General features: G+C 75.4%; 47 protein-coding genes and 1 tRNA gene (2 of these 48 running past the window's edge). 15 read left to right on the top strand and 33 right to left on the bottom strand.

Annotated features, from left to right (window positions below):
- The 8 genes from ACI78U_RS06570 to ACI78U_RS06535 form a co-directional block, all read right to left on the bottom strand.
- Positions 1-170: the 5' end (the start) of an alpha/beta fold hydrolase gene (locus ACI78U_RS06570; RefSeq protein WP_456874480.1), read on the bottom strand. It extends 724 nt beyond the left edge of the window; the window shows 170 of its 894 coding nt (coding positions 1-170); it begins with the start codon at positions 168-170; its stop codon lies beyond the left edge, outside the window.
- Positions 171-357: 187 nt separating this feature from the next.
- A complete protein-coding gene (locus tag ACI78U_RS06565; protein WP_456874479.1) occupies positions 358-1998 on the bottom strand; it encodes an FAD-dependent oxidoreductase in 1641 nt (546 codons plus the stop codon).
- A gap of 511 nt (positions 1999-2509) precedes the next feature.
- Positions 2510-3427, bottom strand: a complete 918-nt coding sequence (locus ACI78U_RS06560) for an alpha/beta fold hydrolase (protein ID WP_456874478.1) — start codon at positions 3425-3427, stop codon at positions 2510-2512.
- A 508-nt stretch (positions 3428-3935) separates the two neighbouring features.
- A complete protein-coding gene (locus tag ACI78U_RS06555) occupies positions 3936-5729 on the bottom strand; it encodes a thiamine pyrophosphate-requiring protein (protein WP_456874477.1) in 1794 nt (597 codons plus the stop codon).
- Positions 5722-7281 carry a right-handed parallel beta-helix repeat-containing protein gene (locus ACI78U_RS06550; protein ID WP_456874476.1) on the bottom strand — a complete coding sequence of 520 codons (1560 nt, stop codon included), beginning with the start codon at positions 7279-7281 and terminating at the stop codon, positions 5722-5724. Before ACI78U_RS06550 ends, ACI78U_RS06555 begins: the two co-directional genes overlap by 8 nt.
- A 1288-nt stretch (positions 7282-8569) precedes the next feature.
- Entirely contained in the window at positions 8570-9595 is a 1026-nt protein-coding gene (locus ACI78U_RS06545) for an NAD(P)-dependent alcohol dehydrogenase (RefSeq protein ID WP_456874475.1), read from the bottom strand.
- 22 nt (positions 9596-9617) lie between these two features.
- The gene (locus ACI78U_RS06540) at positions 9618-9950 is read right to left on the bottom strand and encodes a hypothetical protein (RefSeq protein WP_456874474.1); all 333 of its coding nucleotides are present in this window, start codon (positions 9948-9950) and stop codon (positions 9618-9620) included.
- A 39-nt stretch (positions 9951-9989) separates the two neighbouring features.
- Positions 9990-10442, bottom strand: coding sequence for a hypothetical protein (locus ACI78U_RS06535; protein ID WP_456874473.1), 453 nt, complete (start codon positions 10440-10442; stop codon positions 9990-9992).
- Between the two features lie 156 nt (positions 10443-10598).
- On the opposite strand from ACI78U_RS06535, the gene ACI78U_RS06530 reads away from it, so the two are divergent.
- On the top strand, positions 10599-13310 hold the full coding sequence (locus ACI78U_RS06530; protein ID WP_456874472.1) for an AAA family ATPase: 2712 nt from the start codon (positions 10599-10601) through the stop codon (positions 13308-13310).
- Positions 13311-13377: 67 nt separating this feature from the next.
- Here the strand turns inward: ACI78U_RS06530 and ACI78U_RS06525 are convergent, their stop codons facing one another.
- From ACI78U_RS06525 to ACI78U_RS06500, 6 genes are all read right to left on the bottom strand, one after another.
- Complete coding sequence (locus tag ACI78U_RS06525; protein ID WP_456874471.1) at positions 13378-13839, bottom strand: hypothetical protein; 462 nt, start codon at positions 13837-13839, stop codon at positions 13378-13380.
- The gene (locus tag ACI78U_RS06520; RefSeq protein ID WP_456874470.1) at positions 13836-17105 is read right to left on the bottom strand and encodes a heavy metal translocating P-type ATPase; all 3270 of its coding nucleotides are present in this window, start codon (positions 17103-17105) and stop codon (positions 13836-13838) included. Before ACI78U_RS06520 ends, ACI78U_RS06525 begins: the two co-directional genes overlap by 4 nt.
- 115 nt (positions 17106-17220) lie before the next feature.
- Positions 17221-17721 carry an N-acetyltransferase family protein gene (locus tag ACI78U_RS06515; protein WP_456874469.1) on the bottom strand — a complete coding sequence of 167 codons (501 nt, stop codon included), beginning with the start codon at positions 17719-17721 and terminating at the stop codon, positions 17221-17223.
- A gap of 111 nt (positions 17722-17832) precedes the next feature.
- Entirely contained in the window at positions 17833-18285 is a 453-nt protein-coding gene (locus tag ACI78U_RS06510) for a hypothetical protein (protein ID WP_456874468.1), read from the bottom strand.
- Positions 18286-18320: 35 nt separating this feature from the next.
- Entirely contained in the window at positions 18321-18554 is a 234-nt protein-coding gene (locus tag ACI78U_RS06505; RefSeq protein WP_456874467.1) for a heavy-metal-associated domain-containing protein, read from the bottom strand.
- Between the two features lie 156 nt (positions 18555-18710).
- Positions 18711-18845 (bottom strand): hypothetical protein, encoded by a 135-nt coding sequence (locus ACI78U_RS06500; RefSeq protein ID WP_456874466.1) that lies wholly within the window; start codon positions 18843-18845, stop codon positions 18711-18713.
- Between ACI78U_RS06500 and ACI78U_RS06495 the strand changes: the two genes are divergently transcribed.
- Positions 18835-19167, top strand: coding sequence for a hypothetical protein (locus tag ACI78U_RS06495; RefSeq protein ID WP_456874465.1), 333 nt, complete (start codon positions 18835-18837; stop codon positions 19165-19167). The genes ACI78U_RS06500 and ACI78U_RS06495 overlap by 11 nt on opposite strands.
- A 119-nt stretch (positions 19168-19286) precedes the next feature.
- Here ACI78U_RS06495 and ACI78U_RS06490 read toward each other — a convergent pair whose 3' ends face one another.
- Positions 19287-19868 (bottom strand): DUF4865 family protein, encoded by a 582-nt coding sequence (locus ACI78U_RS06490; protein ID WP_456874464.1) that lies wholly within the window; start codon positions 19866-19868, stop codon positions 19287-19289.
- 232 nt (positions 19869-20100) lie between these two features.
- Complete coding sequence (locus ACI78U_RS06485; protein WP_456874463.1) at positions 20101-21621, bottom strand: MFS transporter; 1521 nt, start codon at positions 21619-21621, stop codon at positions 20101-20103.
- Positions 21622-21749: 128 nt separating this feature from the next.
- Between ACI78U_RS06485 and ACI78U_RS06480 the strand changes: the two genes are divergently transcribed.
- From ACI78U_RS06480 to ACI78U_RS06470, 3 genes are all read left to right on the top strand, one after another.
- Positions 21750-24455 carry an AAA family ATPase gene (locus tag ACI78U_RS06480; protein WP_456874462.1) on the top strand — a complete coding sequence of 902 codons (2706 nt, stop codon included), beginning with the start codon at positions 21750-21752 and terminating at the stop codon, positions 24453-24455.
- Between the two features lie 127 nt (positions 24456-24582).
- Positions 24583-25056, top strand: a complete 474-nt coding sequence (locus ACI78U_RS06475) for a hypothetical protein (protein ID WP_456874461.1) — start codon at positions 24583-24585, stop codon at positions 25054-25056.
- Between the two features lie 55 nt (positions 25057-25111).
- Positions 25112-26254 carry a flavin-containing monooxygenase gene (locus tag ACI78U_RS06470; RefSeq protein ID WP_456874460.1) on the top strand — a complete coding sequence of 381 codons (1143 nt, stop codon included), beginning with the start codon at positions 25112-25114 and terminating at the stop codon, positions 26252-26254.
- A gap of 151 nt (positions 26255-26405) precedes the next feature.
- On the opposite strand, the gene ACI78U_RS06465 is transcribed toward ACI78U_RS06470, so the two are convergent.
- The 5 genes from ACI78U_RS06465 to ACI78U_RS06445 form a co-directional block, all read right to left on the bottom strand.
- A tRNA-Met gene (locus ACI78U_RS06465) sits at positions 26406-26479 on the bottom strand.
- A gap of 152 nt (positions 26480-26631) precedes the next feature.
- Positions 26632-29472, bottom strand: a complete 2841-nt coding sequence (locus tag ACI78U_RS06460) for a cation-translocating P-type ATPase (RefSeq protein ID WP_456874459.1) — start codon at positions 29470-29472, stop codon at positions 26632-26634.
- Positions 29473-29503: 31 nt separating this feature from the next.
- Complete coding sequence (locus ACI78U_RS06455) at positions 29504-30568, bottom strand: PPK2 family polyphosphate kinase (RefSeq protein ID WP_456874458.1); 1065 nt, start codon at positions 30566-30568, stop codon at positions 29504-29506.
- A gap of 249 nt (positions 30569-30817) precedes the next feature.
- On the bottom strand, positions 30818-33802 hold the full coding sequence (locus tag ACI78U_RS06450; protein ID WP_456874497.1) for a UPF0182 family membrane protein: 2985 nt from the start codon (positions 33800-33802) through the stop codon (positions 30818-30820).
- Positions 33803-34044: 242 nt separating this feature from the next.
- Positions 34045-35070, bottom strand: a complete 1026-nt coding sequence (locus tag ACI78U_RS06445) for a YlbL family protein (protein ID WP_456874457.1) — start codon at positions 35068-35070, stop codon at positions 34045-34047.
- A 104-nt stretch (positions 35071-35174) separates the two neighbouring features.
- Between ACI78U_RS06445 and ACI78U_RS06440 the strand changes: the two genes are divergently transcribed.
- Positions 35175-36548 (top strand): zinc-dependent metalloprotease, encoded by a 1374-nt coding sequence (locus tag ACI78U_RS06440; RefSeq protein WP_456874456.1) that lies wholly within the window; start codon positions 35175-35177, stop codon positions 36546-36548.
- A 60-nt stretch (positions 36549-36608) separates the two neighbouring features.
- Here ACI78U_RS06440 and ACI78U_RS06435 read toward each other — a convergent pair whose 3' ends face one another.
- Complete coding sequence (locus ACI78U_RS06435; protein ID WP_456874455.1) at positions 36609-37199, bottom strand: M48 metallopeptidase family protein; 591 nt, start codon at positions 37197-37199, stop codon at positions 36609-36611.
- Positions 37200-37558: 359 nt separating this feature from the next.
- Here ACI78U_RS06435 and ACI78U_RS06430 point away from each other — a divergent pair, with 359 nt between their 5' ends.
- The 3 genes from ACI78U_RS06430 to ACI78U_RS06420 all read left to right on the top strand — a co-directional run bounded on the left by ACI78U_RS06430 (position 37559) and on the right by ACI78U_RS06420 (position 40263).
- Positions 37559-37711, top strand: a complete 153-nt coding sequence (locus tag ACI78U_RS06430; RefSeq protein WP_456874454.1) for a DUF5679 domain-containing protein — start codon at positions 37559-37561, stop codon at positions 37709-37711.
- A 111-nt stretch (positions 37712-37822) separates the two neighbouring features.
- Positions 37823-38887, top strand: coding sequence for a ThiF family adenylyltransferase (locus ACI78U_RS06425; RefSeq protein ID WP_456874453.1), 1065 nt, complete (start codon positions 37823-37825; stop codon positions 38885-38887).
- 53 nt (positions 38888-38940) lie between these two features.
- Positions 38941-40263: an ABC1 kinase family protein gene (locus ACI78U_RS06420; RefSeq protein WP_456874452.1), complete on the top strand. Its 1323-nt coding sequence runs from the start codon at positions 38941-38943 to the stop codon at positions 40261-40263.
- Between the two features lie 117 nt (positions 40264-40380).
- On the opposite strand, the gene ACI78U_RS06415 is transcribed toward ACI78U_RS06420, so the two are convergent.
- The 4 genes from ACI78U_RS06415 to ACI78U_RS06400 all read right to left on the bottom strand — a co-directional run bounded on the left by ACI78U_RS06415 (position 40381) and on the right by ACI78U_RS06400 (position 43705).
- Positions 40381-40545 (bottom strand): hypothetical protein, encoded by a 165-nt coding sequence (locus ACI78U_RS06415; protein WP_456874451.1) that lies wholly within the window; start codon positions 40543-40545, stop codon positions 40381-40383.
- A 104-nt stretch (positions 40546-40649) separates the two neighbouring features.
- Positions 40650-40892 (bottom strand): WhiB family transcriptional regulator, encoded by a 243-nt coding sequence (locus ACI78U_RS06410; RefSeq protein ID WP_456874450.1) that lies wholly within the window; start codon positions 40890-40892, stop codon positions 40650-40652.
- 247 nt (positions 40893-41139) lie between these two features.
- Positions 41140-41472 (bottom strand): hypothetical protein, encoded by a 333-nt coding sequence (locus ACI78U_RS06405; protein WP_456874449.1) that lies wholly within the window; start codon positions 41470-41472, stop codon positions 41140-41142.
- Between the two features lie 193 nt (positions 41473-41665).
- A complete protein-coding gene (locus ACI78U_RS06400) occupies positions 41666-43705 on the bottom strand; it encodes an ATP-dependent helicase (RefSeq protein WP_456874448.1) in 2040 nt (679 codons plus the stop codon).
- 173 nt (positions 43706-43878) lie between these two features.
- On the opposite strand from ACI78U_RS06400, the gene ACI78U_RS06395 reads away from it, so the two are divergent.
- From ACI78U_RS06395 to ACI78U_RS06385, 3 genes are all read left to right on the top strand, one after another.
- Complete coding sequence (locus ACI78U_RS06395; RefSeq protein WP_456874447.1) at positions 43879-44142, top strand: mycoredoxin; 264 nt, start codon at positions 43879-43881, stop codon at positions 44140-44142.
- A gap of 121 nt (positions 44143-44263) precedes the next feature.
- The gene (locus ACI78U_RS06390; RefSeq protein WP_456874446.1) at positions 44264-44875 is read left to right on the top strand and encodes an ANTAR domain-containing protein; all 612 of its coding nucleotides are present in this window, start codon (positions 44264-44266) and stop codon (positions 44873-44875) included.
- 185 nt (positions 44876-45060) lie between these two features.
- Complete coding sequence (locus tag ACI78U_RS06385) at positions 45061-45531, top strand: uridine kinase (RefSeq protein WP_456874445.1); 471 nt, start codon at positions 45061-45063, stop codon at positions 45529-45531.
- Positions 45532-45617: 86 nt separating this feature from the next.
- Here ACI78U_RS06385 and nudC read toward each other — a convergent pair whose 3' ends face one another.
- From nudC to ACI78U_RS06360, 5 genes are all read right to left on the bottom strand, one after another.
- Complete coding sequence (nudC, locus tag ACI78U_RS06380) at positions 45618-46577, bottom strand: NAD(+) diphosphatase (protein WP_456874444.1); 960 nt, start codon at positions 46575-46577, stop codon at positions 45618-45620.
- Positions 46574-47950 (bottom strand): M16 family metallopeptidase, encoded by a 1377-nt coding sequence (locus ACI78U_RS06375; protein WP_456874443.1) that lies wholly within the window; start codon positions 47948-47950, stop codon positions 46574-46576. Before ACI78U_RS06375 ends, nudC begins: the two co-directional genes overlap by 4 nt.
- A complete protein-coding gene (locus ACI78U_RS06370) occupies positions 47947-49257 on the bottom strand; it encodes a M16 family metallopeptidase (protein ID WP_456874442.1) in 1311 nt (436 codons plus the stop codon). The genes ACI78U_RS06375 and ACI78U_RS06370 overlap by 4 nt, the downstream gene beginning before the upstream one ends.
- 44 nt (positions 49258-49301) lie before the next feature.
- A complete protein-coding gene (locus ACI78U_RS06365; protein WP_456874441.1) occupies positions 49302-50210 on the bottom strand; it encodes a DUF2510 domain-containing protein in 909 nt (302 codons plus the stop codon).
- A 90-nt stretch (positions 50211-50300) separates the two neighbouring features.
- A complete protein-coding gene (locus ACI78U_RS06360) occupies positions 50301-51704 on the bottom strand; it encodes a M20/M25/M40 family metallo-hydrolase (RefSeq protein ID WP_456874440.1) in 1404 nt (467 codons plus the stop codon).
- Between the two features lie 46 nt (positions 51705-51750).
- Here ACI78U_RS06360 and ACI78U_RS06355 point away from each other — a divergent pair, with 46 nt between their 5' ends.
- The 3 genes from ACI78U_RS06355 to ACI78U_RS06345 are packed head-to-tail and all read left to right on the top strand — an operon-like array spanning position 51751 to position 55019.
- A complete protein-coding gene (locus ACI78U_RS06355) occupies positions 51751-52587 on the top strand; it encodes an alpha/beta fold hydrolase (RefSeq protein WP_456874439.1) in 837 nt (278 codons plus the stop codon).
- Between the two features lie 57 nt (positions 52588-52644).
- Positions 52645-53016, top strand: a complete 372-nt coding sequence (locus ACI78U_RS06350) for a GNAT family N-acetyltransferase (protein WP_456874438.1) — start codon at positions 52645-52647, stop codon at positions 53014-53016.
- Between the two features lie 32 nt (positions 53017-53048).
- Positions 53049-55019: a DUF222 domain-containing protein gene (locus ACI78U_RS06345; RefSeq protein ID WP_456874437.1), complete on the top strand. Its 1971-nt coding sequence runs from the start codon at positions 53049-53051 to the stop codon at positions 55017-55019.
- 40 nt (positions 55020-55059) lie between these two features.
- Here the strand turns inward: ACI78U_RS06345 and ACI78U_RS06340 are convergent, their stop codons facing one another.
- Together ACI78U_RS06340 and ACI78U_RS06335 are read right to left on the bottom strand one after the other, a co-directional pair.
- Positions 55060-55554: a GNAT family N-acetyltransferase gene (locus ACI78U_RS06340; RefSeq protein WP_456874436.1), complete on the bottom strand. Its 495-nt coding sequence runs from the start codon at positions 55552-55554 to the stop codon at positions 55060-55062.
- Between the two features lie 21 nt (positions 55555-55575).
- Positions 55576-57671, bottom strand: the 3' portion of a protein-coding gene (locus tag ACI78U_RS06335; RefSeq protein WP_456874435.1) for an ATP-dependent helicase. The gene runs 1309 nt beyond the window's last position; only the last 2096 of its 3405 coding nucleotides appear in the window; its start codon lies off the right edge, out of view; its stop codon occupies positions 55576-55578.

Here is a 57671-nt window from a genome sequence, read left to right as displayed (position 1 = left end):
AGCGGGCCGATGACGTGCCGCCAGGACCACCACGACTGCGGATAGCCGTGCACCAGCACCACGGTCCGCCCGTCCGCCACAGCCGCCCCGGCCACCACGTGGTGGATCCGCACACCCGGCGCCACCACGGCGGTGCCGTGCTCGACCCCTGGCGTGCCGGCGCCGCTCACGCCCCCACGCCGCTCTCTGCCGACCGCGCCGGACCGGCCGGGCGGGGCAGCCACGGCTCGAACTCCCGCGGGAGGACCGCGGGGGGCTCGACGGGGTCGGCCATGCCGTCATCCTGGCGCGCGGGTGGCGACGGCTCCAGCGTGGCGGTGCCGTGGGGGTCTGAGCCCCGTCCCGGGTGTGGACGCCTCAGCCCCGGCCGAGGTGGTCGTGGACCATGCGGATGACCACCGCGCCCTCACCGACCGCGGAGGCCACCCGCTTCACCGCCCCGTGCCGGACGTCGCCGACGGCGAACACGCCGGGCAGGCTGGTCTGGAACTCGTGGGTCCCGCCACCGGCGGACGCGCCGCTCCGGTCCGGGCCGGTCAGGACGTAGCCGGCGTCGTCCCGGTCGACGGCATCGGGCAGCCACCCGGTGTGGGGCTCGGCGCCGATCATCACGAACAGACCCGCAGCCGGCACCGTCCCGGTGTCCCCGCCGCCGCGGTGGCGGATCACGAGGTGGGTCAACCGCCCCTCGCCGCCGCCGCCCACCACCTCGGTGCCGTACCGGACGGCGACGTTGGCCGTGGCGTCGATCTCGCGGACCAGGTAGTCGGACATCGTCGCGGCCAGCGAGGACCCGCGGACGAGGAGCGTCACCTGCCGTGCGTAGCGAGCCAGGTGCAGCGCCGCCTGGCCCGCCGAGTTGGCCCCGCCGACGACGTACACCTCCTCTCCCGCCATCGCCTGCGCCTCCGGAGCCGCCGCCCCGTAGAACACCCCGGCGCCGATCAGAGCGTCCAGCGACGGGACACCGAGGCGGCGGTAGGTCACCCCGGTGGCCAGGACGACGGCACGGCTGACGAAGGCGGACCCGTCGGCGAGGGAGACGACCCGCATCGCACCGTCCGCCCGCAGACCGACCGCCCGCGGCCCGTAGACGAACTCCGCGCCGAGCAACCAGGCCTGCTCGTACGCCCGTTGCGCCAGATCGGCGCCGGTGATGCCACGGGGGAACCCCAGGTAGTTGCGGATCATCGAGCTGGTGCCGGCCTGCCCGCCGATCGCCTCCGCCTCGAGCACCGCCGTGCGCAGCCCCTCCGAGGCGCTGTAGACCGCCGCGGCCAGACCAGCGGGACCGGCACCAATGATCGTCACGTCGTACGGCTGCGCGCCCGGCTGCGTCCGCATCCCGAGGGCGGCGGCGATCTCCACACCGGACGGGCTCTCCAGGACCCGGCCGTCGAAGAGCACCACCACCGGCAGCGCCCCCGCCAGCGCGCCGACCTCACCGAGCAGAGCCCGGCCCTCCTGCGAGCCCACGTCGAGGAAGTCGAAGGGGACGCTGTTGCGGCTGAGCAGGTCCCGCAACTCGTGGGAGCGGGCCGACCACCGCTCCCCCACGATCCGCGCGGTGACGAAGTGCGGGCGGTGCGGCAGCGCCCACTCGTACAGCCACTGACCGATGGCCTGGTGGAAGTGCTCGTCACCGGGTCGCCACGGCTTGGGGATCCAGTCGATCTGCCGCAGCACCGACGCCGACAGCACCGGCGCCGTGGACCGGTCGCCCCAGGTGATCAGCACCGCCCGCTTCGCCTCCGGGTGCAGGGTGCGCACCCGGTCGAGGAACTCGGTGCCGGTCATGCCGGGCATCCACTGGTCGGCGAGGACCAGCGCCACCTGCCCGCCCGCCGCCCGCACCCGCGCCAGGTCGCCGAGTGCCTCCTCCGCCGAGGTGAGACAGCGGACGTCGTAGTCGGCGGCGTAGCGCTTGGCCAACTCCCCCTGCACCGCAGCGAGCGCGGCCGGTTCGTCGTCCACCGCCATCAGCACGGGCCTGTCCATCGCTCCACCTCCGCCGGTGACCGCGCAGTGTGCCGCAGCCGGTCACCGTCCGGAGAGCCGTGGAGGCCGGAGGCCGCGAGAGCAACCGGCGGCCCGCACGGCCTACGACGCACCGGACCCCGGCCTCCACCTGGAGGACCGGGGTCCGGTCGTGCGTGGCGGGGGGACCGGCCGAACCACCGCTCCCGCTGTTGGCCTTCGCTCATCGCCGCAGGTCACAAGCCGCTGCACAGGCACCTGCACACCCCGTCGTGGTCCGTTTCCGGGTCGGCCGGCCGCGAACCCGGGGGAGACGGAGGTGATCATGCCGGCGACCGGACAGCGATCGCGGCGCCGCAACCCGCGGCCGACCGGCCCCGGCGCGAGGGGCCGGCGGAGCGGGGCGGACGGGAGAACCACTCTCCGCTCGCGCGACGCAGGCCCGGCCACGACACCCGTCCCCTGCGGGTGCAGCCGCCCCTCGGTCAGCGCTGAGGGGACCCGCCACTGCGCTGCCCACGGCCGGTCCGGGTCACTGCCGGGATGACCGGCGTGCGACGAAGCCCGCGATGGCGTCGTTCACGAACGCAGGGTTGTCCTCGTGCATCAAGTGCGACGCCCTCGGTACCACCAGCAGCTCGGCCCCGGGCATGAGCTCGGCAAGCCACTCGCTGAGCGCGCCCTCGATCGTCGGGCTGTCCTCGCCGGTCAGCAGCAGAGCCGGTACCCGCACGGCGGAGAGGTCCGGCTCGGCCAGCGGTGGGAACCCGGCACGGAACTCGGCGTGCAGCTCGGTCACGCTCTCCCGCATCTGCTGCCAGCGCTGCGGGGTCAGCCGGGCCAGCGCCTGCCGGCCCAGCACCCCGCGGGCGAACAGCTGCAGCGCCCGATCGGCATCACCGCGTCGGTAGGCCCAGGCCATCGGGGCGGACGTGCGCAGCCCGAATGCCAGCACCGCCAGCGTCGCGCGCGGCCGGCGACGCAGGCTGCGCGCCAGGACGGCCGGCTGCGGGCGGGGCCCGGAGCCGAGCACCAGTGGCAACAGCGGCGGCTCCTCGAGCACCAGGCTGCGGACGACCTCGGGGTGCTCGATCGCGGTGAGCAGACAGATGAACGCACCCCACGAGTTGCCGACCAGGTGCGCCGGAGCCGCTTCCAGGGTGTGCAGCAGCGCGACGAGGTCCTCGACGTGCGCCGGCATCGGGTCTGTTGCGCCAGGGACGATGGCCTCGTTCGGCCGGGCGTAGCGGCGGCTGTAGGCGATCACCCGGCACCGCGCACCGAGGGGATCGAGCTGGGCGGCCCAGGTGCGCAGGTCACCGAGACCGCCGTGCACGAGGACCACCGGCTCCCCGGTACCCACCTGCCGGTAGGCCAGCGACACCCCGTTGACCATCACCTGCTGCAGCGCGCCGAACCCACCGCCGCCCGCCGCCTCGACAAGCGCCATGCCACGCTCCTCGATCCCCTGTGCAGCACGACCCTCCTCGCCGGTCGACCTCCTGTGCAACGGCCACGGCCGAGAGGTGACGCCGCACACCGGACGCACCGCAGGGAGCGGGACCGCCCCGACCGCGCGTCACGGACCGAGCCGGTCGGGTCGTGCCACATCATCCGCACCGGCCTCGTCCGGGTCCGGGGCGTCCCTGTCCCGGTGTCGGCGGCCCGGCGGTGGCCCTCGCCGAGACGTTGACGCAGGTGACCGTGGTCGGCATCGACGCCTTGCCTTGCGTGCTCGCCCTGGCCGACCACGTCCGCCCGGCCAGCCCCCCGGCAGACCGGATGGTGCTCCACCGGCAGGACGTCGCGACGAACGACCCGTGCCACAGTGACCTCCTCGGCCACCGAGGGACCGAGGTCCGCCCCTCCGCCGCAGTCACACCGCAGCCGACCGAGATGGGTGGGGCTGCAGTACTGGGCACCTCCGGCGAGCGGCATCCGAGGACGGCACCCCGGTGTCACCGGCGCTCGCGCTCCTGCCGGGCCTGCTCGTCCAGCAGGCGCAGGGCCCGCTCGCCCGCCGGGCCGTCCTGGGCGAGCCCCTGCCGCATCTGGTCGCGCTTCTGCTCACCGGCCGGGAAGGGCGGCAGCAGCGGGACCTCCGGATCCACCACGGCTTCCAGCACGACCGGGCGGTCGGCGGTCAGCGCCGCGTCCCAGGCGGTCCCCACGTCGGCCGGGGCGTCGACCCGGATGCCGCGCAGGCCGAGCAGGTCCGCGTATCCGGCATAGGGGAAGGCGGGCAGCCGCTGGCTGGCGTCGAACCGCGGGTCGCCCTCCATCTCGCGCATCTCCCAGGTCACCTCGGCGAGATCCTGGTTGTGCAGCACGCAGACGACGAACCGCGGGTCCGGCCAGTCCCGCCACCGCCCGGCGACGGTGATCAGCTCGGCGATGCCGTTCATCTGCATGGCGCCGTCGCCGGCCAGGGCGATCACCGGGCGGTCGGGCGCGGCGAGCTTGGCCGCGATCCCGTACGGGAGGGCCGAGCCCATGCTCGCCAGCGTGGAGGACAGGTGCGCCGGAACCCCCGGTGGCAGGGTCAGGTGCCGGGCGTACCAGTAGGTCACCGAGCCGACGTCCAGGCTGACCTGGGCATCGACCGGCAAGCGCGGCGACAGCTCGCGGATCACGAACTCCGGGTTCAGCGGCTCGGCCGGCAGCGCCGCCCGCTCCTCGGCCAGAGCGCGCCAGCGGGCGACCGCGTCGACGACCTCGGCCCGCCAGCCGTCGTCGGCCGGTGCTCCGAGCAGCGGCAGCAGCCCGTCGAGGGTCTCCGCGGCGTCGCCGGGCAGCCCGACATCGACCGGGTACCGGTTGCCCAGGTTGCGGGTGTCGACGTCGATCTGGACGGCGCGCACCCGGCCCGGCGGCGGGTAGAACTCCGTCCACGGGTCGTTGCTGCCGACGATGAGCAGGGTGTCGCAGGAGCTCATCAGGAAGGCGCTGGCACTGGTGCCGAGATGGCCCATGACGCCGGCGCTGGTGGACAGCCGCTCGTCCACCCAGGGCTTGCCCAGCAGGCTCGTGGTGATCCCGGCCCCGAGCCGGTCGGCGACGGCCCGCACCTGGGCGCCGGCGTGCCTGGCCCCCTGACCGACCAACAGCGCCACCTTCCGGCCGTCGTTGAGCAGGTCGGCGGCATCCCGGAGGTCCTCGTCCTGCGGCCGGACGCGGGGACGGCGCCACTCCGGCGCGCTGATCACCACTCCGTGCCGCTGGGGCAGGGGCTCCGGGAGCGGCAGCTTCTGCACATCGTGCGGGAGGACCACCGCGCACGGCTGGCGGGTGGCCAGGGCACTCCGGAAGGCCCGGTCGATGACCATCAGCGCCTGCTCGGCGGCGACCACCGTCTGCACGTACTGGGTCGCGTCGGTGAACAGCGTCTGCAGGTCCAGGCCCTGCTGATAGGCCGAGCCGAGCACGGTCCGTTCCTGCTGGCCGACGACGGCGACCACCGGGACGTTGTCCAGCTTCGCGTCGTAGAGACCGTTGAGCAGGTGCACCGCGCCCGGACCCTGGGTGGAGAGCACGACGCCGACCCCGCCGGTGTACTTGGCGTGCCCGACCGCCATCAGGGCGGCGTTCTCCTCGTGCCGCGCCTGGACGAACGCCGGCGCGTCGCCCGCCCGCCGGATGGCCCCCAGCACCGTGTTGATGCCGTCGCCGGAGTGCCCGAACACCCGCTGGACCCCCCACGCGCGCAGCCGCTCGACGACCAGGTCGGCGACCAGCCGCTGGTCCTCACTCATCGGTGTCCCCGCTCTCCGGGTGCCCCTGCGCCCGGGCGGTGGCGCCCGAGGCTCGCTCGGTCGTCCAGGTCGGGTGGGTCTGGGAGGGTTCCTCCTGGTCGTCCCAGATCCGGTTGCCGTCGAGGTCGAGCACGCCGACCGGGGCGTCGAGGGTGATCCCGGCCCGCAGCCGGGGGGAGCCCGGCAGGTGGTGGGGGGTGCCCTCGGCAGGTCGGCCGGACCGCCAGGCGCTCCCGGCGCCCGGCCGGTGCGGCGCCAGCCCGAGCGTCGTCGCGGTGTTGAACAGCACGACCGCGTCCTCCCCGGCGACGGTCACGTGCTTGCCCCGGTGCCCGTCGGGACGCCAGTCGGCGGTCTCGTCGGTGAGGGTGAGCTCGCCGTAGGAGACGCCGGACCCGCCCCTCGACGTGGCCGGGGCGGCCCGCCGGCCGTTGTTGCGGATCCGGTTGCGCGTGAACGCGCAGTGGTCCACCCCGGCGTCGACCCGGATCCCGTCCAGCCCGTTGTCCCGGATCGAGTTCCCGTCCAGGACGAGGTCGATCGCGGGTCCGCGGTACCCCTCACCGAGAGGGTGCTGCCAGTAGCCGTAGCGCCCGTTGGCACTGATCCGGCTGCCGCTGATGGTGTACGGGCCGGGGGTGTTGCCGATGCCGATGCCGTCGCGCAGGTTCCCGTCGATGATGCAGTTGACGACCATGCCGCCCCGGCCGGCCATCCCGGCGGTGCCCTGGGCGGAGATGTCGAACCCGGCCTCGTGGTTGCCGATCATCGTGCAGCCGGTCACGACCAGCCCGTCGGCGCCCCAGTCGGAGATGCCGAAACGGTTGTCCTCGACGTGGCAGGCGGTGATCCGGATGCCCCGCGGGGGCGGCCACATCTGCTGCTGCAGTTCGACGAAGATGCCGTTGGTGCCGTTGCCCCGGGCCGTGCACGCCGTGACGGTCAGCCGCTCGGTGGTCCCCCACCCGCCGATGCCGATGCCGATCCCCGCCCCGCCCGGCTGCTCGCCGTTGTCGAGCCGGCCGCACCGCTCGGCCAGGACGGCGTCGACGACGGTGTCCTGCAGGAAGTCGCAGCCGAACCCGGTCGCGGGGGTGTCGTGCACCCAGAGGTCCCGGAAACGACCGCGCAGCACGTACTGCAGGCCCAAGCCCTTGGCGAGTGGGTCGTACTCGTCCAGGTGCATGCCCGAGCCGTCGACCTGGAAGCCGGCGAAGGTGCAGTCGGCCAGGTGATTGTCCGGCCCGGCACCGTGCTGCGCGGTGGTGAACCACATCAACGGGGTCGGCGTCCCCGGTGCACCCGGGTTGGCCAGCAGGAAGCGGGTCGCGGCCATCCCGGCGCCCACCAGTGAGACCCCGGAGCGCCACACCGTCGCGGCGTCCCGGATGCAGTAGTCACCCGGCGGCACGGAGATGACCCGTGGCCGGCCGTCCTCGGCGCACGCGTCGCCGAGCCGATCGACCAGGGCGGCGAGGGCCGGCTGGTCGTTGGTCACACCGTCCCCGGTCAGGCCGTGCTCCCGCGCGTCGTGCACCGGCCTCGCGTCCATGTGGCTCCCAGGGTCTGCTCCGGTGCCCGCCACCCAGCGGGCCGCGTGCTCATCCACGGCCCGGCCGCCCCGACGCCAGGCGGTCCCCACCACCGTGACCGGCTCGCGTCCGCTCGCCCTCCCGGACGTTGCGCCGGGCCGACCGGTCCACCAGCAGTGCGACACCGGGGATGCTGCGCGGGCAGGCTCTGCAGGTCGAGCCGTAGGCCGTGTCGCGCCCCGCTGCAGGGCAGCCAGCCGGGCACGGACGACTGCGGCTGATCACGACAGGCGGGTCCTCAGCGCGCGCCAGGAGTCCCCCCGACCACCACACCCCGGCCACCGCCACCACGCCTTGCACGGCGGCGACCATGCCGCAGCCGGTGGCCCGGCGCCCGGACAGGACCAGTTGGGCGAGCAACGCCTCGACCGTGGAGTCCTGCGAGGCTGATGACTCCGAAGCCGATGACCGCCTGCCACGGCCCCCCTGGCACCTGCCGCCGCATGACCTCGCCGGCTGGGTCACTCGCGCCGGGTGGGAGGTCGCGAGACGGCGGTCGCCGGCTCCACGGCGTCCGCGATCACGCGAGATCCAGCCGCGAGCGGTCCTCACCGTGGACAGCGGTCAGCCCGCGGCGAACCGCACCAGATCCGACGCCCCGTGCTCCTCGCAGGAGGATGAGTAGCCGGGCTCTACCACGACGGGCTCCCTGCGTCCGTCGAACCCGAGGGTGGCTTCCCGGTCGCGCGAGTGGGGTCGACCTTACCGTCGGAGGGGTACGGGCGCTCTGCCGAGCACATCTCCCGCTCCGTCCCGGGTCGCAGCCGGTCATCCCGCTCGACTGCGACCCGGAGCGCCGGGGCCGGAGCCTCGCCGGGGCCGGAGCCTCGCGGGCCCCGAGGAGCGCGGCGGGGGTACCGGCCACTGCGGAAGGCAGGGCGACCGCCTCGGCGTGCTGCGGTTCGACGTCAGCCGCGACTCGCGGACCCCTGCACGAACGACAGTGGCCCTCACAATCACTGTGAGGGCCACTGTCTCGTGGTAGCGGGAGGACCGGCCGAACCACCGCTCCGGCTGTTGGTGGTCGCGTGTCCATGCAGGTCAGAGCCCCGTGCATGGGCATCTGCACCCCCCCATCCGGTTCGCTTCCCGACCGGTCGCCCTGACGGCCGTCCTCGGAACGATCTGGAGGTTCCTGGGCCTCGGTTCCCCGCCGCAGGGGGATGCAGGAGAAGGAGTTCGGCGAGCTGGTGGCCCGCCCGCCCGGTGCGGCGCTGGTTCCTGGCCTCTGGCACTCCGCGCCAGGGGTCATACGGTGACGACGACCTTGCCGGTCGCCTTGCCGTCGATCACGCGCCTGATCGCGGCCGCCGTCTCGGCGAGCGGGAAGACGCGGTCGACCAGCGGCATCACCGAGCCGACCTCGATCAGACCGGTGAGCGCCCGCAGGTCCGCGCCGCTCTCCTTGTTCACGAAGAAGCCCAGAGTCTGGCCGACGAACGGCGAGAGCAGCACGGCCCGCAACTGCCGGCCGAGCCCGTCGAACAGCCGGCCGCCGGTCTCGCCTCCCACGATGACCAGTCGCCCCTGCGGGGTCAGCGCCCGCCGGAGCTGCGCGAGTGGGCGGCGCCCGGCGATGTCGATGATCGCGTCAAAGCAGCCCTGCGGGATCTCGTCCCGGCGGTAGTCGAGGACGACGTCGGCGCCCAGCCGGCGGACGGCGTCGAGCTTGGCGCCGCCCGCCAGGCCGGTCACCTCCGCCCCCAGGGCCTTGGCGATCTGGACGGCGAAGGTGCCCACGCCACCCGAGGCCCCGATGACCAGCACCCTGTCCCCCGGCTGCACCCCGGCGTGGTCGCGAACCGCCTCCAGCGCGGTGCCGGCTGACACGGGCACGGCCGCCGCCTGCTCGAAGGAGAGGTTCGCCGGCTTCCGGTCGAGCTTGTCCTGCTTCGCCACCGCGTACTCGGCGAAGGTGCCGTTGGCCGACGCGATGCCGTACACCTCGTCGCCCGGCCGGAACTCGGTCACTCCCGCACCGACGGCCTCGACCACCCCCGCGAGGTTGCGGCCGGGGTTGCGGAAGCTCGGCCGGCGCAGGCCGAAGACCAGCCGCGCGGGATAGGGGCGGCCGGCCATCAGGTGCCAGGTGCCGCGGTCCACGCTCGCCGCCCGCACGCGGACGAGAACCTCGCCGTCCCGTGCGACCGGCCGGTCGGTCCGGCCCACCTCGAGGAGGTGCTCCGGAGCTGTGCCGTACCGCTTCTGGTGCACCGCGTCCATCGTGTCGGGGCCGCTGCTCTGCCCGGCTCGGGTCCCTCGTGTGGTCTCCATCGTCGACCTCGTCTCTCCTGACTCACGGCTCGAGGTTGGTGGAGCTGGTCAGTGCTCCTGATCGGTTCGGCGGAAGCGGCGAACCGGTACGCGTGGCCTGGACGACGTCGGCGATGGCGCGCACGGAGAGGGCGGCTCCGCGTTCCTCATCCATCAGGCCGGCGTGCGTGGCGCCCACGAAACGGTGGCTGCTGTTCGTCGACAGCCCCGCCATCCGGTCGTGAGCGGCCGCCCAGGCCGGATCCCCATCGTGTCCGGCCGCAGTCAGCACCACCAGGGGCGTGCTGCCCAGGGTCGTCAGCGCGCGGGCCTGGGTGAGCAGCGCGGGCAGGGTCGCGACCTCGTTGACCTCCACTGCCGGCCCACAGCGCCGCGGCTCACCGGTGCGGCGTGCTCACCCTGCGATGAGCAGGCCGGCCGTGATCGCGGCGGCGACCAGCGCGGCGGCGACGAAGTCGACGGTGGCGCAGAACGGAGGCCACCAGCGGGTGTTGGCCACGAACCGGGTGCGGTGCTGCCACAGGTCCTTGAGGCCGTGGCCGGCCAGGCCGGCCACGATCAGCCAGGCCGATCCGGGCACCGCGGCGGCGGCGACGACCACGAACACCGACGCGACGGCCGTCTCGACCACGAGCACGTGCCGGCGCCCGTCGGCGACGGCGAAGCCGACGTACACCGCGGCGATCACGGCGAGCCCGAGGGCATAGACGGTGGCGGCGCTCAGCCAGGAGAAGGCCAGCGGCGTGGCGGCCTGGATCCCGCCGACCGTGACGCCCCAGACCACCGGCGTACGCAGGCCCTGGGCGCGCCCGGCGGGCGTGGGCTCGGCCGAGGTGCTGGTCGTCATGGCTGCTCCCGGGGGGTGGCGCCGGCCAGCAGGGTGGAAGCCGGTCGAGGAACAGCCTCGCCGCACCGGATCGGGCTTCGGGACGGTGTTTTCACCGGGTTCCCCGCCGGGAACGTCGAGGACAGCCGGCAGCCGGCAGCCGGTACGGTCGGCTCCGTGCTGGCCGGTCGCGAGGCCGAACGCGCGTCGATCACGGCCCTGCTCGACGCCGCCGGCTCCTCGCGAGGCGGGGCGCTGGTGATCCGCGGCGTGGCCGGATCCGGCAAGTCGACGCTGCTGGCCGGCGCCGTGAGCTCGGCGGCGCACATGACCGTGCTGCGCACGCAGGGCGTGGAGTCGGAGTCCCCCCTGGCGTTCGCCGCCCTCCAGCGGTTGCTCTGGCCGCTGCACGCCCGCCTGCCGGCACTGCCGGCGCCGCAGCGGACCGCCTTGCGGGCCGCGCTGGGCGAGGCCGAGGGGGAAGGCGACCGGTTCCGGGCCTACCTCGGCACGCTGAGCCTGCTCGCCGACGCCGCCGAGGAGTCACCGGTGCTCGCGGTCGTCGACGACGCGCACTGGCTGGACGACGCATCAGCCGCGGCGCTGCTGTTCGCCGCCCGCCGGCTGCAGGCCGAACGCGTGGCCCTGCTGTTCGCCGCCCGCGACGGCGGTGTCCACGACTTCGACGCCGGGGACCTGCCCACCATCGTCCTCGGCGGCGTCACCGGCGAGACCGCGGACGTGCTGCTGGCCGCCCGCGCCGGGAGGGGGATCGACCCGGCGGTGCGCGACCAGCTGGTCACCGGTACCGGCGGCAACCCGCTGGCGCTGGTGGAGTTGGCCGCCGTCCTGACCGACGACGAGCTGGCCGGGCAGGCGCCGCTGCCGGCGCAGCTACCGCTGACCGGCGGTGTCGAGCGGGCGTTCCTGGACCGCTACCGCCGGCTCACCGACGCGGCTCAGCGGTTCCTGCTGGTGGCCGCGGCCGACGACACCGCCCGGTTGCCCGTCGTCGGCGAGGCCGCGAACCGTCTCGATGCCGGCGATGCCCTCGACGAGGTCGAGCGGGCCGGGCTGCTCCGCGTCGAGGGGACCACGCTCTCGCTCCACCACCCGCTGGTGCGCTCCGCGGTCTACCGCGCGGCGACCAGCGCGCAGCGACGCGCGGCGCACCGCGCGCTGGCCGACGTCCTCGCCGCCGACCAGGACCGGCGCGCGTGGCACCTGGCGGCCGCCGCCGACCGCCCCGACGAGGCGGTCGTCACGGCGCTCGACGCCGTCGCCGAGCGCGCCGCCGGCCGCGGCGGACACGAGGCGGCCTCCGCGGCGTGGGCCCGCGCCGCTGAACTCACGACCGGCGCCGAAGACCGGGGACGACGGCTGTACCGGGCCGCCTCCGCGGCGTGGGCTGGTGCGCACCCCTCCCGGGCGGCGGCACTGGCGACATCCGCGGCGGCCGAGGTGACCGACCCGCTGCTACGGGCGCAACTGCTGGCCCTGCAGGGCCAGATCGAGTGGAACTCCGGATCACTCGACGACGGCTTCGACCTCGCCCTGCAGGCCGCGCAGGTCGCCGCCGACGTCGATCCCGCGCTGGCGGGACAGCTGGCCGTGGTCGCCGCGGCGCTGGCCGTGTTCGGCGCCCGCTCGCCGCGCGGGGTGGACCCGGGGGCACTGGTGCCCGCACCGGCGCCGGACGCCCCGCCCCGAACGCGAGCCGCCGAGGCCCTGCTCCGCGGATTCCTCGCCGCGGCACGCCGGGACTGGAGCACAGCCGCCGGCGCGATCCACGAGGCGTTCGCGCTGACCGAGGCCGAGTTCGTCCGCGACCACGTGCAGCGCAACCTGGGCATCGCAGCGCTGGTCATCGGCGACGACGAGCGCGGGCTGCGGTTGCACGACCAGCTGCTGACAGCCGCCCGCCGCGCCGGAGCGCTGGACGAGGTCGAGCACGCGCTGACCCGCGGTGTCCAGTTCCAGATCGCCGTGGGCGCCTGGGCGCACGCGGTCAGCGCCGCGACCGAGGCGAGGTCGCTCGCGGCCAGCACCGGACGTCCAGGGATGACGGCGCTGCCGACCGCGCAACTCGCCCTGCTGGCGGTGCAGCGTGGCGACCAGCAGGCGGCCGAGCGTCACCTCGCCGACGCGGCGAGCATCCGGCTGGCGCGTCCGAGCGGGGTCACCGACATCGTCGTCGTCGACCTGCTGCACTGGGCGCGAGGAGTGCAGGCCGCCCGACAGCCGGCGGCCGCCCTGCACCACCTGGAGCAGATCAGCGAGCCCGGAGTGCGTCGGCTCGCGGCGATCGACCGGCTGGAGATCGCCGTCCGGGCCGGTCGGGACGACCTCGCCCACGCGTGGCTGGAGGAGCTGGCGACCTTCGCCGCCGGCACCGCCGCGCCGGCCGCGGTCGCCGTCGTCGAGCACGGTCGTGCGCTGCTCGCCGAGGGCCCCGCCGCCGAGGAGCACTTCCGGCGCGCCCTGGCCGCGCACGCCGACTCCCTGCGTTTGCCCGATCGGGCCCGCACGGAACTGGCCCTCGGCGAGCACCTGCGCCGCGCGCGGCGTCGGATCGACGCCCGCGAGCACCTGCGCGCCGCCCTGGCACTCTTCGACGAGTCGGGTGCTGCGCCCCACGCCGACCGCGCCGCGGCCGAACTGCGCGCGTCCGGCGAGACCGCCCGCCGCCGCGACGTGTCCACCGCCACAGATCTGAGCCCGCAGGAACGCCAGGTCACCGCCCTCGTCCGGCGGGGGCTGACGACCCGGGACGTCGCCGCGCAGATGTTCCTCAGCCCCCGCACCGTCGAGTTCCACCTGCGCAACATCTTCGCCAAGCTCGGTGTCGCCTCCCGCGCCGAGCTCACCGCCCTGCCGCTCGAGGTCTAGCCAGGCCACCGGCGGCTTGCGCATGCGAGCTACGGCGGACTCGTCTCCCGTCCCCGACGCTGCTCCGCTACTCCGGCGCACGCACCTGGCCGGCGGCACCGAGGCCGCGTCCCCGCCACCGGGGCTGGGTACCCACGCACCCGAGGAACCAGTGCCGCTCGGCCGGCAGCAGTCGCGCGACGCAGTCGTCGGCCTCCGCCAGGCGCTCGGCCCGGTCACCGATCAACCGGGGGATCTCCGTGGACAGGAGTTCCTCGGTCGCGGCCGACAGCTCGGGAGCGTCCGGCCGGGTCCAGCAGGCCGCGGCGACCACGGCACCGTCCTGCTCCGCGACCCAGGTGGCCCCTCGCTCCGCACCGGCGACTCCCGCATTCAGCCGGTAGAGAGCGGCCAGCCGGTCTCGGCTCGGGCGCTTCCCGAAGGCCCAGCGGATCCACGGGTAGTTCTCGAAGGCCTCGGCGAGCACCTCCCCCACCTCCGCGGCGTCGGCGCGGGTCGCCGGCCGGACACGGGTCGCCATCGTGGTCACTGCGCCTCCACGGTGAAAGGAACGGTGAGCACCTGTCCGTCGGCGAGCCGGAACTGACCCCACAGCTGGTAGGTGCCGGCCGTGGCGAACTCGGTGTGCACGTCGAGCTCCGGGCCGAAGGTCTGGCCCGGCAGGGCGAAGACCGGGCGACCGGACGCGTCCTCGACCTCGGCGTGCTCGTGGGCGAAGGTCTGCCCGTCGGCCCGCATGACCACGACGTGGCCGGCGGCGGCCAGATAGGGCTGCAGGTCGTCGATCGGCCGGCCGGTGGCGTCGTCGGTGAAGGTGAAGTGCAGGTCGCTGCGGCCGCCGGCCGTCGCGTCGCCCTCGAGCTCGACGCGGATCCGGTCGACCACTGCGCTGCGCGGCCCGGCCGCCCGGACCACCGGTTCCGGCGCGGCGCCGGCCACCGTGATCATCTGACGCTGGTGGACGTCGCCCATCTCGCCCTGCCGGCGGAACTCGGTGTTGACGATGTAGCGGCCGGCAGTGGGGAAGGTGACCTCCACGGCCAGCTGCCCGGGTGCGCCGGTCGGCTGGGGGTGGATGTGCGCGAACGTACCGAGATCCTCCCGCGTGGCGATCAGGTGCATCCACGCCTCGTGGCTGCGGGCGAGGTCCTCGACCGGCTCCCCGGTCTCGCTGTCCATGACGGTGACGACCAACCGGGTCGGCTGCCCGGGTCGCAGGTCGGCGGGCAGGTCGAGGCGGACGTCGACGCCGGCGTCGGTGGCGTCGGTGGCCGGTACCTCGGCCGTCATCATCTCGCTCATCGCCGGCCGCATCGGCATGCCAGTGCCCTGCACCCAGGCCAGTTGGCCGTTCATCCCGCGCTCGGCGAACTCCATCCGGCTGACCGCGGTCAGGCCGGCCCCGAGGCTCAGCGCGACCACCGCCACCCCGGTGAGGTAGGCGTACTGGCCGATCCGTGCGCGCAGCGGTGGGTGCAGGATCTCGGCGGCCGTGGCGGGGCGGCGGAAGCGGCGCAGCCGCAGCGCGTTGGTGACGACGCTGACCGAGCTCATCGCCATCGCCGCCGACGCCAGCACCGGGTCCAGCAGCAGCCCGTCCCACCAGTACAGGGCGCCGGCGGCGACCGGGATGAGCAGCACGTTGTAGCCGAACGCCCAGCCCAGGCCCTGCTTCATGGTGGTCACGGTGCGCCGGGACAGCGCGATCGCGGAGACGATGCCGCGCAGGTCGCCGCCGACCAGGGTGATGTCGGAGGCGGCGATGGCGACGTCGGCGCCGGTGCCGATGGCGATGCCCACATCGGCCGCGCTGAGGGCGGCGGCGTCGTTGATGCCGTCCCCGGCCATCGCGACGACGTGTCCCTGTTCCTGCAGGCGGCGGACCTGCGCCGCCTTGTCGGCGGGCAGAACCTCGGCGAGCACGTGCTCGATGCCGACCTGCTCGGCGATCGCGGTGGCGGTGGCGGCGTTGTCGCCGGTGAGCATCCACACCTGCAGCCCGAGCGCCCGCAGCTGGGCGACGGCCTCGGCGGACTCGGGCTTGACCGTGTCGGCGACGGACAGCACCGCGGCCGCGTTCCCGTCGATGGCGACGAACATCGGGGTACGGCCGGCCGCGGCGTCGGTGGCGGCGGTGGCCTCCAGCGCAGTGATCTCGATGCCGTGGGCGGTCATCAGGGCGGCGTTGCCGACCAGCAGGTGCCGCTGGTCGACGACGGCGTCGATGCCGTGGCCGGGCACGGCGTCGAAGGAGCGCAGCGGCGGCAGGTCGAGGAAGCGGGCGGTGGCGGCGGCGACGAGCGCCTCGGCGACGGGGTGCTCGCTGCCGGTCTCCGCGGCCGCCACCAGCGCGAGGACGTCGTCCTCGGCCCAGCCGCCGGTGGTGGTGACGCCCGTGAGGGCGGGCTTGCCGCGGGTGAGGGTGCCGGTCTTGTCCAGGACGACGGCGGTGACCCGGCGGGCGGTCTCCAGCGCGTCGCCGTTGCCGATGAGGATGCCGAGCTCGGCGGCGCGGCCGGTGCCGACCATGACCGCGGTCGGGGTGGCCAGTCCGAGGGCGCACGGGCAGGCGATGATCAGCACGGCGATGGTGGTGGTGATCGCCATCGTGAGCCGGCCGGTGTCCGGGCCGAGCAGCGCCCACGCGAGGAAGGTGGCCGCGGCCAGACCGAGGACGAGCGGCACGAACCAGGCCGAGACCCGGTCGGCGAGGCGCTGCAGCGGCACCTTGACGCCCTGCGCGTCCTCGACCAGGCGCACGATCTGCGCGAGTGCGGTGTCCGCACCGACCGCGGTGGCCCGCAGCACGACGGTGCCGGTGCGGTTGATCGTGGCGCCGATGACGGTGTCCCCGACGGTCTTGTCCACCGGCAGGCTCTCCCCGGTGAGCATGCTCTCGTCGACCGCGGTGGCGCCGTCGGTGACGACGCCGTCGACCGGCAGCTTCTCCCCGGGCCGTACCCGGACCAGGTCGCCGACGACGACCCGATCGACCGGCACGTCGATCTCGGCGCCGTCGCGCAGCACCCGGGCGGTCTTCGGGGCGAGCCCGACCAGGGCGGTGATCGCCGCAGCGGTCTGCTTCTTCGCCTTGGCCTCCATCCACCGCCCGGCGAGGACGAGGGCGAGGATGACCAGGGAGGTCTCGAAGTAGACGTGCAGCGGCAGCCCCCAGCGCTCGGCGGCCGCCGGCCACAGGGTGACGAACGCGCTGTACGCACAGGCGACGCCGGTGCCCAGCGCCACCAGGGTGTTCATGTTCGTCGAACGGTGCCTCGCGGCGGCCCAGGCGGCGCGGTAGACGTCGCGCCCGGCCCAGAACTGCACCACGGTGGCGACCACCAGGATCGCCGGCATCAGCCAGTCCATCGCGTCCAGGTACAACGGCACGTACATCAGGCCCATCAGCCCGAGGCCGGTGGCCAGGGTGATCTGCCACTTCCGCCTCAGCGCGGTCAGGTGCGCCTCGCCGTCCCGGTCCGTGCCGGGCGCGTCGGCGCCGCTGCCGGGGGGCTCGCCGGTGGGCTGGGCCTCGCGGCGCGGCGTGGCGGTGTAGCCCGCGCGGCTGACCGCCGCGGTCAGCTCCTCGAGGCCGACCTGGGCCGGGTCGAAGCGGACGGTGGCGACCTCGGTGGCCAGGTTGACCTCGGCGCCGGTCACACCGTCGAGCCGGTTGAGGGCCTTCTCCACCCGGCCGACGCAGGAGGCGCAGGTCATGCCGCCGATGTCGAGGGTGCAGCTGTCCGGCTCGAGTGCCGCGGCGGCGGGGGCGCTGGCCTGTGCGGTGGTCGTCATCGCGGTCTCCTGGTGGACGGGCGGTTCGGTCTACGGCTGGATCGTTCGCGGTGGGAGGCGCGCTCGGACCGGGGAGATCGCCAGGTTCACCGGCTGGCGCATGCCCGGTCTCCGGTCAGCCGTCGGCGGCCAGGTCGGTGTAGGCGGCGGGCGGCCAAGCGGCGAGGATCTTGGGCCGCAGGGTGGCGCCGAGGCGGCGGTAGAAGCGCTGAGCGTCGACGTTGTCGACCTCCATGCCCCAGCGGATGAGCAGCTGCTCGGGTGCGGCGAGGCGAGCGAGAGCGGCCATCAGCCGCCGGCCGACGCCGGCGTCGCGGTGCCCGGGGCGGACGTAGAGGTCGTCGAGGGCGAGCACGTCGCCGCCGGTCCACAGGTGCAGCTGGCGGACGGCGGAGACGTAGCCGACCGCGGCGCCGTCGCGCTCGGCCAGCAGGACGGTCACCTCGGGCCGGGCCAGCAGGAAGCGCCACTGCTCGAGGTCGACGTGCACGTGCGCGGTCTGGTCCTCGTGAGCGGCGATCTCGCCGACCATCGCGGCGACGTCAGCGGCGTCGGCCGGGGTGGCCCGGCGGATCCGGACGCCGACGGCAGTGAGGTGGGTGGTGACGGCGCTCATGGCGGGCAGTCCTCTCGGACAGGAGTGGTCGAAGGCGGTGGCGCGGCGGGAGCCGGCGGGCTGCTCCCGCCGCGCCGACGGGGACGGGGCGGTGTGCCGGCCGTCCGGGTGTCAGCAGTGCGCGTACTCGTGCGGGCGCAGCAGCATCGCCGCGGCCATCGCCGGGAGCATGAGCACGTGGCCCCAGATCATCAGGGCGCCGGTGCCGATGAGCCCGAGGGCGAGCGGGACGAACAGCACCAGGAAGGGCAGGTACATGGCCGTGCCCATCTCGGCGATGGGCCGCCAGCGGTGGCCGCGGACCTTCATCCACGCGGACATGGCGACGGTCATGTTCGTCGCCATGATGAGCGCTCCCGTGTAGGGGTTGGACATCAGGCCGGGGGCGCCGACGGCGTCGAGGACGAGGTTCCACACCGGGTGCAGGGCCACCATGCCCACGGCCATCGCGACGACCATCTCGAGGAAGTGGAGGGTGAACGTCCTGGCGCTCAGGTGGGGCGTGGCGTGCGCCGTCTCAGCGTGTGCGGTGGCGACGCTGGGTGTGCGGGTCGGGGTGGGCACTGTGGGTCTCCGGTGAGGGTCGGGGTGGGCGGGGGTCACGGGACGAGGGCGTAGCCGGCCTCGTCGACGGCGGCGGCGATGTCGGCGCGGTCCACCGGGCGCTCGGCGGTGACGGTGACGGTGCCGCTGGCCAGGTCGACGGTGACCGACTCGACGCCGTCGACGGCGGCGATCTCCTCGGTGACGGCGCGCTGGCAGTGCCCGCAGGTCATGCCGGTGACGGTGAAGGTGGTCGAGCCGACGAAGGTGCGCGGCGTGCTGGACAGCATGGGAACTCCTCGGGGTGCGGGTGGTGGTGCGGTCGGGAAGAAGCGTCGGCGCGGGGGTGGGGCGTCTCACCGGGGAAATCGCCGGGATCTGAGCCAGGAGGGTCGGGCAGCGACCGGGGCCTGCGGTGTGGCCGCCGGTGGCGTGGGGGCGTGCGGTCAGCTGCCGCAGCAGCGGGGACGTCGCCGCCAGGGCCGGGAGGGCTGCAGGCACCGGACCAGCCGGGCCCGTTGCGCGTCGCGGATGAGCTCCTGCGCTCGGGATCGGGCCAGGTACTCGTGGGTGAAGGTCATGGGGTTCTCCTGGATGGGGACGGGGCAGGCGGTGGGTTGCCGGGCGGGCGCGGAGCCGCCGCCGGTGCTGCGGTGGTCGGCGGGCCAGATGCCGGTGCTGACCCTGTGCGTGGGTGAGGGCGCCCGCACCGGGAAGATCGCCGGGATTGCCGGACGTGCCGTCAGCGACGTTGCGGCGGGCCATCCGCCCGGTGGTCAATCAGCCGGCGGCGGGCACGCGGGTCCGGGTGATGGCCGCGGCCAGTTCCCGGGGTCGCTCGAGGCCGAGCATGTGCGGGCTCTGATCGACAACGGTCAGCTGGCCGCCCGGCCGCTCACCTGACTCCCGCCGCCCTGGCTCTCACACGGGGCTCCGTCCGGTCGCAGCGGCAACCCGTCGTGCGGTCACTGGCATGGGGTTGCCTGCTGCGGCGGGCCGCCGGCGCGTAGTCGACCTACGGGTCACCGCCCGACGGCGGGCAGGGCTTGCACGTGCGGGGCCGAGACGTGCAGGACCTGGTACCGCTGCCCCCAACCCTCCGCTGGCTGCTCGGCCCAGAGGCGGAAGCGCACCATCTCCCAGGTGGCCGGGTCCACCACCAGCGCGCAGCTGTGCAGTCCGCTGGTGGCCTGCTCCGCGGCCAGGTCGGCGAGGGCCGCATCGACGGCGTCGGCCACCGGCACGTCCGCCGGCAGACTGCTGGTGGTGCGCGTCGCCGCCGTCGGCGTGGCCGCCCAGGCCGGGCCCGGCTGGAAGGCCACGCCGGTCCAGTGCCGCACGACCGGCCGGCCGAAGTCGGCGCTGAGCCCGGCGAATGGCGGGCCGAAGAGGAACTGGTTCATGCCGGCCGCATCAGCCCACAGGTAGAACGGCGCGTACTGGTTCACCGGGGAGCCGAGCACACCCCGCTCCCGGACGGCGTATGCCTTCACGCCCAGGCCGGGGAAGGCGTCGGTGCCCGAGCCGCGCGTCGCGACGCGGCGGCGGATGATCGTCATGTCGTAGTCGGCGGGCAGGGTGATCTCGTACTGCATCGCGTGCATCGGGCTCCTCGGGTCCCTGGGGGACGCGGGTCACCGTCGCGCGTCCGGAGCGGATTGTCAGGTGGCTCGGCTGAACTGGTGCGCCGGCCCGGTGAGCGCGGGCCGGGCGGCGGCGATGCCGGCACGGTGCCCCGGCCGGTCCACGGTGGCAGTGGCGGGGCGGCCGCCGTTGTGGCCGACGCTGCGCCGGGCGGTGCGGCGGAAACCCCCGCACCGCCCGGCTGCCCGGAGCTCAGTGGCCGTGCATCCCGTGGCCGTGGCCGTGCGCATCGGCTGCGGGCTTGCCGACGGGCACGGCCAGGGCGGTGAGGACGAACAGGGCGGCCAGGACGACGGCGGTGGCGGTGAAGGCTCGGCCGTAGCCGTCGATCAAGCCGGCGGAGGTGGCCAGGTTCCCGGCGATCGCGGTGAGCGCGGCGACGCCGAGGGCAGCGCCGATCTCGTGACCGGTCATCATCAGCCCCGAGGCCAGCCCGGAGCGCTCAGCGGGCACGTCGCTCATGGCGGCGACGGCGATGGCCACGAACATCGGGCCGACGCCGGCACCGACGAGCAGGAACCCGGGCAGCACGTTGGCGGCGTAGGAGGTGCCCCCGGCGCCGGTGGCCAGCAGCAGCACGCCGGCGGCCATGACCACCAGCCCACCCAGGATCAGGGTGCGGGCGCCGAGGTGGCCGATGACCTTCGACGCGACCGCGGCCCCGGCGGTGATGGCGCCGGCCAGCGGCAGGAACTGCAGCCCGGCGACGACCGGCGAGGAACCCACGATGGCCTGTAGGTACAGCGACGTCAGGAAGATCGCGCCGACCACCACGCCGGTCACGCCAGCCATCACCGCCGAGGCCGAGACCAGCGACCGGATCCGCCAGGTGGACGGCGGCACCAGCGGGTCGGCGGCGCGGCGCTCCAGGCGGGCGAAGGCGGAGAGCAGCACCGCCGCGGCGGCCAGCGCGATCCACGTGCGCGGCGCGGTCGGTCCGGCCGAGCGGATGGCCTCGATGCCGAACACCAGGGCCAGCAGGCCCGTCACCAGCGTCAGCGCGCCGGGCATGTCCAGCCGGCGCAGCGCGGCGGGCTGCGTGGTGCCGCGGGCCACCGCGCGCAGGGTGCCGGCGACGACGGCGACGCCGATCGGCACGTTGATGAAGAACACCGCCCGCCAGCCGAGCGCGCTGGTCAGCGCCCCGCCGAAGAGCACGCCGGCGGCGATGCCGAGGCTGCCGACGGTGCCCCAGACGGCGAGTGCGGTCTGCCGCTGCCTGCCGGCGTAGGCGGTCATGATGATCGACAGCGCGGCCGGGGTGAGCAGCGCAGCGCCGGCGCCCTGCGCCGCCCGGGCCAGGATCAGCGTCAGCGGGGTCTGCGCCAGGCCGCTGACCAACGAGGCGGCGGTGAACAGGCCGATCCCGGCGAGGAAGGCGCCGCGGCGGTTGAGCAGGTCGGCGATCCGGCCGCCGAGCAGCAGCAGCCCGCCGGACAGCAGCACGTAGGCGCTGATCGCCCACTGGTAGTCGGCGGCGGACAGGTGCAGCGCGTCGCTGATCGACGGCAGGGCGACGTTCACCACCGACACGTCCAGGATGACCATGAACTGGGCGGCGATCATCAGCGCGAACACCGTCCACGGCCGGCGTGGCTCGTCCGCGGCCGGCACCGGGTGCCCGAAGGCGTGGCTGCCCGGGGCGTGACCGCCCGGCGTGTGGGGGTGCTCGTGGGCGGGGGCCGCCGGTTCGGCGGCGGGGTGGGCCGACATGGCTCCTCCTCGAGGTGGGACTGCGGGACTGGCTGCCACGCTCTCCGCCGCCGGGATCGCTCACGCCGGGAAAACCACCAGGTTCACGATCACCGGCGCTCTCTGCTGCGGTCGGTACGGTTCCGCTCGTGCTGGCCGGACGGGATGCCGAACGTGCGGCGATCGCCGCCCTGCTCGACGCTGCACGGACCGGGACCGGCGGCGCGCTGGTCGTCCGCGGCGTGGCCGGATCGGGGAAGTCGACGCTGCTGACCGACGCCCTTGCCGCCGCCGCGGACATGCGGGTGCTGCGCACGTCTGGGGTGGAGTCGGAGTCCCCGCTCGCGTTCGCCGCGCTGCAGCGGCTGCTGTGGCCGCTGCGCGGCCGGATCGAGACCCTGCCCGCGCCGCAGCGGATCGCGTTGGGAGCCGCGCTGGGCGAGGCCGAGGGTGAGGGCGACCGGTTCCTCGCGTTCCTCGGCACGCTGAGCCTGCTCGCTGACGCCGCCGAGCAGGCCCCGGTGCTCGCCGTCGTCGACGACGCGCACTGGCTGGACGATGCCTCGGCGGCGGCGCTGCTGTTCGCCGCCCGCCGGCTGCAGGCCGAGCGGGTGGCGCTGCTGTTCGCCGCCCGCGACGGCGGCGCCTACGGGTTCGACGTCCCCGACCTGCCCACCGTGGTCCTCGGCGGCGTCACCGGAGCCGCCGCCGACACGCTGCTGGCCGCCCGGGCCGGCGGCCCGGTGGACCCGGGCGTGCGCGACCGACTGGTGGCCGCCACCGGCGGCAACCCGCTCGCGCTGGGCGAGCTCGCCGGCGCGCTGACCGGCGACCAGCTCACCGGCCGGGCGCCGCTGCCCGCAGCGCTGCCGCTGACCGGCGGCGTCGAGCGCGGGTTCCTCGACCGGTACCGGCGCCTCCCGGACCCCGCGCAGCGGTTTCTGCTCGTCGCCACGGCCGACGACACCGGCCGCCTCACCGTCGTCCGCGACGCCGCCGAGAGGCTCGACGCCGGCGACGACGCCTTGGACGCGGCCGAACGGTCTGGACTGCTGAGCGTCGACGGCGACACGATCTCCCTCTACCACCCCCTGGTCCGCTCCGCGGTGTACCGGGCGGCGACCAGCGCCCAGCGCCGCACCGCGCACCGGGCGCTGGCCGACGTGCTCGCCGCCGACCCCGACCGCCGCGCCTGGCACCTCGCAGCCGCCGCCGACCGTCCCGACGGGTTGGTGGTCGCAGCGCTGGACGGCGTGGCCGAGCGGGCGTCGGCGCGGGGCGGGCACGAGGCGGCGGCCGCGGCGTGGGCGCGCGCCGCGGAGCTCACCGCGGACCCGGCCGCCCGGTCCTGCCGGCTGGCCGCCGCCGCGCACGCAGCGTGGTTCGCGGCCCGGCCGCAGCGGGCCTCCTCGCTGGCCGAGGCGGCCCGACCACTTGCCACCGATCCCCTGCTGCGCGCCGACCTGGACCGGCTGCGCGCTCGGGTGGAGTGGAACGTCGGATCGCCGCTGGTCGGGCACCGGATCCTGCTGCACGCCGCCGCCGAGGTCGCCGACGCCGACCTCGACCGCGCCCGGGCGATGACCATGCTCGCCGCCGCGGTCGGCACGCACGCCGGCGACGGCACCGAGGACATGACCACCCAGGCCACGGTCCTCGGCGACCCGGCCACCGCCGACGACGCCCGGAGCCGCTGCTACGCCCGGCTGCTATCGGGGTTCGTGCACGCCCGCGCCGGCCGGTGGGCGCAGGCCGCCGCGCAGTTCCACCCGGCGTTCACCGAGTGCGACCCCGGTGAGGACATCGACCTGCGGGCCAACCTCGGGGTGGCCGCGTTCCTGCTCGGCGACGCCGACGTGATCCTCACCCACCACACCCGGCTGCTGGCCTCCGCCCGCGAGGCCGGCGCGCTGACCACCATCGTCTACGCGCTGACCCGGCGGGCGTTCGGGGAGGTGGCCACCGGCGACTGGCGGGCGGCTGCCGCCGGCGCCGCCGAGGCCCTCGACCTGGCCACCGGCAGCGGCCAGCCAACGCTGACCCGCTTCCCGCACGCCTGGCTCGCGTTGCTGGCCGCCCTGCGCGACGAGCCGGGCCAGCTCGTCGAGCACCTCGGCGCCGTCGACGCCGCACCGGGAGCCGGGGTGACTGCGCCGATCGTCGACGACCTGGCCCGCTGGGCGCGCGGCGTGACCGCCGACACTCCCGCCGCGGCGGTGCACCACCTCCAGCAGCTGGGCAACGGCCCCGGCACCGTCGCCCGGCTGGCCGCCCTCGACCGCCTCGAGGCCGCCGTCCGCGCCGACCGCCCGGAGCTGGCCAGCGGCTGGGCCGCGGAGCTCGAGGCCTTCGGCACCGCCGTCGACGCCGCGTGGGCGCTCGCCGCCGCCGCCTACGGCCGGGCGCTGCTGGCCGAGGGCGCCGAGGCCGAGGCGGAGTTCGAACAGGCCATCAAGCACGCCGCGGCCGGCGGGCACCGATTCGATCAGGCCCGCATCCACCTCGGCTTCGGCGAGCACCTGCGTCGCGCCCGCCGTCGGGTCGACGCCCGCACCCACCTGCGCGACGCCCTGGAGGTGTTCGAGGACCTCGGCGCCGCCCGCTGGGCCACGCGCGCCGCCACCGAGCTGCGGGCCTCCGGCGAGACCGCACGCCGCCGTGACGTCACCACCGCCACCGACCTGACCGCGCAGGAACGGCAGGTCGCCGGGCTGGTGCGGCAGGGGCTGTCCAACCGGGACGTCGCCGCGCGGCTGTTCGTGTCCCCCCGCACCGTCGACTTCCACCTGCGCAACGTGTTCAGCAAGCTGGGGGTGGCCTCCCGCGCCGAGCTCACCGCCCTTCCGCTGGACTAGGCGCCCCTCGCCGGGCCGCGCTGGGGGTGGGGTGCCCGGCGGAGAACCTGGTGGTTTTCCCGGCGTGAGGCCATCCGGCCCGCTCCTAGCGTCCGAGCAGACCCAGCCCGGACGAAGGAGCCCGCCTGTGACCAGCGCCACTGCGGCGACCACGGAGTCCCCGACCCGGCGCGCCGGCGGCCTGCGCGGCGCGCTGGCGCGACGCTGGCCGACCGCGCTCGGCGCCGTCGCCGCCGTCAACAGCCTCGTGCTCGTCGCACGGCTGCCCGAGTCCGCACAGGCCTGGATCAGCGCCTGGTGCGTGCTGCTCGCCGCGGTCATCTACCTCACCTGGGGCACTGCCCGCGGCGACCTGGCGAACCGGCGGCTGCTGACCGCGCAGACCACCGCGGTGCTGGCCTTCGGCGCGGTGGCCATCGCCGCGGTCACGGTTCACCCGGCCGCCGGCCGGTACGTGCTGGCCGCCGGGTGGCTCGCCCATGCGGCCTGGGACGTCGTCCACCACCGCCTCGGCCGGGTCGTGCCCCGCTGGTACGCCGAGACCTGTCTGGTCGCCGATCTCGTCCTCGCCGCCGCGCTCCTCACCGTCGGCCTCGGCTAGCGCACGGCGCCACCTTCCTGCTCCGCCGCTCCCTCTCGCCCCGTCAGGAGACGTCATGCCCATCCCCGCACGCACCGCCGACCCGACCCTCGACGTGCTCGTCATCGGTGCCGGCCAGGCCGGACTCGCCCTCGGTCACCGCCTCGCCACTCGCGGCGCGGACTTCCTGCTGCTCGACGCCGGTCCGGAGATCGGCTCCTCCTGGCGCAACCGCTGGGACTCGCTCCGGCTGTTCAGCCCGGCCCAGTACGACTCGCTGCCCGGCCTGCCGTTCCCCGCCCCAGCCGACACCCACCCCAGCAAGGACGAGGTCGCCGACTACCTCGCCGCCTACGCCACCCACTTCGCCCTGCCGGTCCGGCTGAACACCCCGGTCGTCCGGATGCACCGCGACCCGGACGGGCTCTTCGCGGCCACCACCCCGATCGGCACGGTCCGCGCCCGGCAGGTCGTCGTCGCCACCGGCCCCTTCCAGAGCCCGCACACCCCCGCCCTGTCCGACCAGCTGGATCCGGGTGTCCCGCAGTTGCACAGCGCCGAGTACCGCAACCCGACCCAGCTGCCCGGCACCGGCCGGGTGCTGGTGGTCGGTGCGGCCAACTCAGGACTGCAGATCGCCGCCGAGTTGGGCACCACCCAGCCGGTCACCGTGGCGGTCGGCACCCGCCCGACCGAGCTGCCGCAGCGCATCGCCGGCCGCGACCTGTTCTTCTGGCTCACCAGGTCCGGGTTCTTCACCGTGCCTGCACACACCCGCATCGCCCGCCGGCTGCGCGCCCGCGGCGACCTGGTCATCGGCACCCGCAGCCGCCAGTTGCGGCGCCGCGGGATCGACTTCCGGCCGCGGCTGACCGACCTCGCCGGTCGCACCGCGACCTTCGCCGACGGCGGCACCGTCGACGTTGACGCGGTCGTGTGGGCCACCGGCTACCGCCCCGACTACTCCTGGCTGCACGTGCCCGGCGTCATCGTCGACGGGCAGGTCCGCCATACCGCCGGAGCCACCGACGTCCCTGGGCTGTACTTCCTCGGCCTGCCCTGGCAGACCTGCCGCGGCTCGGCGCTGCTCGGCTTCGTCGGCGCCGACGCCGAGGCGCTCGCCGCCCGGATGGCCCGCGACACGCTACAAGGCTCGGAACCGAACGATGCGGGCATCCACCAGTGGGCAACTCCGGCGATCTCACCTTCACCAGGGTGACCAGCACCGTCACGGTCCTGGCGCCAGCCGCAGCCGGCCGAGCTCCGGAGGCCGCAAGCGCTCTGTGACCGGGATCTCTGGCACAACCGCCCGAGATGCACGCACACACGACGAGGGCCCTCACAGTGTCTGTGAGGGCCCTCGTGCCTTGTAGCGGGGGCAGGATTCGAACCTGCGACCTCTGGGTTATGAGCCCAGCGAGCTACCGAGCTGCTCCACCCCGCGTCGGTGACACCACTGTACACGTCCCCGCGACGGTGCCGGTGGGCCCCGGCGGACCACCGCTCGGGCCGTCGGCTCCCGCGTGTCTCCGCAGGGCACCGCCGGAGCGCGGGTCGCACGACGCCCGGGCGGATCCGGTGGCGCTCCCCCGACGGCTACGCCTCCGGCACCCCTCTCGCGCCGATCGACGTGCCGGAGTCCTGGGTGTCCCCGGGCCGGCGCGGCACGGGCAGCGCCGGGGCGGCTCCCCCGGGAGCAGCGGGACCGCCGACGGCACGACGGCGCCGCGCGTCCACACTCCGCGCGACGAGCTTGCCGAGCTCCCAGAGCACCAGCAACGCCAGGGCGGGCACCAGCGCCCAGCCGAACTGGGCCAGGCTGATCGGCGTCGTGTCGAGCAGCCGGTGGAAGACGTCCATCTGCGTGACGAGCACCGCGAGGACGAACTCGGCCAGCAGCGTCCAGTTCATCTGCTTGCTGTCGAACGTGGCGGTGGTCAGCACGGTCTGGGTCTCGCTCCGGCACTCGAGGGCCGCCACGATCAGGCTGAGCGAGAACGAGGTGAACGCGACGGACTGGGCCACCTCGAGCCCGCCGAAGGAGGTGGTCCCGAGCGAGATCAGCAGGAGCAGGCCGACGGTGATCACCAGCCCGGTGAGCCCGACGGTGGCCATCAGCCGCGGCGTCAGCAGGGACTCGCCGCGCGGGCGGGGACGCGTCCGCATGAGGCCAGGGGTCTCCTGGTCGAAGCCGAGCGCCAGTCCGAACGCCGCGTTGACGAAGAAGTGGATCCACAGCACCTGCGCGGGCGTGAACGGCTCCCCGGCGGCGATGTTGAACAGGCTGGCGCCGAGGAAGGTGAGGACGAAGACGACCAGCAGGACCAGGACGAACCGGATGTACTTGGTCAGGTTGTCGTAGATCTTCCGGCCCTGCTCGACCGCGAAGACGATCGTGGCGAAGTCGTCGTCCGAGAGGATCATCCGGCCGGCGTTCTTGGCGACGTCGGTCCCGCTGCCCATGGCGATCCCGATGTCCGCCGCCTTGATCGCCGGCGCGTCGTTGACGCCGTCGCCGGTCATCGCGACGACGTCGCCCTTCTTCTGCAGCGTGTCGACCAGCAGGACCTTGTGCTCGGGCGCCACCCGGCCGACGACTCCGATGCGCTCGATGCGGAAGAGACGCTCGTCCTCGGGCAGGGCGGCGAAGTCCTCCCCGAGGACCGCCTCGCCGGGGATGCCGAGCTGCTCGGCGATGGCCGCGCCGGTGACCACGTCGTCACCGGTCACCATGCGCACCCGGATGTGGGCGGCCTGCGCGCGCTCGACGGCAGCGCGCGACTCCGCCCGTGGCGGGTCGACCATCCCGACCAGGCTGGTCAGCTCCAGGTCGGTGACGTAGCGCGCCAGGTCGCCGTCCGGGTCGAAGTCGGCCGGGCGCAGGTCCCGGAAGGCCGCGGCCATGACCCGCCGTCCGGCCCGCCCCATGCGCTCGACGTGCGCGTCGGCCCGCTCCTGCGCGGTGGCGTCCCAGGGCACCGGGCCGGCCAGGGACAGGGCGCTGGTCACGCGGGCCATGACGGCCGGGGCCGCGCCCTTGACGAAGCACCGGACGACCGGCTCCCCGTCCGGGCGGGTCGTCGCGTGGAACGTCGCCATGAGCTTGATCGTCGGGTCGAACGGCAGGGTGGCCAGCCGCGGCAGCCGCTCCCGGGTGCCGTCGATGTCGAGGGCCGCCTTGTGGGCGAGCACCAGCAGCGCGCCCTCGGTCGGGTCGCCGACGACCCGACCGTCGACCAGCTGCGCGTCGTTGGCCAGGACGTAGGGCAGGATCGCCGCCTCGATGGACGGCGACGTCCCCGCGGCGTGGTGGACCCGCCCCTCCAGGTCGTAGCCGCTGCCGGAGACGGTGTAGCGGTCGCCGACACCCACGACCTCGACGACCGTCATCTGGTTCAGCGTCAGCGTGCCGGTCTTGTCCGAGTTGATCGCGGAGGTGAAGCCGAGCGTCTCGACCGACGGCAGTTCCTTGACGATGGCGTTGCGCTTGGCGAGCTCCACCCCGCCGAGGGAGAGGATCATCTGGGTCACCGTCGGGAGGGCCTCCGGGACGGCGGCGATCGCGAGCGCCACCGCGCTGACGAACAGCACGTCCCAGGCCTCCCCGCGGGTGCGGCCGAGGGCGAACATCACGACCATCGTCAGACCGGCCGCGATGGCGATCCACAGGGTCAGCCGGTCGAGCTCGGCGGTGAGGGGCGTCTTCTCCCTGCCCTTCGCCGAGAGCATCGCCGAGATCTTCCCGAGCTCGGTGTCGGCTCCGGTGGCGGTGACGATCATCGTGCCGCTGCCGTGCGTCACCGGCGTGTTCATGAACGCCATGTCGGTCTGGTCGCCCGGGCCCAGCCGGCCGGCGTCGAGGGTCCGGGCGTCCTTGGCCGCGGGGACGCTCTCGCCGGTCAGCGCCGACTCGTCGATCTGCAGCGCGCTGGCGGTCAGGACGCGTCCGTCCGCCGGCACCTGGTCGCCGGCGGTGAGCAGCACGACGTCGCCGACGACGAGCTGCTCGGCGGGGACCTCGGCCGCCTCCCCGTCCCGGTGCACCCGCGCCGTCGTCCTGACCATCGACCGCAGCGCCTCCATCGCGCTCTCGGCCTTGCCCTCCTGGCGCAGGCCGATGACCGCGTTCAGCACGGTGAGGACCAGCAGCAGGACGGCGGTGCCCCACTCGGCCACGACGGCGGAGACCACCGCGGCAGCGACCAGGATGATCTGCATGTAGCTGCGGTACTGCTCGACGAACCGCAGCCAGCCCGGTCTGCGTGGCTCCTCGGGCAGCACGTTGGGACCGTGCGCGCGCAACCGCTCCGACACGGCGGCGGCCGACAACCCGACCTCCGGGTCGACGCCGAGCGCCCGGGCGACCTCGCCGGGCGACCGCGCGTACCAGTCGTCGCCGCGGGGGACGGTCGTCCCCGGGACGTGCCCTGTGCGCATCGCCGCCTCCGGCCGGTGCGTGCCCATCGGACTAGCCCCGGACGTCCGCCGGCCGGGCGACCCCCGGCCGCTTGCGCTTGCGCCGGTGCCCGTCGTGACCGTGGTCCTCGTGCCCGTGGCCGTCGTGCCCGTGGCCGTCGTGCCCGTGCCCGTCGTGCGCCGCCGCCCAGGGATCGGGCGCGGCCCCTTCCGGGGCCTCAGCCTCGAGCTCGCGCCGGGCCGTCCCGAGTTCGCGCAGGGTGTCCGGGCCGACCGCCGGGAAGTGCGGGTCGATCTCGATCAAGGTGTGGGCCATCACCGCGCCGGCGCAGATGCGGGCGAACCACTTGCGGTCCGCCGGGATGACGTACCACGGAGCGTGCTCCGTGCTGGTCGCCGAGAGCATCTGGGAGAAGGCGACCTGGTAGTCGTCCCACCGCTGCCGCTCGCGGGCGTCGGCGGCCGAGAACTTCCAGTTCCGCTCGGGGACGTCGATGCGCTTGAGGAAGCGCACCCGCTGCTCCTCCTTGGACAGGTTCAGGAACAGCTTCACCACCGAGATGCCGTTGTCGACCAGGTAGCGCTCCCAGTCGTTGATCTCCCGGTAGCGGCGGTTCCAGAGGGCGTCGTCCAGCCGGGGCAGTCGCTGGCGGGCCAGGGCCTCGGGGTGCACGCGCACCACGAGGACCTCCTCGTAGTGCGACCGGTTGAAGATGGCGATCTCGCCGCGTGCGGGCAACCGGCGGGAGTAGCGCCAGAGGTAGTCGTGACCGAGTTCCGCAGCGGAGGGCACCTTGAAGCTGCTGACGTGGACGCCCTGCGGGTTCACGCCGCTCATGACGTGCCGGATCGTCCCGTCCTTGCCACCCGCGTCCAGGGCCTGCAGGCACACCAGCACGCCGCGCGTGCTCTCCGCGGCGAGACGCGCCTGGTACTCGGCGAGCATCGCGATGCCGATCTCCAGGAGCTCCTGGCCGTCCCTCTTCTTGGAGACCATGTCGGAGCGGTAGCCCGGGTCGAAGTCCCTGCCGAGCTCGACCACGGACCCCGGCGGGACCCGTAGCGGCTCGATGAAGGCCGCGATGCGCTCCCTGCGCTCGTCGGTCACCTCCACCATGGTGGCCACCTCCTGCGATGACCCGGGTCCGGCGGTCGGGTCCGCGAGCGCACCTGCCCCGACGCGGGTGCGATGGCCTCCCAGGGTGGCCCCGGCCCTCGACGGCGACCTCGCCCGCTCCGGATGACCGTCCGCGGTCCACGACCGGGACGGGCGACCGGCTGCCCCGGCCCGCGTCGCTCGACCCGTCGGACGGCGCGGTCCGCAGGCGGGGGCGCACCCGGTTCGGCGCGCCCCCGCCGTGCGGGATCAGCCCGTCGGTTCCGCCGGTGCCCCCGCGGCGGCCCGGGCCGCCTCGTAGGCCTCGACCGCCCGCTGCAGGTCGGCCAGCGCCTGCCCCTGCGCCGCGAAGTCGCCGCTGCGCTGGGCGTCCTCGAGCCGCTGCAGCGCCGCGTCGACGTCCCGGACCGCCTGGTCGAGCTCCGGCGTCGTCGTCCCGCCGTCGGCCGGCGGGGTCGTGGGCTCCGCCGGTGCCGAGGGGTCGGCGGGCTCCGTCGGGGTCGCCGGCTCCTGCTCGTCGGGGGTCGCCCCCGCGTCGTCGGAGTCGGTGGCGGTGTCGCCGGCCCCGGCGCCGAAGACCTGGTCGAGGGCGTCGGAGAGGGTGTCGGCGTAACCGACCCGCCCGCCGTAGTTGACCAGCACCTTCCGCAGCAGCGGGAAGGAGTTCTCCCCGGTCCCCTCGACGTAGAGCGGCTGCACGTAGAGCAGGCCGTTGGCGCCGATCGGCAGCGTGAGCAGGTTGCCGAACACCGCCTGCGAGTCCTCGCTGTTGAACAGCGTCAGGTCTCGCGCGACCTCGTCGTTGGTGTTGAACGACTGCTGCACCTGCTGCGGCCCGCGGAACGGGGTGTTGCCCGGCAGCCGGAGCACCTGGATCTCGCCGTAGGTGTCCGGGTCGCTCGACGCGGAGATGAACGCCGAGAGGTTCTGCCGGCGGAACGCGTTGAGGGCGCTGGTCAGCTGGAACGTCGGGTCCGGCTCACCGGGCCGCGCGGCCAGGATGTAGTACGGCGGCTGGGCCTCGTCGGCCGCCGTCGCCTCCTGCGACTGGGTCGGGTCCGCGGGCACCGCCCACCGGTCGTTCTGGCTGTAGAAGTCGCTCGGGTTGCTCACGTGGTACCGGGTGAGGATGTCCCGCTGCAGCTTGAACAGGTCCTCCGGGTACCGGACGTGGTCGACCAGTTCCTCGCTCATCGCCTCGCGCGGCTCGATGACGCCCGGGAAGGCGGCCGTGTAGGCCTTGAGGACCGGGTCCTGCTCGTCCCACTCGTAGAGCCGCACGGTGCCGTCGTAGGCGTCGACGGTGGCCTTGACCGAGTTCCGGATGTAGTTGAACTGCTCGTTGGGCAGCGCCGTCGTGCCGGTGCCGGTGAGCGCGTCGGCCGCGGCCTCCCCGAGCTCCATCCGCTCGGAGTAGGGGTAGGCGTCCGAGGTCGTGTAGCCGTCGAGGATCCACACCACCCGGCCGTCGATCACCGCGGGGTACGGGTCGCCGTCGACCTCGAGGAACGGCGCGGCCTTCTCCACCCGCTGCCGCGGGTCGCGGACGTAGAGCACCTTGGAGGCGTCGTTGACCGCGCCCGAGAGCAGGAAGTTGCGCTCGCGGTAGTAGATCGCGAAGGTCAGCTGCCGGAAGAAGCTGCCGATCGCGACGCCGCCCTCGCCGTCGTAGGTGTTGTTGACCTCGCCCTCGGAACCGTCCTCGGGCCGGTCGAACTCGCGGGCGGTCGCACCCTCCGGCGCGCCGACCACCGAGTAGTCCTCGATGAGCTCGCCGTAGTAGATGCGCGCCTGTTCGACGTCGATGTCGCCGACGGTGGGCAGGTCGCGGCTGGTGAAGTTCGGCTCGCCGCCCTCCTGGCCGGTGACCACCTGGTTGGCAGGCGCCGCCACGAAGCCGTTGCCGTGCGTGTAGACGGTGTGCCGGTTGATCCAGGTGTCCTGGTTCTCCGAGAGGCTGTTGCTGTCGAGCTCGCGCACGGCGACCACGTAGTCGCGGGTCTCCCCGTCGATCGTGTACCGGTCGATGTCGAGCTTCTCGGGGAAGCCGTAGACGTTGCGGATCTGCTGGCGCGCGGTGAACGTGCCGGCCAGCACGTTCGGGTCGAGCAGCCGGGCGTTGGGGATGGTCGCGTCGTCGGCGCGCAGCTCGGCCAGCGCGGCGTCGGTGTCGACCTCGTCACCGGTGTTCTGCTGCGCGAAGTCGACGTAGTCGACGTCCTCGTCGGTCAGCCCGTAGGCGTCCCGGGTCGAGGCGATGGCCCGCTCGATGTAGTCCGCCTCGCGCTCGTTGGCGCTGGGGCGGACGACGAACTGCTGCACGATCGCCGGGTAGGCCACACCGATGACCAGGCTCGACAGCAGCAGCAGCACCAGGGCGGCGGCCGGCAGCCGGAAGTTGCGGACGACGACGTTGGCGAAGAACGCGATCGCGCAGAACGCCGCGGCGAAGACCAGGATCGTCTTGGCCGGCAGCAGCGCGTTGACGTCGGTGTAGCTCGCCCCGCTGAACAGCTCGCCCCGGTCGGAGTAGACCAGGTCGTAGCGGTCGAACCAGTAGGCGACCGCCTTCAGCGCCACGAACAGGCCCAGCAGCACCGACAGCTGCACCATCGCCGCGCCGGTGAGCTTCTGCCCCGGCGTCTGCAGCCGGAGGCCCCCGAACACGTAGTGGGTGAGCACCGACCCGATCAGCGCCAGGATCACGATGGCGAAGCCGAAGCCCAGCAGCAGCCGGTAGAAGGGGTACTCGAAGACGAAGAACGACAGGTCCAGCCGGAACTGGGGGTCGGTCCGGCCGAAGGGCACCGCGTTGCGGAAGGTCAGCCAGGTCTCCCAGCTGCCCTGCGCGGTGAAGCCGGCGAACAGGCCCACGACGACGGCGACGGCGGTGAGCACCAGGGTGCGGCGCGGCTCCAGCGACTGCCGGTAGCGCTCCAGGTTCTGCTGCTCCAGCGACATCGGCCGGAACGCCGGGCGGAACCGGTAGGCCAGGTACACCGCCAGCGCGGTCAGCCCACCGGTGGCCACGCCGGCCACGGCGAACAGCAGCGCGCGGGTCTGGAGCTCGGTCCAGAACACCTCGGTGAACCCGGTCTCGTCGAACCAGAGGTAGTCGACGTAGACGTTGGTCAGGGTGCCGATGGCCGTGAACAGCACCAGCAGCACGGCGACGGACCCGATGACGACCTTCGCCCGCCGCGACAACGTCGGCACGGACACGGGGGGCCGCATGGCCACGAGCGGTCTCCTTCAGTTGCGGTGCGACGCCACACCCGGAGGGGTGCGACGCCGCGGCGGGGCGACCGCGTGCGGTCGGACGGACGTCGTCACCGACGCCGGCACCGGCCCGTGCGGTCGGCCGGTGTCGTCCCGACCAACGACCGGCGCGGCACCGGGTTCCCGCGGGCCTCCGTGCTGCCCGACAGCTTCCCCCACTCCGGGGGGTCGGTGACGGGCGGTCGGCACGAGCGGGGTCAGCAGCCCTGGGGGGTGCGGCCCTCGCGGAGGTCCTCGAGGGCGGTCAGGGCGTCGTCGAGGTCGGCCACCCGGGCCAGGGTCAGCCCGGTGGCCGGGGAGCCGAGCGCGTCGGCGCAGTTGTCGGCCGGCACGAGGAACAGCTCGGCGCCGATGTCCTCGGCGGCGACCATCTTCAGCTGGATGCCCCCGATGGGACCCACGGTGCCGTCGGCCTCGATCGTGCCGCTGCCGGCGATCACCGCGCCCTCGGTGAGGTCGGCGTCGCCCACCAGGTCGAGGATCCCGAGGGTGAGCATGAGGCCGGCGGAGGGGCCGCCGACGTCGGCGACGTCGATGTCGACGTCGAAGGGGGCCCAGGGCTGCTCGCGCACCAGGACGCCGAGCACCGACCCCTCGCGCTCGGGCGAGCTCGTCGTCGTCACGGTCGCGGTGCCCGGTTCCCCGAGGCGGGTGTAGGCCACCTCCACGTCGGTGCCGACCGGGATCGCGGCGAGGACGTCGGCCAGCGTCGCGGAGTCCGGCGTGGGCCGGCCGTCGACCGACTCGATGGCGTCGCCCTCCTCGAGCAGGCCCTCGGAGGGCGAGTCGTCGCCGGACACCCCGCGGACGACGACCTTCACCGGGTAGCCGAGCTCGCCCAGCGCAGCGGCCTCGGCGGACTCCTCGGAGGTGAGGAAGGCCTGCCGGTTGGCCTGCTCGATCTCCTCCTCGGTGCGGTCGGGCGGGTAGACGGACTCCTCCGGGACGACGCTGATCTCGTCGTCGAACCAGCCGCGGACGGCCTCGACCAGGCTCAGGCCGGCCCGGCCGACGCCGACGGTGGTCAGCTCCAGGCTGCCGCTGACGTCGTTGCGCTCGCGCCCGCGCACGCCGATGACCGGGTCGCCGTCGATCTCGCCGAGGGTGTTGAACGTGGGGCCGGGCACCTGGGCCACGTAGGGCACCGGGAGGGCGGCGCCCAGGACGCCGGCGACGAGCAGCAGCACCACACCGACGGCGAGGACGGCGATCCGACGGGTCACGACCGGCCAGCCTATGTGCTCGGACCGCGAGCGTCCGCCGAGAGCGGACAGCCGGGGCGCCGATCCGACCGCGACCGGGTGATCACGCGTCTACCGTGGGGTGCATGAGCGACCTGCCGTTCGGCTTCGGGCTGCCCGACCGCGACCCCGAGCGCCGCGACCAGCCCGGCTCGAACGACCCGTTCGGCTTCGGTGCGCTGTTCGGCGCCGGCGGCGCGGGTGCCGGCACGCCCGAGGAGCTGCTGGGCAAGATGCCGCTGTTCGCCGAGCTGCAGAAGCTGATGACCTGGTCGGGCGGCCCGGTGAACTGGGACCTCGCCCGGCAGGGCGCGATCAGCACGCTGGCCACCGGTACCCAGCCGACGTCGGAGGCCGAGCGCGCCGCCGTCACCGAGGCGCTGCGGCTGGCCGACCTGTGGCTGGACCAGGCGACCGACCTGCCCTCGGGCGTCGACCGCGCCCTCGCGTGGTCCCGGGTGGAGTGGGTCGAGCAGACGCTGCCCGCCTGGTCCGCGCTGATCGACCCCCTGGCCGAGAAGGTCGTCGCCGCGATGACCAGCGCGCTGCCGCAGGAGGCCATGGCGATGGCCGGCCCCCTCGCCGGGATCATGGGCCGGATGGGCGGGCTGATGTTCGGCGCCCAGGTCGGCCAGGCGATGGGCCGGCTGGCCGGGGAGGTCCTCACCGGCACCGAGGTGGGCCTGCCGCTCGCCCCCGCGGGCTCCGGCGTGCTCGTGCCGCAGAACGTCGCTGCCTTCGCCGAGGGCCTCGACCGCCCCGCCGACGAGGTGCGGCTGTTCCTGGCGCTGCGCGAGGCGGCGTCGCTGCGGCTGTTCGCCCACGTCCCGTGGCTGCGCCAGCAGCTGCACGACGCCGTCCACGCCTACGCCCGCGGCATCACCATCGACCGCGAGGCCATCGAGCGCGGCCTCAACGACGCCATGGGCTCGATGGGCGGCGGCTTCGACCCGTCGAACCCCGAGGCCATCCAGGAGCTCCTCGGCAGCGGGCTGCTCGAGCCGGAGGAGACCCCGGAGCAGCAGATGGCGCTGCGCCGGCTGGAGACGCTGCTGGCCCTGGTCGAGGGGTGGGTCGACGCCGTCGTCGCGGCCGCCGCCGGCGAGCGGCTGCCCGGCCACGGGGCGCTGGCCGAGACGATGCGCCGCCGCCGCGCCTCCGGGGGGCCGGCCGAGCAGACCTTCGCCACGCTGGTCGGCCTGCAGCTGCGGCCGCGCCGGCTGCGCGACGCAGCGACCGTGTGGGGCGCGATGGCCCAGCAGCACGGCACCGCGGCCCGCGACCGCCTGTGGTCGCACCCCGACCTGCTGCCCACCTCCGACGACCTCGACGAGCCGCTGGACTTCGTCGCCCGCCAGGGGGTCGACGACGAGCTGCGGCGGCTCACGGCCGAGGCCGGGGAGCCGGACGCCCCGTCCGACGAGGACCGGCCCGGCGACGCGGAGGGCGGCGGCCGCTAGGACGGCCCCTGCAGGGTCCCGCCGCGAGCCTGCGAGTGGCGGGGGGCAGGGGGTCCTTCGTCAGTCGACCAGGTCGCCCTCGTCGGCGTCCGCGGGCTCCGCGCCGTCGGCGCGGGCGGTCTCGACGCCCTCCAGGAAGCCGCGGGCGCGCTCGGCCCGCGGATAGCGGGCCACCAGCGCCCAGAAGCGGGCGTCGTGGCTGGCCTCGAGCAGGTGGGCCAGCTCGTGGACCAGCACGTAGTCGACGACGTAGGCGGGCATCGTCCGGAGCCGGCTCGACAGCCGGATGCTGCCGTCGGCCGGGGTGCACGAGCCCCAGCGGCGCTGCTGGTTGTCCACCCAGCGGACGCTGGCCGGCCGCGCGGCGCCGTCGAGGTGCGCCTGCGACAGCGCCAGGGCGCGGGACATGAGCTCCTCGTCACCGCCCATCGACCGGCGGCGGCGTTCCTCGCGGGTATGCAGCTTGGCCACCATCTGCGCCACCCAGCGCCGCTCCTCGGCGGGGGTGAAGGCCGCGGGGATGAGCACGATCGTGCGCCCGGACTCGCGGTAGGCGGTCACCGTCCGGCGGCGGCGGGTGCTGCGGCGGACCTCGACCGGCCCGGCTGCGGTCAGGGGGCCGTGCGAGGGGTCGGGGGTCGATCCGGGCACGGGAGGACCGTAGCCAGCGGGCGGGGCCGACGCGCCCGGGGGCGCCACCCGCTCGGGTACGAGTCGCACGGACGGTGGACAGCCCCGCCGTGAGGACGGGTCCACAGCCACCACCGGGCATCACCGCAGGTGGCGGCCCCGTCGGGGAGGCGACACGCCGACCGGCCCCGGGCGCCGTCCCCCGCCTGCGCACAGGGACACGCCGCCGGGTCCCCACACCGCCCACAGGTCTGTCCACAGGCTGTGGGCGGACCCGTCCGGCGGGTCGGGCCGACGCGCGAGGCGGACCGGCCGGTCCGGGTAGCGTTCCCCGGGACGGCGCCCGGAGCGGGGGCCGAGCAGCCGGAGGGAGAGACACCGTGGCGGACAGCTACAACGGCTACTGCGTGAAGTGCAAGGAGAAGCGGGACTTCGACGGCGAGGTCAAGGTCAGCGAGTCCGGTCGCCGCATGGCCCAGGGCACCTGCCCGGTCTGCGGCACCAAGGTGAACCGGATCCTCGGCAAGGCGTAAGGCGCTCCCACCTCCTCGACGGCGGCGTCCGCACGGTGGACGCCGCCGTCGCCGTCCCCGGGCTGTGGACAGCCGCAGCGCACCGGCGCCCTCCGCTGGCACCCTGCGCCGGTGCCCGACACCCCCCACCCGCTCCTGCCGCCCGGCACGCCGCTGCTGCACCGCGGTCCCGACACGCTCCAGGTCGGTGGGGTCGACGGCGCCGGCGCGGTGCTCACGGGGGCCGACCCGGCCGCCGTCGCCGCGCTGCTGCGCGGTCTCGACGGCCGCCGCACCCAGCGGGCCGTCCTGGCCGACGCCGCCGCGGCGGGCCTGGACCCCGGCCCGGTCGGCGCCCTCCTCGACGGGCTGCGCGGCACCGGCGCGCTGCTCGACCTCGACGCCGCCGACCTGCTCGCCTCCGACGCCGGCCCGGCCGCAGCGGCCCGCACCGCTGCCGAGCTGCCGGCCGCACGCGACGGCACCGGGGCCGCGCGCTGGCGGGCCCGGCGGGCGGCGGCGGTCGTGGTGCAGGGCGCGACGCGGGTGGGCGTGCCCCTGGCGGCGCTGCTCGGGGCCAGCGGCGTCGGCCGGGTCGCCGTCGGCGACGACGGCGTGGTCACCGCGGGCGACGCCGTCGTGGGCGGGCTGGCCGCCGACGACGAGGGACGCCCGCGCGGACCGGCCGCCGCCGACGCCGTCCGCCGCGCCAGCCCGCTGACCGACCTGCGCCCCCTGCCGCCGGGCGCCTGGCCCGACCTGGTGGTGCTGTCCCGCCCGTGGTCGGCATCCGACCCGCTCGTCGCCGGCCTGCGCGACGCCGGGGTGGCCCACCTCGTGGCGACGGTGCGCGGGGAGACCGGCGTGGTGGGGCCGCTGGTCGTCCCCGGCGTCACCAGCTGCCTGCGCTGCGCCGACCTGCACCGTCGCGACGCCGACCCGCGGTGGCCGGTGCTGGCCGCCCAGCTCACCGGCGGTGCGCAGGTCCCGAGCGGGTCCACGCTCACCTGCTGGGCCACCGCCCTGGCGGCCGCACAGCAGGTCCTGGCCTACCTCGACGGCAGCGGCAGCCCCGCCACGCTGTCGGCGGTCGTGGAGCTGCGCCCGCCGGACCTCACACCGCGGCTGCGCCGCTGGCCGCCGCACCCGGCCTGCGGCTGCACCGGCACGGGCGGCGCACCCGCCTCTCCCGGGTGACCGGGACCACCGTCCCGTCAGCGGTCCGCGGGTCCCCCGGAGACAATGGGGAGGTGAGCGACGACGCACCGGGGATCCCGAGGGGCTCGATCTCGCGCACCGCGCGGTTGGCCTCGCTCCCCCTGGGGGCGGCCGGTCGCGCCACGCTCGGGATCGGCAAGCGGCTGTCGGGGCAGTCCGCCGACGCCGTGAACGCCGAGCTGCAGCAGCGCACCGCCGAGCAGCTGTTCGCCGTCCTCGGCCAGCTCAAGGGCGGCGCGATGAAGCTCGGCCAGACGCTGTCGGTGTTCGAGGCCGCCGTTCCCGAGGAGGTGGCCGCGCCCTACCGCGAGGCGCTGGTCAAGCTCCAGGAGGAGGCTCCGCCGATGCCGGTGCGGACCGTGCACGCGGTGCTGTCCCAGCAGCTCGGCGGCACCTGGCGCACCCGGTTCCGTGAGTTCGACGACCAGCCGGCCGCCGCCGCGAGCATCGGCCAGGTGCACCGTGCGACCTGGCGCGACGGACGCGACGTCGCCGTCAAGATCCAGTACCCGGGCGCGGCCACCGCCCTGATGGCCGACCTCAACCAGCTGGCCCGCTTCGCCCGGCTGTTCGCCGCGATCTTCCCGGGCCTGGACGTCAAGCCGCTGATCGCCGAACTGCGGGCGCGGGTCATCGAGGAGCTCGACTACGGCCTGGAGGCCGACGCGCAGCGGCAGTTCGCCGCGGCGTACGCGGGCGACGCGGAGATCGTGGTGCCGCGGGTGGTGGCCAGCGCGCCGAAGGTGATCGTGTCCGAGTGGCTCGAGGGCCTGCCGCTGTCGCGGGTGATCACCGACGGCACGCCGCAGCAGCGGGACCGGGCCGGTCACCTGATGGCGCAGCTGCACTTCTCGGCCCCCTCGCGGGCCCGCCTGCTGCACGCCGACCCGCACCCGGGCAACTTCCGGCTCGTCGAGGGCGACCGGCTCGGCGTCATCGACTTCGGCGCGACCGCCCGGCTGCCCGACGGGCTGCCCGAGCCGATCGGCCGGCTGGTCCGCTGGGCGCTGGAGGGTCGGGCCGAGGACGTGCTGGCAGACCTGCGGGCCGAGGGGTTCGTCCGGCCGGGCGTGGAGGTCGACGCCGCCGGGGTCCTCGACTACCTGCGGCCGATGCTCGAGCCGATCGTCAGCCACAACTTCCGGTTCACCCGCCGGTGGATGCAGGAGCAGGCCGCCCGTCTGGCCGATCCGCGCAGCGACGCCAGCCGGCTGGGCCGCCAGCTCAACCTCCCGCCGGCCTACCTGCTCATCCACCGGGTGACGATCGGGTCGATCGGCGTCCTGTGCCAGCTCGACGCGGCCGCCGACTACCGCAGCGTGCTCGAGGAGTGGCTGCCCGGCTTCACCGTCTGAGACCGGGGACCGCCCGGCTCCGGACGGACAGGAGGCCGGGTCCCCTCCACACCGGGAGCGGAGGGGACCCGGCCTCGACCGGGGAGGGCACGCGGAGGTGCCCCGGGGTGCGCCGCGTCAGCGGACGGCGGCGCTGGCCCGCGCGGCACGCCGGCTGGCGTACTCCGCGCGGCGGGCCCACCGGCGGGCGGCCCGCAGCCGGCGCATGCGGCCGGCGGTGTCGGCCTCGGCACGCAGCTCGGACAGCCGCGTGACGGCGAGGTCGTACTCGTAGCTGGTCATCTCGGTTCCTCACGGTCTCTGGTGGAACTTCTTCCGGTTTCTCGTCGGCCCCGTCCCGAGGTTCACCCCGAGCCTGCGAGGGGTGAGGAGGACGGGGTCCTTCATCACGCCGCGACGACCTTGCGGGGACGACCCCGCGGGCGCTTGCGCGGGATGACCACACCCCGCTCGAAGATCTCGCCGCCCCAGACGCCCCAGGGCTCGCCGCGGTCGAGCGCACCGGCCAGGCAGGCGTCGCGGACCGGGCAGTCGCCGCACAGGACCTTGGCCTGCTCGAGGGCCGCGGGGCTCTCGGCGAACCAGAGGTCCGGGTCGTCGGACCCGCGGCACGGCAGGGGTCGCCGCACGGGGGCCGGGGCCAGGGGCGGGTGCGGCGTCCTCGGCGGGATGCCACCGGTCCGGGGGAGCCCGGGTCGGCGGTGGGACGTCGGGCGGTCGATCGTCTGCTGCACTGCCGCTCCTCCTCGTACTCGTCGTCTGCGCGGCCGGCGGGGCCCGCCGACCGGGTGGTCGGGGCCGGGTGCCGCGGAGAAAGACGGAGGCCGCGGATCCCGGGTTCGGGTTCCGCGGCCTCGAGGAGGACCGGTCGAGCGGCTAGCTCTGCGGTCTCCCCGGGGAGTGGATCCCGAGGGTGGTGCGCTGCTGCTTGGTGGTGGTGCGGTGGGCATCGGTGCCGAGGAGGCCGGTGCCGGGGACGGAGGTGCCGAACGGCGCGATGACGCCACCGGCGGTGGGCACACCGGTCCCCTGGACCGGAGCGGTGGCCGCCGCGCAGCCGGTGCCGGTCAGCTCGAGCGGCGTCGCGGTGCGGGCGACGGCGTACCGGGGACGGGCGGTGGGCACCATGCCGGTGCCGGCCGGACGCACGTCGAGGGCGCCCCAGGCGGAGACCCCGGCGGGGGCGAGAGCGAATCGCGTGTCGGTCATCGGAACCCCTCCTCCCGGGGTCGGAGCCCGGCTGTCGAACCGGGCTCGGTCTGGTGCGCCCGCGGCTGTCCGTCGGGCGCAGACAGGACAGTAGGGAAGGTCACGCGAGCGGCGCAACGCAATTAACGAGCGTGTCCCCGGGCAGGGGGACCCGGCGGTCACCGACCGCGCCGTCGGCACCGCCCGTGACCGGTCAGCCGCTGACGGTGGCCAGCACGTCCTCGCCGTAGAGGTCGAGCTTGCGCGCGCCGATGCCGGGCAGCCCGGACAGCTCGCGCAGCGACGAGGGCCGCGCCTCGGCGATCGCCTGCAGCGTCGCGTCGGTGAAGACGACGTAGGCCGGCACGGAGGCGGCCTGGGCGGTGCTGCTGCGCCAGGCCCGCAGCCGCTCGAACACCTCGCCGGCCTCGCCCTCGAGGACGACCTTCGCCTTCTTGGCCTTCCGCGACGGCGGCGGGGCCGTGGGCGTGGAGCCCGGGACCAGCCCGTCGAGGAAGCGGCTGCGCGGGCGGGCCCGCTTGGCGCCCGGGTTGCGGGTCAGCGACCACGACAGCGTCAGCTGCTCGCGGGCGCGCGTGACGGCGACGTAGAGCAGCCGCCGCTCCTCCTCGACCGCGTCGGGCCGCGACAGGGACTGCGCGATCGGCAGCACGCCGTCGACCAGCCCGACGACGAAGACCGCGTCCCACTCCAGGCCCTTGGCCGCGTGCATCGAGGCCAGCGTGACGCCCTGGACGGTGGGCGCGTGCTGCGCGTCGGCGCGCTCGGCCAGGTGGGTGACGAAGCGCGGCAGGTCGGTGGTCGGGTCCTCGGCCACGAGATCGACGGCGAGGTCGACCAGGGCGGCCAGCGACTGCCACCGGTCGCGGGCCGCTCCCCCGGCCGGCGGGCGGTGCTCGACCCAGCCGGTGGAGGCGAGCACGTCGCGCACCGTGGGCACCAGGGCGCCCGGCTCGCTCCCGCCGGCGGCGGCGCCGCGCAGCAGGACGACCGCCTCGCGCACCTCGGGGCGCTCGAAGAACCGCTCCCCGCCCTTGAGCACGTAGGGCACCCCGGCGTCGGCCAGGGCCGACTCGTACACCTGCGACTGCGCGTTGATGCGGAACAGCACGGCGATCTCCGACGCGGGCGTCCCGGCCTCGACGAGCGCCCGGCAGGCCTGGGCGACGGCGGCGGCCTCGGTGGGCTCGTCGGGGTGCTCGAAGAACCGCGGGGCCGGGCCCTCGGCGCGCTGGCCGAGCAGCCGGAGCCCGGGCAGGCCCTTGCGCGGCGGCGCCTGGCCGATGAGCTTGTTCGCCAACGCCACCACCTGCGGCGTCGAGCGGTAGTCGCGCTCGAGCTTGACCACCGCGGCGTCGGGATAGCGGTCGGCGAAGCCGAGCAGGTGGTCGGGGTCGGCGCCGGTGAACGAGTAGATGGTCTGGTTCGGGTCGCCGACGACGCACACGTCGGCCCGCCCGCCCAGCCACGCGTCGAGCAGCCGCTGCTGGAGCGGGTTGACGTCCTGGTACTCGTCGACGACGAAGTGCCGGTACTGCCCGCGCACCTGCCGGGCGACGTCGGGGTGCTCCTCGAGGGCGTAGGCGGTGACCAGCAGCAGGTCCTCGAAGTCGAGCACGCCGTCGCGCTGCTTGGCCGACTCGTAGGAGGCGTAGACCCGGGCGACGGTCGCGGCGTCGAAGGGCGGCTCGCGGCCGGCGGCCTGGGCCCGCTTCGGGTAGTCCTCGGGTGTGGCCAGGGTGGTCTTGGCCCACTCGATCTCGCTGGCGAGGTCGCGCAGGCTGGTCTTGTCGGTGCTCAGCCGCGCCCGGGAGGCGGCCGAGGCGACCAGGCGCAGCTTGTTCTCCACCAGCGGCGGCATCGGCCCGCCCAGCACGCGGGGGGCGAAGTAGCGCAGCTGCCGCATCGCGGCGGCGTGGAAGGTGCGGGCCTGCACACCGCCCACGCCCAGGCCGGCCAGCCGGGTCCGCAGCTCCCCCGCCGCGCGGGCGGTGAAGGTCACCGCGAGCACCTGCTCGGGCACGAACGCGCCGGCGTGCACGCCGTAGGCGATGCGGTGGGTGATCGTGCGGGTCTTGCCCGTACCGGCGCCGGCGAGGATGCAGACCGGGCCGTCGACGGCCGAGGCCGCCTCGCGCTGCTCGTCGTCGAGGCCGGCCAGTACCGCCTCGGCGCCGGCGGACGGAGCTCCGGACCCGGGCGTGCGTCCGGGCAGGTCGGCGGTCCGCGGCATGCGGGCGTGCTCCTCGGGGACTGGGCGGGGCGGGCGGACGGCACCGAGTCTCCCAGCCGGTACCGACATCGCGCCGGGACACCCCGGCGAAGCCGGGAAGGTCCGCCCGCCGGTGTGCGTTCTGCCCCTCAGGAGTTCCGCTCCGTCCCCGACGACCCCTGGGAGGCCCCCGAGTGACTGCCGCACCCGCCGCCGTGACGATGTACACCACCACCTGGTGCGGGTACTGCGTGCGGCTCAAGAAGCTGATGCAGCGCGAGGGCATCCCGTTCGCGGAGGTCGACATCGAGCGCGATGCCGCCGCGGCCGACGTCGTCATGCAGGCCAACGGTGGCAACCGGACCGTGCCGACGCTCGTCTTCGCCGACGGCACCGCGCTGACCAACCCCAGCATCGACCAGGTCCGGTCCCAGGTCGCGCAGCTGCCGGGAGCCTGACCGGCGGGTGCTGCGTGGGATGCGGGAGACGGCGGTGCATCATCGTCCCCCGGCGGATCACGACCGTGGCCGCCGCCCGACCCTCGGCCACCGGGCCGCCCACCTCGCGGGAGCTGCCGTCGTGACCTCGGACTCCGTGCCCTCCCCCGTACCCGGACGGGCCGGGGGGCGCCCGTCGGTCGACGCGCCGTCGGTCGTCGTCGCCCGCACCGGGCGGGGCTGGCGGGTGTTCGCGCCCGGGTGCGCCCACGACGTCGACGACCTGCTCGAGGGCCTGTCCCTGGCCGACCTCCTGGCCGAGGAGCTCGACTGCCTCGCCGAGCCCGACCGCGCCGCCCGCCGGGCCGCCCGGGGGGCTCCCGGGGGTGCCGGTCCGGCCGAGGACCCGCGCGACGCCCGCATCGCCGCGCTGGAACGCACCGTCAGCCAGCTCGAGCACGCCCTGGCCGCGCGGGTGGCCACCGAGCGCGCCATCGGCGTGCTCGCCGAGCGGCACGCCACCGCCCCCCGGTCGGCCTTCGAGGTGTTGCGCGGCCAGGCGCGGTCGCTCGGGCGGCCGGTGCACGAGCTGGCCCGCGAGGTGATGGCCACCCTCGACCGGCTGGCCGACCCCGACCCGGCCGACGCCGGCCCGGCGCTGACGCCGGTCCCCCGCCGCACCCCGGGGGGCCGCCGGGTCGAGCGCGGCTCCGTGCGGCCCGGCGGCTCGGTCCCGGCGGACGGCCGTCCCTGAGGAGCCCGGAGCCGCTCACCCCGGACGCGCTGGCCGACCGGCTGGCCGCGCTCCTCGCCGACGTCGAGCCCCTGCCCGGGGCGGCCGCGCTGCGGGTCGGCGTCGACGGTCCCGACGTCGCCGGACCGGGAGCCCTGGCCCGCGCCGTCGCGGACCGGCTGCCGGCCCTCGGCCGCCCGGCGGTCGTGGTCCCCGCCGCCGGGTTCCTCCGGCCGGCGTCGCTGCGCTTCGAGCACGGCCGCACCGACCCCGACGCGCGCTACACCGACTGGCTGGACACCGGCGCGCTCGCCCGGGAGGTCCTCGACCGGGTCGGCCCCGGCGGTCCCGGCGAGTACCTGCCGGTGCTGTGGGACGTCGACCGCGACCGCGCCGCCCGCGCCGGCTACGAGCCGATGCCGCCGCGCGGGGTGCTCCTGGTGCCCGGCGCACTGCTGCAGGGGGCGGGGCTGGCCCTCGACGTCGTCGTCCACCTGCGGGTGGCCCCGGCCGCCCGGCGCCGGCGCTGGCCGGCGGAGCAGGCCTGGGAGCTGCCGGCCTTCGACCGCTACGACGACGAGGTCGACCCCGCCGGGCTGGCCGACGCCGTGGTGCTGGCCGACCGGCCCGGGCACCCCGCGCTGGTCCTGCAGGGGCGGTTCGGCGCCGCGCGGTGATGATCAGGTGACCTGATCCCCGGGCGTCCTCCCTCACCGTGCACCGTGAGGGAGGACGCTCCACGATCAGGGACCCTGATCGTGGGTCACCCGAGCTCGCCGTCGACCCAGCGGTCGATGAGGTGCCGGGCGATCGAGACCGGCGGGGGCAGCGCCTCGGGACCGCGGCCCGAGCGCAGCTCCTCGCGGGTGAACCAGCGGGCCTCCTCGATCTCGGAGGGGTCCAGCCGCAGCGTGTCGCCGTCGACGGCGCGGGCCACGAAGCCGAGCATCAGCGACTGCGGGAACGGCCACGGCTGGCTGCTCACGTAGCAGACGTCGGTGACGGTGAGGCCGACCTCCTCGGCCACCTCGCGGGCCACCGCGCCCTCGGCGGACTCCCCCGGCTCGACGAACCCGGCGAGCACCGAGTACCGCCCGGGCGGCCAGACCGCCTGCCGGCCGAGCACGCACCGGTCCCCGCCGTCGTGCACGAGCATGATCACCGCCGGGTCGGTGCGCGGGAACAGCTCCGCCCCGGTGACGGGGTCGCGCTGCACCCAGCCGGCCCGCTCGATGGTCGTCGCCGCGCCCGACAGCGGGCTGAACCGGGTGCGCTCGTGCCACTCCAGGATGCCGATGGCCTCGGCGAGCAGGCCGGCGTCGAGGTCCCCGAGGTCGGCGCCGAGCTCCCGCAGCCCGGTCCACAGGTCGACGTGCCGGCCGTTGACCGTCAGCGCGCGCTCGCCGCGCACCGCCGCGTAGGGCACGCCGTCGGCCTCGCCGAGGTAGACCGCGCCCAGCGGCAGCTCTGGCTGCTCGTCCCACACCAGCGCCGGGCCGGCGTCCCCCTCGACGACCGGCACCGTGCGCCGCTCGTCGACGGTGAGCACCCGGACCGGCCGGCCCCGGGTGGGGTCGGGCAGCGCGCGGCCCAGGTGGTCGCGGTCGTGCGCCGAGCGGGACAGCACCGGGACGGTGCCCGTCGTCCGCGGCGTGCCGGCGGGCCACACCTGCCGGCCGCGCTCGACGTCGGCCGCCGTGCTCCCGCCCGGCGGGACGCTCACGCCGGGTCCACGGCGGCGGCGCTCGCGGTGACGTCGACCGGGCCGAGGGCGCGCAGCGCGTCGGTGACCCGCTCGGCGTCCCCGACGACGACGCCGGTGAGCGCGGCCGGCGCCAGGTGACGGCGGGCCGCCTCCTGCACCTGCTCGACGGTGACCTCCGACAGTGCGCGCTGGTGCTCGGCCAGCCACTCCACCGACAGCCCCGACCCGGCCAGCGCCGAGAGCGTGCTGGCCAGCCCGGCGTGCGTGGCGGTCGAGAGCGCCATGGAGCCCAGGACGTAGCGGCGGGCGGCGTCGAGCTCGGCCTCGGTGACCGGTGCCAGGGCCATCCGGCCCAGCTCGGCCCAGGTCTCGAGGAACGCCGGGGCGGTGACCTCGGTGGCGACGTCGGCCTCGACGAGGAACGACGACGCCGCGGCCAGGTGGTCGACGGCGCTGCGCGGGCTGTAGGAGTAACCGCGCCGCTCGCGGATGTTCTCCACCAGCCGGGAGGAGAAGTAGCCGCCGAAGACCATGCTGGCCAGCCGGACCGCGGGCAGCTCGGGGTCGGTGCGCCCGGGCCCGGGCCCGCCGAGGCGGATGTTGGACTGCACCGCGCCGGGCCGGTCGACCACCTCCAGGTGCCCGGGGGCCAGCGCAGGCGCCGGCGGTGCGCCGACCGCGGCGCCCTCGCCGGTCCACTCGCCCAGGGCCGTGGCGACGGCGTCGGTGGCCGCGGCGGCGTCGAGGTCGCCGACGAGCACCAGCGTGCTGCCGGTGGGCAGCACCCGCTCGCGGTGCAGCTTCCGCAGCGCGGCGGCGCCGACCCGGCCGACCAGCTCCGGCGCCGGCAGCTGGGCGGCGTACGGGTGGGTGCCGTAGCGCCGGGCGGCCAGCGCGGAGCGGGCGATGACCCCGGGTTGCGAGCGGGCGATGGCGATCCGCTCGGCCACCCGCTCGCGCTCGGCCTCGACCCGGTCGGTCGGGTAGGCGGCCTCGGTGAGCACCTCGGCCAGGACCCCGAGCACCGGGGCGAGGCCCTCGGCCAGCAGCGTGGTGGAGAACAGCAGGCGGTCGGGGTCGGCGGCGACCGTCAGCTCGGCGCCGTGGCCCTGCAGCGCCTCGGCGATGCCGGCGGCGTCGTGCCGGGCCGTGCCCAGCAGTACCGCGCCGGAGAGCACCGACGCGCGGGCGGTGTGCTGCGCCGCGCCCCGCGGCGAGGCCGCCGCGAAGGGCACCCGCAGCCGCAGCTCGACCAGCGGGACGCCGGGCCGCGGCACGACGACGACGGTGAGCCCGCTGGGCAGCGTCGTCGTCGCCACCTCGGGGACCGGCTGCGGCCGCGGCTCGCCCAGCGGCGGGACCAGCGTGAGGTCGAGCACCGGCGCGCTCACCGGGCACCCCCGGTGGCGCGGAGCTCGAGCACGGCGGCGGTGCCGGGGTCGAGGCCCTTGGCGGCGGCCTGCACGGCGTCAGGCGTGACGGCGGCCAGCCGGGCGGGGAGCTCGCCGGCCAGCTCGGCCCGGCCGTGCACGAGCTCGGCGGCGGCGAAGGCGAGCGTGCGGCCCAGCACCGAGTCGGCCTGGCGCAGCAGCTGGGCGCTGGTGCGGGCCTGCACCCGGGCCAGTTCCTCGGGCGTCACGCCCTCGCCGGCGATCCGGCCGACCTCGTCGTGGACGGCGGCCAGGACGTCGTCGACCGGGACCTGCGCGGGGTGGTGCACCTGGGTGGTGAGGAGTGTGGCGTCGCGGACGTCGAACGGGTCCCCGAACAGGCCGACGTAGCTGCTCTGCGCCACCGCCAGCCGGTCGTCGTGCACCAGCCGGCGCTCCAGGCGGGAGGCGTCGCCCTCGCTGAGCAGCTCGGCGAGCAGCACGGTGCCGAGGTAGGTGTCGAGGTCGCCGACCGGGTCGGGGACCCGCCAGCCCAGCGCCACGGCCGGTGCGGGCGCGAGCCGGTCCTCGACGACGTCGCGCCGCACCGCCGTCGGGGACGGCTCGCCGGTGTGCGGCGTCGGCGGCACCTCACGGGCCTCGACCGGGCCGAACCAGCGGCGCACCAGCCGCTCGGTCTCGCCGACGTCGAGGTCGCCGCCGACGCACAGCACCGCGTTGCCCGGGGCGTAGTAGCGGGAGAAGAAGTCGGTGGCGTCCTCGACCGTCGAGCTCTCCAGGTCGATGAAGGAGCCGTAGCCGTCGTGGGTGTTGGCGAAGCTCTCGAACGCGACCTGCGGCAGCTGCAGCCAGGGGAAGGCGCCGTACGGGCGGTTGAGCACGTTGACCCGGATCTCCTCCTTCACCACGTCGATCTGGTTGCGGAGGTTCTCCTCGGTGATGGCCGGTGCGGCCATCCGGTCGGCCTCGAGGAACAGGGCGCGCTCGAGCGCCTCGGCGGGCAGCGCCTCGAAGTAGTTGGTGTAGTCCTGGTGGGTCGACCCGTTGAAGGTGCCGCCGGCGGCCTGCACGAGGCGGGCGTGCTCCATCTTCGGGACGTTGCGCGACCCCTGGAACATCACGTGCTCGAAGAGGTGGGCGAACCCGGTGCGGCCCTCCGGCTCGTTGCGCATGCCCACGTCGTAGAAGACGGACACGGCGACGACCGGCACGCTGCGGTCGGGCGCGAGGACGACCCGCAGCCCGTTGTCCAGCGTGAAGCGCTCCACCGGGTGCCGCAGGACGAGATCGGCCCCAGCTGCTGTCACGGACCGACCCTAACCACGGCAGACCACGCCGTGCCGGGCGGCTGTCAGAGCACGTCGATGTCGTCGACGACGCGGTCGATGACGCCGTAGAGCTCGGCGTGGGTGTTCGGGATGGACACGTAGAGGAGCGCGGGGTCGGGCCGGCCGACGTCGACGACCAGCACCGCCGCGCGCTCGCCGGTCGAGTCGTAGCCCTCGACGTCCCAGGTGAGCTGGAACTCGACCAGGTGGGCGTTGCGGCCGTCGACGGTGAGCGCCTCGTCGCGCAGCACCTCGCGCTCGTTGGGGAACGGGTAGTAGGCGGCGCGGACGCTGTCGGCCAGCGCGGTCACCGTCGCCTGCTCGCTGCCCGGCCCGGTCCAGCCGTACCCGTCGGCGACCGGTCCCGACGTGCACTGGGCGATGAAGTCCCCGCCGCCGGGCACCGCCTCCTGGGTGGTGAAGTACTGCCCGGCGATGGTCCGGGTCTCGGGCATGATCCCGAGGTCGTACTCGAACCAGCCGTTGCCGAGGAACGGGTAGGAGATGCCCGCCTCCTCGTCGATGATCCGGACGGTGCCGGGCGGGAACGTGGTCCCGGCCGGCGGGTCGACCGGCGGCGGGTCGGCGACGGGGGTGCGGCTGCCCGACAGGCCGACGACCAGCGCGACCACCACGACGGCGACCACGGCGAGCACCCCGCCCGCGACCCACCAGGCGGTCCGCGCCCGCGAGCGCGGCGGCGACGCCGGGCCGGGCTCCCACCCGGACCCCAGCTCCGCGTCCCAGCCCGCGGGCGGGACCGGCGGACGCGGCGGGGCGGCCACGGGCGGGGCCTGGACGGCGACGCCCGGGCCGGCCGGGGTGGTGACGTCGGACCAGGTCGCCCCGTTCCACCAGCGCACCATGCCCGCGGCGCCGTCGGGGTCGGGGTACCACCCCGCCGGTGCGGTCGGCTGGCCGGGTGCGCTCACGCGGGTGAGCGTAGGACGGCGGCGCCGCCGGTCAGGGCTGCCGCGGCGCGACGTGACCCAGCTGTGGCCGCGGTCGGCGCGCCGGGAGGGTCACCGCGCCGCGAGTTCCCGCCACAGGTGGGCGGCGGCCTCGGCGCCGCGGTACAGCATCGGCAGCAGCACCCGCTCGTTCGGCGAGTGGATGCGGTCGGTGGGCAGTCCGGCGCCGAGGAACACCAGCGGCGCGCCGAGCACCTCGACCAGGTCGGCCTCGGGGCCGGAGCCGCCCTCGCGGGTGAACAGCACGTCGGCGGGGTCGGTGTCGAAGGCCTGCCCGATCGCCCGCAGCAGGGCGCCCGTGTGCGGGGAGTCGAGGTCGCTGGCGCACGGGCTGACGCCGCCCGGCGGGGTGTGCACCTCGGCGGTGATGCCCTCGGGCAGGTTGGCCTCGACCCAGGCGCGCACCATCGGGCCGACGTCCGCGGGCCGCTGGTCGGCGACCAGCCGGAAGGTGAGCTTGGCATGGGCCTCGGCGGGGACGATCGTCTTGTGCCCGGGGCCGGTGTAGCCGCCCCACATGCCGTTGACCTCGGCGGTCGGGCGGGCACCGATCCGCTCCAGGGTGCTGAACCCCTCCTCCCCCGCCGTCGCACGCGACGCCGCCGGGCCGGCGAGCCAGGCGGCCTCGTCGAACGGCACGCGGGCCATGAGCTCCCGCTCGCGGTCGGTCAACGGCCGCACCCGGTCGTAGAAGCCGGGCAGGGTGACCCGCCCCCGGTCGTCGTGCAGCGCGGCCAGCAGCTCGGCCATCGCGTGCAGCGGGTTGGGCACCGCACCGCCGAAGGAGCCCGAGTGCAGGTCGACGGCGGGGCCGCGCAGGGTGATCTCGGCGTCGGCCAGCCCGCGCATGGCGACGACGGCGCTGGGCACGTCGGGCGCGGCCATGCCGGTGTCGCTGACGACGACGACGTCGCAGGCCAGCCGGTCGGCGCGCTCGCGCAGCAGGTCGGCGAAGTACGGCGAGCCGGATTCCTCCTCGCCCTCGACCAGCAGCTTGACCGTGACCGCGGGGGTGTCGCGGCCGGTGGCGGCCAGGTGGGCGCGGATGCCGAGCAGGTGGAAGGCGACGTTGCCCTTGTCGTCGATGGCGCCGCGGGCGTGCAGCTCGGGACCGTCGGGGGTCTCGACGCGGGTCGGCTCGAACGGCGGGTGCACCCACAGCTCGAGCGGGTCGACCGGCTGCACGTCGTGGTGGCCGTACACCAGCGCGACGGGGGCGCCGGGGTCGGCCGACGGCCACTCGGCGTAGACCGCGGGCGCGCCGGGCGTCTCCCACACCTCGACGGTCGGGAAGCCGGTGCGGCGCAGCGCGTCGGCCAGCCACTGCGCGCTCGCCGCGACGTCGCCGGCGTGCGCCGGGTCGGCCGAGATCGACGGGATGCGCAGCCAGGCGTCGAGGTCGGCGTGCAGGTCGTCGAGGTGGGCCAGCACGAAGTCGCGTTCCGGGCTCGTCACGGTCGCCGACGGTAGCGGCGGACCGGCACCGGCTACCTTGCGGCCCATGGCCGGAGAGCTGCTGCGGGTGGACGTCGGTGACCTGACCTTCGACGTGCGGGCCGACGGCCCCGAGGACGGACGGCCGGTGCTGCTGCTGCACGGCTTCCCCGAGACGTCGCTGTCGTGGGCGGCGGTGCAGCCGCGGTTGGCGGAGGCGGGGCTGCGCACCTACGCCGTCGACCAGCTCGGCTACTCCCCCGGCGCCCGGCCGCAGGAGGTCGACGCCTACGCGATGACCAACCTCGCGCAGGTCACCGCCGACCTGATGACCGCCATGGACGTGCCGGTGGCCGACGTCGTCGGGCACGACTGGGGCGCCAACGTCGCGTGGTCGCTGGCGGCGTGGCACAGCGACCGGGTGCGGTCGCTGACCGCCGTCTCGGTCCCGCACCCGACGGCGTTCACCATGGCGTGGCGCAGCGACCCCGAGCAGAAGGAGCGCTCCTCCTACATCCGGCTGTTCTGGCAGGAGGGCAAGGCCGAGGAGGTCCTGCTCGCCGACGGCGCCCGGCGGCTGCGCCGGATGTACGGCGACGCCGTCGACCCGGAGGCCGTCGAGGAGTACGTGTCGGTGCTCTCGGCGCCGGGTGCGCTGACCGCGGCCCTCAACTGGTACCGGGCGATGAGCTCGGCGACGCCGGTCGCCGAGGTCCCGGTGCCGACCACCTTCGTGTGGAGCGACGCCGACATCGCGATCGGCCGGATCGCCGCCGAGGGCTGCGGGGAGCACGTGACCGGCGACTACCGGTTCGTCGAGCTGTCCGGGGTGAGCCACTGGATCCCCGAGGAGGCGCCCGACGCCCTCGCCGCCGCGATCCTGGACCGCATCGCGTCCTCGTGACCGTCCGCCTCCGCGCGCCCACCGCGGAGGACGCCGACGTCCGGGCCGGCCTCTTCGGTGCCCGTCGGTGCTCGTCGGCGAGGAGGTCGCCGGCCCCACCGGCGCCCAGCCCTGGGCCCAGCCGTGGGGCCGACCCGGGTGCCGGAGGTGGGATGGCGGCTCGGCCGCCGGTTCTGGGGCCGTGGGACCGGGACGGCGGCGGGGCGGCTCGCGCTGGAACGGGCGTTGGCCCTGGGGGTGCCGCGGGTCGTGGCGATGGTGCACACGGACAACGTGGCCTCGCTGTCGGTCGCGCGGAAGCTCGGCCTCCCCGAGGAGCCCGCTCCGATCACCGTCCGGAGCTCCGGTCCTCCAGTTCGGCGTCGCGTTGGCTCGCTCCTGACCGATGACGTCGCTCTGAACTGGGCCTTTCTGGTCCACAGGACTTGATCGACACGGTGCTCGAACGTATGATCGACTCCGTGGCGGGAGTCCTGGCGGTCGACGAACCACCCCTGGTGGGCTGGGCGTCGGGGCCGCTGGGAGCGGTGCAGGCCGCCGACCGGGAGATCGCCCGGCACACCGCGCTCCGGGCCCGGGCGGTGGCCGCGTTCGCCGCATCCCGGCCGTCGTCGGCCGACCGGCCGCCGGGCTCGCCGGGGGCGATGGCCGCCGACCGCTGGGCTCGGCGTCCTGACCTGCTGCGGCCGGTGAGTGAGTGGGCCACCGACGAGCTGGCGGTCGCGCTGGCGGTGTCGGCCCAGGCGGCGCAGGCGCTGCTGGAGCGGTCGCTGACCCTGGTGCACCGGCTGCCGCGGACCCTCGCCGCCCTCGAATCGGGGGCGTTGCACGTCGGGCACCTGGGCCCGCTGATCGACAGGGTCGCCCCGATCGCCGATGACACGCTGCGCGCCGCCATCGAGGCCGACCTGCTGGCCTGGGCGGCCGGGCGGCACACCACCCCGGCGCAGCTGGGCGACAAGGCCCGCCGGGAGCGGCTCAAGCGCACCGCCCGCACCGCCGCCGATGACCTGCTCCGCGCGGTGCGCCGGCGTGGCGTGTCGGCCGGCCCGGACCGGGTCGACGGGATGAGCGTGGTCTCGGCGCTGCTGACCACCCCCGAGGCGGCCGCACTGCTCGCCGCGCTGGGCGCCTGTGCCGACGCGCTGCCCGCCGATCCGGCCGATCGGCGGACCCGCGGGCAGAAGATGGCCGACTGCCTGCTGGACCTGGTGCTCCGCCCCGGGGAGACCGGGCTGCCACCGGTGCAGGTGACCCTGACCGTGGTCGCCCCGGTGGGGGCGCTGCTGGGCGGGGACGCCGCGTGTGAGGTCGACGGGCAGGTGGTGCCGGCCGAGCTGGTCCGGGCGCTGCTGGCCGCCCTCACCGGCCACCGGGCCGACGCCACCACCGGCACCACCACGACCGACGCGACCGATGCCACCACGATCGACGCCACCACGACCGATGCCACCACGACCGGCACCACCGCGACCGACACCGAGCCAGCCGACACCGAGCCAGCCGACACCGAGCCCGCCGACACCGACGCGGCCGTCGGGGTCGATGCGGTCGGAGCCGGGGCGTTCCTCACCGAGGACGAGCACTTCGCGCGGTGGGCCGAGGAGCTGGAAGCGCGGATCCTGGCCGGGGAGTTCGATGCCCGCCCCGGGCCCTGCTACCTCGACGAGGACCTGCCACCGGACGATCCGCCCGACGCGCACCACACGGCCGACGCCGACGCCACGGCCGACGCCGACGAGGTGGCCGCACCGGACCCCGATGGCTGGTGGGCGCGCGCCGACCACGCCGTCGACCAGGCGAGCACCGCCCTGCTCGGGCTGCAGCGCGCCCTGGGCCACGCCCGCCGCACGGTGGCCACCGCGCAGCGCGCCGACGCCGCCGACGAGGCCACCTGGGCGGCGAGTCCCGCCGGCCGGATCACCGCCGCCGGTGACGTGCTCGCCCAACTGGCCGCGGCCACCGACACCGCCCGCACCGATCTGGCCGCCCTGCTGGCGGCCACCGCCGGGGGTGGGCTGGCCGACCGGCCCCGCCTCGCACTCACCCACGCGGCCACTGGTGCGCTGCTCGCCCTCACCGACCTGCCCGCCCTGCACCGCGCCGCCCAGAGCGGCACCGGCCTGGCCGCCCCTGCCGCCGGCGCCGGCTACCGGCCCGGCGCCGCGCTGGACCGGCACGTCCGGGCCCGCGACCGCCGCTGCCGCTTCCCCGGCTGCCGCCGCCCCGTCCCCCGCGCCGGCGACCTCGACCACGCCACCCCCTGGCCGGCCGGACCCACCACCGCGGCCAACCTCACCGGCTACTGCACCGGCCACCACCGCGGCAAGCACCAGGCCCCCGGCTGGCGACACGCCCTCGCCGCCGACGGCACCCTCACCGTCACCACCCCGTCCGGCCTCACCGCCGCCACCACCCCACCGCCCTACTGACGGGTGACCAGAGCGGCGGGCGGACCGGCCGGCCGCACAGTCAGAGCAGCCGGTAGTAGCGCACCAGCGGCAGGGCGGTGAAGCCGGCGGCCTCGTAGGTGTGTCGGGCGGGGGCGTGCCCGGGGTCGCCGCCGGTGCCGATGGCCACGAGGCGGACCCCGGCCCGCCGCAACTGCTCCACCCCGTCGTCGAGCAGGGCGCGGCCGATGCCGCGCCGCTGGGCCGCGGGGTCGACGGCCAGCATCTCGACCTCCCCGCTGTCGGGCTCGTCGAACGACTCGTCGTGCACCAGGACTGCGACGAACCCGACCGGACGGCCGTCCTCGTCGGCCACCCGGACGCGCACCCCCGGGTCGCGGCAGACCCGCTCGACGGCCGCCGCCTGCGATCGCGACCAGTCCGGGTACAGGTGCCGGTACACGCGAGTCCCGAGGACGGTCTCGAACGAGGCGAACACCGGCGCCCACGCGCGCAGCGACAGCGCGACGACGGCGTCCACGTCGGCGTCCCGCAGGTCGCGGATCTCGACGGTCACGCGGTCAGGCTGGCGGTGCCATCAACCGAGTTCGGGATCCTCCGGCGGCGGGGGCAGCTCGTCGTCGTCCGGCTCGGGCGGCAGGTCGTCGGGGAGCGGGTCGTGGACCGCGCGGCCGGTCACCAGCGCGAGCAGGCCGGCCTCGTCGAGCAGGTCGACCGGGCGCACGGTGACCCCGGCGGCGACGTGGTGGAACCCGGCACTCACCCGCTCGACGGGGACCCCGGTCAGCCGCGACCAGCCCAGCCGGTAGGCGGCCAACTGCACCGCCGCGGCGGACAGCTCCGCGCCGGACGGCGGCGGACCGGTCTTCCAGTCGACCACCTCGAAACCGCCGGCCCCGTCGGTGAACACCGCGTCGATCCGCCCGCGCAGGGTGAGCGGGCCCAACGGCGTCTCGAAGGGCACCTCGACCTCCACCGGCTGCCGGTCGGCCCACGGGCTGGCCAGGAACGCCGCCTGCAGCGCGCCCAGGGCGCCGTCCGGCGTGGCGGACTCGTCGCCGGAGCCGGGCAGCTCGTCGAGGTCGAGCAGCCGCGCGACCCCGAAGCGCTCCTCCAGCCAGGCGTGGAAGGCGGTGCCGCGGCGGGCCAGCGGCGCGGGCGCGGCGGGCATCGGCCGGCGCAGCCGCCGGGCGAGCTCGGCCGGGTCGCGCCGCAGGGTGACCAGCTCGGAGACCGACAGGTGGCTCGGCAGCGGTACCTCGACGCTCGGCCGGGCGGTGCGGCGCCGCTCGCGCAGCAGCAGGTCGGCGTCCCGCACCCACTGCTCCACCACCGGGTCACCGGCGCCGAGGGCGGCCGCGGCGTCGAGCGGGTGCGGCGCGGCCCCGGCCACCAGCTCGGCAGCGGCGGTGAGCGCGCGCCGGCGCGGCGGGGACAGCGGGTCGGCCGGCCAGACGCCGACCGGCCACTCCTCCAGCGCCGGGTTGGTGGCGCCCTCCTCCGGCCGCTCGGCCCAGGCGACGACGACGCCGGCGCCGGCGGTGCACGCGCGGCGCACGGTGTCGAGCAGCACCGACGGGCCGTTGGGCTTGACGCCCTCGCGCCACCAGCTGCCCGAGCACACCAGCAGGTGCTTGGCGCGGGTCACCGCGACGTAGCCCAGCCGGATCTCCTCGGCGGTGCCGAAGTCCTTCCACTCCTCGACGTAGTCCTCGAGGGCGGCGCGCACCGCGGCCTGGTCGCCGGACCCGGGCACCGGCAAGCGCAGCTGCGGCAGCTCCGCACGGTCGGTGGTGCGCAGGTCGACCGGCACCGCGCCGGGGTCCTTGACCCAGGAGTCGGCGGTGTCGGTGCGGGCCGGGAACTGGTCGGCGGTCATGCCCGGCACCGCGACGACGTCCCACTCCAGGCCCTTGGCCGAGTGGCCGGTGAGCAGCTGGATCGACTCGGGGTCGACCGCGACCTCGCCGGGCTCGAGCCCCCGCTCGCGCTCCTCGGCGTCCTTGAGGTAGCCGAGGAAGGCCGGCAGCGACGGCAGCTCGGCCAGCTCGGTGAACTCGGCGGCGACGGCGTGCAGCGCGTCCAGGTGCGCCCGCGCGGACCCGGGACTGGCGCCGGGAGCGCTGGCCAGCTCGGTCTCCAGGCCCAGCACCCGGACGACGTCGTCGACCATGTCCGGCAGCGACTCGCCCAGCCGACCGCGCAGGTGCGCGAGCTCGGCGCCGAGCCGGCGCAGCCGCCGGTGCGCGGCGGCCGAGTAGGCCGACGGGTCGCCGAGGTCGTCGAGCGCCTCGACGATGCTGCCCCGCTCGGACGGCCGCGGGTCGTCGCCCTCGCGGTCCGGCTTCCGGGAGTGCACCAGCGCGCGGGCGCGGGCCTCGAGTGCGGCGAGGTCGCGCGGGCCGATCCGCCAGCGGGCGCCGGTGAGCAGCCGGCCCAGCGCGTCGCCCGCGGTGGGGTCGACGAGCACGGTGAGCGTGGCGACGACGTCGGCGACCTCGGGCACCTCGAGCAGCCCGCCCAGGCCCACGACGGTGACCGGCAGGCCGCGGGCGCGCAGGGCGGCGGCGATGCCGGGCAGCTGCTTGCGGGTGCGCACCAGCACCGCCGTCGTCGGCGGGCGCCCGTCAGCGCGGGGCGGCAGGTCCGGGTCCTCCCCGCGCCAGCAGGCGG

Source organism: Geodermatophilus sp. SYSU D00710 (assembly GCF_054050195.1).
This window is presented reverse-complemented; position numbering and strand designations above follow the sequence as displayed.

Excerpts from the sequence above, each read along its gene's own strand:
- ACI78U_RS06565 (WP_456874479.1), bottom strand. The coding sequence starts at position 1,998 with ATGGACAGGCCCGTGCTGATGGCGGTGGACGACGAACCGGCCGCGCTC.
- ACI78U_RS06560 (WP_456874478.1), bottom strand. The coding sequence starts at position 3,427 with ATGGCGCTTGTCGAGGCGGCGGGCGGCGGTGGGTTCGGCGCGCTGCAG.
- ACI78U_RS06555 (WP_456874477.1), bottom strand. The coding sequence starts at position 5,729 with ATGAGTGAGGACCAGCGGCTGGTCGCCGACCTGGTCGTCGAGCGGCTG.
- ACI78U_RS06550 (WP_456874476.1), bottom strand. The coding sequence starts at position 7,281 with ATGGACGCGAGGCCGGTGCACGACGCGCGGGAGCACGGCCTGACCGGG.
- ACI78U_RS06545 (WP_456874475.1), bottom strand. The coding sequence starts at position 9,595 with ATGGAGACCACACGAGGGACCCGAGCCGGGCAGAGCAGCGGCCCCGAC.
- ACI78U_RS06535 (WP_456874473.1), bottom strand. The coding sequence starts at position 10,442 with ATGACGACCAGCACCTCGGCCGAGCCCACGCCCGCCGGGCGCGCCCAG.
- ACI78U_RS06520 (WP_456874470.1), bottom strand. The coding sequence starts at position 17,105 with ATGACGACCACCGCACAGGCCAGCGCCCCCGCCGCCGCGGCACTCGAG.
- ACI78U_RS06515 (WP_456874469.1), bottom strand. The coding sequence starts at position 17,721 with ATGAGCGCCGTCACCACCCACCTCACTGCCGTCGGCGTCCGGATCCGC.
- ACI78U_RS06505 (WP_456874467.1), bottom strand. The coding sequence starts at position 18,554 with ATGCTGTCCAGCACGCCGCGCACCTTCGTCGGCTCGACCACCTTCACC.
- ACI78U_RS06500 (WP_456874466.1), bottom strand. The coding sequence starts at position 18,845 with ATGACCTTCACCCACGAGTACCTGGCCCGATCCCGAGCGCAGGAGCTC.
- ACI78U_RS06490 (WP_456874464.1), bottom strand. The coding sequence starts at position 19,868 with ATGCACGCGATGCAGTACGAGATCACCCTGCCCGCCGACTACGACATG.
- ACI78U_RS06485 (WP_456874463.1), bottom strand. The coding sequence starts at position 21,621 with ATGTCGGCCCACCCCGCCGCCGAACCGGCGGCCCCCGCCCACGAGCAC.
- ACI78U_RS06470 (WP_456874460.1), top strand. The coding sequence starts at position 25,112 with ATGCCCATCCCCGCACGCACCGCCGACCCGACCCTCGACGTGCTCGTC.
- ACI78U_RS06460 (WP_456874459.1), bottom strand. The coding sequence starts at position 29,472 with ATGCGCACAGGGCACGTCCCGGGGACGACCGTCCCCCGCGGCGACGAC.
- ACI78U_RS06455 (WP_456874458.1), bottom strand. The coding sequence starts at position 30,568 with ATGGTGGAGGTGACCGACGAGCGCAGGGAGCGCATCGCGGCCTTCATC.
- ACI78U_RS06450 (WP_456874497.1), bottom strand. The coding sequence starts at position 33,802 with ATGCGGCCCCCCGTGTCCGTGCCGACGTTGTCGCGGCGGGCGAAGGTC.
- ACI78U_RS06440 (WP_456874456.1), top strand. The coding sequence starts at position 35,175 with ATGAGCGACCTGCCGTTCGGCTTCGGGCTGCCCGACCGCGACCCCGAG.
- ACI78U_RS06415 (WP_456874451.1), bottom strand. The coding sequence starts at position 40,545 with ATGACCAGCTACGAGTACGACCTCGCCGTCACGCGGCTGTCCGAGCTG.
- ACI78U_RS06405 (WP_456874449.1), bottom strand. The coding sequence starts at position 41,472 with ATGACCGACACGCGATTCGCTCTCGCCCCCGCCGGGGTCTCCGCCTGG.
- ACI78U_RS06400 (WP_456874448.1), bottom strand. The coding sequence starts at position 43,705 with ATGCCGCGGACCGCCGACCTGCCCGGACGCACGCCCGGGTCCGGAGCT.
- ACI78U_RS06355 (WP_456874439.1), top strand. The coding sequence starts at position 51,751 with ATGGCCGGAGAGCTGCTGCGGGTGGACGTCGGTGACCTGACCTTCGAC.